The 57,671-nt window shown below is 72.7% G+C and carries 44 protein-coding genes and 3 pseudogenes; 18 read left to right on the top strand and 29 right to left on the bottom strand.

From position 1 onward, the window contains the following. The 15 genes from AC07DW_RS10625 to AC07DW_RS10695 form a co-directional block, all read right to left on the bottom strand. The coding region (locus tag AC07DW_RS10625) for a flavodoxin-dependent (E)-4-hydroxy-3-methylbut-2-enyl-diphosphate synthase (protein WP_478857479.1) at window positions 1-170 on the bottom strand (170 nt) is incomplete at its 3' end. A 4-nt stretch (window positions 171-174) separates the two neighbouring features. Next, entirely contained in the window at window positions 175-1,197 is a 1,023-nt protein-coding gene (hpnH, locus tag AC07DW_RS10630; protein WP_478857270.1) for an adenosyl-hopene transferase HpnH, read from the bottom strand. Window positions 1,198-1,202: 5 nt separating this feature from the next. Further along, window positions 1,203-1,832: a phosphorylase family protein gene (locus AC07DW_RS10635; RefSeq protein WP_478857480.1), complete on the bottom strand. Its 630-nt coding sequence runs from the start codon at window positions 1,830-1,832 to the stop codon at window positions 1,203-1,205. An 89-nt stretch (window positions 1,833-1,921) separates the two neighbouring features. After that, window positions 1,922-3,964: a squalene--hopene cyclase gene (shc, locus tag AC07DW_RS10640; RefSeq protein ID WP_478857271.1), complete on the bottom strand. Its 2,043-nt coding sequence runs from the start codon at window positions 3,962-3,964 to the stop codon at window positions 1,922-1,924. A 113-nt stretch (window positions 3,965-4,077) separates the two neighbouring features. Continuing rightward, window positions 4,078-5,178, bottom strand: a complete 1,101-nt coding sequence (locus AC07DW_RS10645) for a polyprenyl synthetase family protein (RefSeq protein ID WP_478857272.1) — start codon at window positions 5,176-5,178, stop codon at window positions 4,078-4,080. Next, window positions 5,175-6,572, bottom strand: a complete 1,398-nt coding sequence (gene hpnE / locus AC07DW_RS10650; protein ID WP_478857273.1) for a hydroxysqualene dehydroxylase HpnE — start codon at window positions 6,570-6,572, stop codon at window positions 5,175-5,177. Before hpnE ends, AC07DW_RS10645 begins: the two co-directional genes overlap by 4 nt. A 104-nt stretch (window positions 6,573-6,676) precedes the next feature. After that, a complete protein-coding gene (gene hpnD, locus AC07DW_RS10655; protein ID WP_478857481.1) occupies window positions 6,677-7,615 on the bottom strand; it encodes a presqualene diphosphate synthase HpnD in 939 nt (312 codons plus the stop codon). A gap of 8 nt (window positions 7,616-7,623) precedes the next feature. Next, on the bottom strand, window positions 7,624-8,529 hold the full coding sequence (gene hpnC, locus AC07DW_RS10660) for a squalene synthase HpnC (RefSeq protein ID WP_478857274.1): 906 nt from the start codon (window positions 8,527-8,529) through the stop codon (window positions 7,624-7,626). A gap of 490 nt (window positions 8,530-9,019) precedes the next feature. Then, window positions 9,020-9,832 (bottom strand): ABC transporter ATP-binding protein, encoded by an 813-nt coding sequence (locus AC07DW_RS10665; protein WP_478857275.1) that lies wholly within the window; start codon window positions 9,830-9,832, stop codon window positions 9,020-9,022. Then, window positions 9,825-10,754, bottom strand: a complete 930-nt coding sequence (locus AC07DW_RS10670; RefSeq protein ID WP_478857276.1) for an ABC transporter permease — start codon at window positions 10,752-10,754, stop codon at window positions 9,825-9,827. Before AC07DW_RS10670 ends, AC07DW_RS10665 begins: the two co-directional genes overlap by 8 nt. Before the next feature lie 144 nt (window positions 10,755-10,898). After that, a complete protein-coding gene (locus tag AC07DW_RS10675; RefSeq protein WP_478857277.1) occupies window positions 10,899-11,771 on the bottom strand; it encodes a glycosyltransferase family 2 protein in 873 nt (290 codons plus the stop codon). A gap of 5 nt (window positions 11,772-11,776) precedes the next feature. Continuing rightward, complete coding sequence (locus tag AC07DW_RS10680; protein ID WP_433111944.1) at window positions 11,777-12,556, bottom strand: CDP-alcohol phosphatidyltransferase family protein; 780 nt, start codon at window positions 12,554-12,556, stop codon at window positions 11,777-11,779. Continuing rightward, the gene (locus AC07DW_RS10685; protein ID WP_478857278.1) at window positions 12,534-13,595 is read right to left on the bottom strand and encodes an iron-containing alcohol dehydrogenase family protein; all 1,062 of its coding nucleotides are present in this window, start codon (window positions 13,593-13,595) and stop codon (window positions 12,534-12,536) included. The genes AC07DW_RS10680 and AC07DW_RS10685 overlap by 23 nt, the downstream gene beginning before the upstream one ends. Then, window positions 13,583-14,320: a phosphocholine cytidylyltransferase family protein gene (locus AC07DW_RS10690; RefSeq protein WP_478857279.1), complete on the bottom strand. Its 738-nt coding sequence runs from the start codon at window positions 14,318-14,320 to the stop codon at window positions 13,583-13,585. The genes AC07DW_RS10685 and AC07DW_RS10690 overlap by 13 nt, the downstream gene beginning before the upstream one ends. Beyond that, window positions 14,317-16,212: a DUF5941 domain-containing protein gene (locus tag AC07DW_RS10695; RefSeq protein WP_478857482.1), complete on the bottom strand. Its 1,896-nt coding sequence runs from the start codon at window positions 16,210-16,212 to the stop codon at window positions 14,317-14,319. Before AC07DW_RS10695 ends, AC07DW_RS10690 begins: the two co-directional genes overlap by 4 nt. Window positions 16,213-16,426: 214 nt before the next feature. On the opposite strand from AC07DW_RS10695, the gene galE reads away from it, so the two are divergent. From galE to idi, 4 genes are all read left to right on the top strand, one after another. After that, window positions 16,427-17,416 (top strand): UDP-glucose 4-epimerase GalE, encoded by a 990-nt coding sequence (galE, locus tag AC07DW_RS10700; RefSeq protein WP_478857280.1) that lies wholly within the window; start codon window positions 16,427-16,429, stop codon window positions 17,414-17,416. 148 nt (window positions 17,417-17,564) lie between these two features. Beyond that, window positions 17,565-18,503, top strand: coding sequence for a cation diffusion facilitator family transporter (locus tag AC07DW_RS10705; RefSeq protein WP_478857281.1), 939 nt, complete (start codon window positions 17,565-17,567; stop codon window positions 18,501-18,503). Between the two features lie 190 nt (window positions 18,504-18,693). Beyond that, on the top strand, window positions 18,694-19,980 hold the full coding sequence (locus tag AC07DW_RS10710; RefSeq protein WP_478857282.1) for a GNAT family N-acetyltransferase: 1,287 nt from the start codon (window positions 18,694-18,696) through the stop codon (window positions 19,978-19,980). Between the two features lie 100 nt (window positions 19,981-20,080). Further along, complete coding sequence (gene idi / locus AC07DW_RS10715) at window positions 20,081-20,674, top strand: isopentenyl-diphosphate Delta-isomerase (protein ID WP_478857283.1); 594 nt, start codon at window positions 20,081-20,083, stop codon at window positions 20,672-20,674. A gap of 181 nt (window positions 20,675-20,855) precedes the next feature. Here idi and AC07DW_RS10720 read toward each other — a convergent pair. After that, window positions 20,856-21,341, bottom strand: a pseudogene (locus AC07DW_RS10720) (ATP-binding protein); the annotation flags it as partial. A gap of 162 nt (window positions 21,342-21,503) precedes the next feature. Here AC07DW_RS10720 and AC07DW_RS10725 point away from each other — a divergent pair. Next, window positions 21,504-22,250, top strand: a complete 747-nt coding sequence (locus AC07DW_RS10725) for an enoyl-CoA hydratase/isomerase family protein (protein WP_478857284.1) — start codon at window positions 21,504-21,506, stop codon at window positions 22,248-22,250. Between the two features lie 116 nt (window positions 22,251-22,366). Here the strand turns inward: AC07DW_RS10725 and AC07DW_RS10730 are convergent. Together AC07DW_RS10730 and AC07DW_RS10735 are read right to left on the bottom strand one after the other, a co-directional pair. Then, window positions 22,367-22,984: pseudogene (locus AC07DW_RS10730) on the bottom strand (DJ-1/PfpI family protein); the annotation flags it as partial. Between the two features lie 14 nt (window positions 22,985-22,998). Continuing rightward, window positions 22,999-23,970 (bottom strand): GlxA family transcriptional regulator, encoded by a 972-nt coding sequence (locus AC07DW_RS10735; RefSeq protein ID WP_478857285.1) that lies wholly within the window; start codon window positions 23,968-23,970, stop codon window positions 22,999-23,001. 118 nt (window positions 23,971-24,088) lie between these two features. Here AC07DW_RS10735 and AC07DW_RS10740 point away from each other — a divergent pair, with 118 nt between their 5' ends. From AC07DW_RS10740 to AC07DW_RS10755, 4 genes are all read left to right on the top strand, one after another. Continuing rightward, window positions 24,089-24,949 (top strand): SCO6745 family protein, encoded by an 861-nt coding sequence (locus AC07DW_RS10740; RefSeq protein ID WP_478857286.1) that lies wholly within the window; start codon window positions 24,089-24,091, stop codon window positions 24,947-24,949. A 181-nt stretch (window positions 24,950-25,130) separates the two neighbouring features. Then, the gene (locus tag AC07DW_RS10745) at window positions 25,131-25,262 is read left to right on the top strand and encodes an LPFR motif small protein (RefSeq protein WP_468329836.1); all 132 of its coding nucleotides are present in this window, start codon (window positions 25,131-25,133) and stop codon (window positions 25,260-25,262) included. An 85-nt stretch (window positions 25,263-25,347) separates the two neighbouring features. Continuing rightward, entirely contained in the window at window positions 25,348-27,795 is a 2,448-nt protein-coding gene (locus AC07DW_RS10750; protein ID WP_478857287.1) for a Tex family protein, read from the top strand. Window positions 27,796-28,088: 293 nt separating this feature from the next. Next, window positions 28,089-28,922, top strand: coding sequence for a pectate lyase (locus AC07DW_RS10755; RefSeq protein WP_478857288.1), 834 nt, complete (start codon window positions 28,089-28,091; stop codon window positions 28,920-28,922). Window positions 28,923-28,992: 70 nt separating this feature from the next. Here the strand turns inward: AC07DW_RS10755 and AC07DW_RS10760 are convergent, their stop codons facing one another. The 5 genes from AC07DW_RS10760 to AC07DW_RS10780 all read right to left on the bottom strand — a co-directional run bounded on the left by AC07DW_RS10760 (window position 28,993) and on the right by AC07DW_RS10780 (window position 36,731). Continuing rightward, window positions 28,993-30,636 (bottom strand): ABC-F family ATP-binding cassette domain-containing protein, encoded by a 1,644-nt coding sequence (locus tag AC07DW_RS10760; protein ID WP_478857289.1) that lies wholly within the window; start codon window positions 30,634-30,636, stop codon window positions 28,993-28,995. A gap of 201 nt (window positions 30,637-30,837) precedes the next feature. Then, window positions 30,838-31,371 (bottom strand): GNAT family N-acetyltransferase, encoded by a 534-nt coding sequence (locus tag AC07DW_RS10765; RefSeq protein WP_478857290.1) that lies wholly within the window; start codon window positions 31,369-31,371, stop codon window positions 30,838-30,840. 152 nt (window positions 31,372-31,523) lie between these two features. Then, complete coding sequence (locus AC07DW_RS10770; protein WP_478857483.1) at window positions 31,524-33,272, bottom strand: BCCT family transporter; 1,749 nt, start codon at window positions 33,270-33,272, stop codon at window positions 31,524-31,526. Window positions 33,273-33,381: 109 nt separating this feature from the next. After that, the gene (locus AC07DW_RS10775) at window positions 33,382-34,674 is read right to left on the bottom strand and encodes a M14 family metallopeptidase (protein ID WP_478857291.1); all 1,293 of its coding nucleotides are present in this window, start codon (window positions 34,672-34,674) and stop codon (window positions 33,382-33,384) included. Then, window positions 34,671-36,731 (bottom strand): Xaa-Pro dipeptidyl-peptidase, encoded by a 2,061-nt coding sequence (locus AC07DW_RS10780; RefSeq protein WP_478857292.1) that lies wholly within the window; start codon window positions 36,729-36,731, stop codon window positions 34,671-34,673. The genes AC07DW_RS10775 and AC07DW_RS10780 overlap by 4 nt, the downstream gene beginning before the upstream one ends. 202 nt (window positions 36,732-36,933) lie before the next feature. On the opposite strand from AC07DW_RS10780, the gene AC07DW_RS10785 reads away from it, so the two are divergent. Together AC07DW_RS10785 and AC07DW_RS10790 are read left to right on the top strand one after the other, a co-directional pair. After that, window positions 36,934-38,472 (top strand): M1 family metallopeptidase, encoded by a 1,539-nt coding sequence (locus AC07DW_RS10785; RefSeq protein ID WP_478857293.1) that lies wholly within the window; start codon window positions 36,934-36,936, stop codon window positions 38,470-38,472. A 146-nt stretch (window positions 38,473-38,618) separates the two neighbouring features. Beyond that, window positions 38,619-39,668 carry a LacI family DNA-binding transcriptional regulator gene (locus AC07DW_RS10790; protein ID WP_478857484.1) on the top strand — a complete coding sequence of 350 codons (1,050 nt, stop codon included), beginning with the start codon at window positions 38,619-38,621 and terminating at the stop codon, window positions 39,666-39,668. A gap of 131 nt (window positions 39,669-39,799) precedes the next feature. Here AC07DW_RS10790 and AC07DW_RS10795 read toward each other — a convergent pair whose 3' ends face one another. Next, window positions 39,800-42,598: a glycosyl hydrolase gene (locus tag AC07DW_RS10795; RefSeq protein ID WP_478857294.1), complete on the bottom strand. Its 2,799-nt coding sequence runs from the start codon at window positions 42,596-42,598 to the stop codon at window positions 39,800-39,802. 354 nt (window positions 42,599-42,952) lie between these two features. Between AC07DW_RS10795 and AC07DW_RS10800 the strand changes: the two are divergent. The 4 genes and pseudogenes from AC07DW_RS10800 (at window position 42,953) to AC07DW_RS10815 (ending at window position 47,746) form a co-directional block, all read left to right on the top strand. After that, window positions 42,953-44,285 (top strand): annotated as a pseudogene (locus tag AC07DW_RS10800) (ABC transporter substrate-binding protein). A gap of 167 nt (window positions 44,286-44,452) precedes the next feature. Next, window positions 44,453-45,418 (top strand): carbohydrate ABC transporter permease, encoded by a 966-nt coding sequence (locus tag AC07DW_RS10805; protein ID WP_478857295.1) that lies wholly within the window; start codon window positions 44,453-44,455, stop codon window positions 45,416-45,418. Beyond that, window positions 45,415-46,254, top strand: coding sequence for a carbohydrate ABC transporter permease (locus AC07DW_RS10810; RefSeq protein WP_478857296.1), 840 nt, complete (start codon window positions 45,415-45,417; stop codon window positions 46,252-46,254). Before AC07DW_RS10805 ends, AC07DW_RS10810 begins: the two co-directional genes overlap by 4 nt. A gap of 112 nt (window positions 46,255-46,366) precedes the next feature. Continuing rightward, entirely contained in the window at window positions 46,367-47,746 is a 1,380-nt protein-coding gene (locus AC07DW_RS10815; RefSeq protein ID WP_478857297.1) for a GH1 family beta-glucosidase, read from the top strand. Here AC07DW_RS10815 and AC07DW_RS10820 read toward each other — a convergent pair. Beyond that, entirely contained in the window at window positions 47,709-48,599 is an 891-nt protein-coding gene (locus tag AC07DW_RS10820) for an oxygenase MpaB family protein (RefSeq protein ID WP_478857298.1), read from the bottom strand. The two genes, AC07DW_RS10815 and AC07DW_RS10820, sit on opposite strands and share 38 nt — an antisense overlap. Before the next feature lie 141 nt (window positions 48,600-48,740). Between AC07DW_RS10820 and sph the strand changes: the two genes are divergently transcribed. The 3 genes from sph (at window position 48,741) to AC07DW_RS10835 (ending at window position 51,722) form a co-directional block, all read left to right on the top strand. Next, the gene (gene sph / locus AC07DW_RS10825; protein WP_478857299.1) at window positions 48,741-49,784 is read left to right on the top strand and encodes a sphingomyelin phosphodiesterase; all 1,044 of its coding nucleotides are present in this window, start codon (window positions 48,741-48,743) and stop codon (window positions 49,782-49,784) included. A gap of 78 nt (window positions 49,785-49,862) precedes the next feature. After that, window positions 49,863-50,843 (top strand): cation diffusion facilitator family transporter, encoded by a 981-nt coding sequence (locus AC07DW_RS10830; protein WP_478857300.1) that lies wholly within the window; start codon window positions 49,863-49,865, stop codon window positions 50,841-50,843. A gap of 129 nt (window positions 50,844-50,972) precedes the next feature. Then, complete coding sequence (locus AC07DW_RS10835) at window positions 50,973-51,722, top strand: MerR family transcriptional regulator (RefSeq protein WP_478857301.1); 750 nt, start codon at window positions 50,973-50,975, stop codon at window positions 51,720-51,722. Between the two features lie 102 nt (window positions 51,723-51,824). Here AC07DW_RS10835 and AC07DW_RS10840 read toward each other — a convergent pair whose 3' ends face one another. From AC07DW_RS10840 to AC07DW_RS10855, 4 genes are read right to left on the bottom strand one after another with little or no spacing between them, the layout of a single operon-like run. Continuing rightward, complete coding sequence (locus AC07DW_RS10840) at window positions 51,825-53,999, bottom strand: 3-hydroxyacyl-CoA dehydrogenase NAD-binding domain-containing protein (protein WP_478857302.1); 2,175 nt, start codon at window positions 53,997-53,999, stop codon at window positions 51,825-51,827. 45 nt (window positions 54,000-54,044) lie between these two features. After that, entirely contained in the window at window positions 54,045-55,259 is a 1,215-nt protein-coding gene (locus AC07DW_RS10845) for an acetyl-CoA C-acetyltransferase (RefSeq protein WP_478857303.1), read from the bottom strand. 23 nt (window positions 55,260-55,282) lie between these two features. Beyond that, window positions 55,283-56,425: an acyl-CoA dehydrogenase family protein gene (locus AC07DW_RS10850; protein WP_478857304.1), complete on the bottom strand. Its 1,143-nt coding sequence runs from the start codon at window positions 56,423-56,425 to the stop codon at window positions 55,283-55,285. Then, on the bottom strand, window positions 56,422-57,609 hold the full coding sequence (locus tag AC07DW_RS10855; protein ID WP_478857305.1) for a CaiB/BaiF CoA transferase family protein: 1,188 nt from the start codon (window positions 57,607-57,609) through the stop codon (window positions 56,422-56,424). Before AC07DW_RS10855 ends, AC07DW_RS10850 begins: the two co-directional genes overlap by 4 nt. Window positions 57,610-57,671: the final 62 nt, after the last annotated feature.

A 57,671-nucleotide genomic window follows, 5' to 3' on the forward strand; every position in this document is an offset into this window, starting at 1 on the left:
TGAAGCGTGGCACCGATGTCCGACGTCCGCGTCGTGGTCATCGACTGCACCGACACGGGCGCGTCCCCGCCCACGGCCACCGAGCCGACCTGGATGCACCGGGAGGCGCGGCGTACGGCGATCGGCCGGGGCGGCAGCGCCGGCAGCCCGAGGCCCACGGGTTCCGGCATCACCTCATCCCCCGCTTCCGGAGACCGTCTCGCGGAGGGCGCGCAGGGACTCCTTCAGCGAACCCATGGTGGCGAGGACGGCGGTCGGCTCGTAGCCGCAGTGCGCCATGCAGTTGGCGCAGCGCGGGTCCTTGCCCCGGCCGTACTTGTCCCAGTCGGTCTCCTCGATCAGCTGCTTGTACGTCGGGACGTAGCCGTCGGCCATCAGGTAGCAGGGGCGCTGCCAGCCGAAGAGCGAGTAGTTGGGGATCGCCCACGCGGTGCAGGCGAAGTCCGCCCTGCCCTCCAGGAAGTCCAGGAAGAGCGGGGAGTGGTTCAGCCGCCAGCGCCGCCGGTTACCCCCGGCGAAGGCCTTCCTGAACAGCTCGCGGGTCTGCTCGACGCCCAGGAAGTGCTCCTGGTCGGGCGCCTTCTCGTAGGCGTACGCGGGCGAGATCATCATCTCGTCGACCTTCAGGTCGTCGTTGAGGAAGTTGAGCACCTCGATGACGGTCTGCGGGGTGTCGGTATTGAAGAAGGTGGAGTTGGTGGTGACCCGGAAGCCGCGCCGCTGGGCATCCTTGATGGCCGCCACCGCCTCGTCGAACACGCCTTCCTTGGCGACCGACTCGTCGTGCCGTTCGCGCAGGCCGTCGATGTGCACGGCGAAGGCGAAGTACGGCGAGGGCGTGAACTTCTCGATCTTCTTGCGCAGCAGCAGGGCGTTGGTGCAGAGGAAGACGTACTTCCTCTTGGCCACCAGCTGCCGGACGATCTCGTCGATCTGCGGGTGCATCAGCGGCTCGCCACCCGCGATGGACACCATCGGCGCACCGGATTCCAGCACCGCTCCGACCGCCTGGGCGACCGGCATGCGCTGCTTGAGCACCCCCGCCGGGTGCTGGATCTTCCCGCAGCCCTCGCAGGCGAGGTTGCAGGCGTAGAGCGGCTCCAGTTCGACGATGAGCGGGAACTTCTTCCGCTTGCGCATCTTCTGTTCGAAGAGATACGTCCCGACCCGGATGGTTTGGCGAAGCGGCATGGCCATCTGGCTCACCTCCTGGGGAGCAGCAAAGAACGGTGCCAGTCAAAGAAGGCTGGCAATACCGAACGAAGAATGCGAAAGGCCGATATTCCCCCGCGTACCGTGCCAATGCGGACGAGCTCGTGCTCGGGAGCGTCCACGACCACCCGTACGGCCGCAACGGGCCGGGACCGGACGCCCGTGCTCAGCGCGCTGCGCAGGGTGGCGGCGGACTCCATGTCGACCGCGATCGCCCCGGTGCCGCGAAGCTGGGCCCGCTCCCGGCCGCGGACGACGTGGTCGGAGCCGCTCAGCGGACCGGTGTGGACCGTACGCCCGGGCACGGCCCGCGCCAGCGCCTCGACCAGCAGCTCGGTGCCCGTGCAGAGGGTGGACCCGCCGGGGCCCCGGGTCTCGTCGGCGACGACCAGGTCACCGGGGTGCATGCCCGGCTCCAGCCCGGCGCAGAAGCCGGACGCGACGACCGCGGCGCCGCGCAGCCCGGCGCCCTCGAGGGCGCGGGTCACCGCCCGCTGGGCGTTCGCCGGCCCCATGCCCGTACGGATCACCGTCACCGGACCGGGCGACGCGCCGCCGTGGCGGCGCCGGCCGCTGCGCAGCGCGAGCTGCTCGATGCCGAGCGCGCAGGCGATCAGCATCGGCGCGGCAGGTGCGGAACCGGCGGGACCGGCGGGACCGGCGGGACCGGCGGCGTGCGGAGAACCGGAGGGCTCCGGTCCGGCCGCCATCAGGCCCCCTTGCCGAGCCGGCCGACCACCGGTTCGCCGTGCAGGTACCGGCCGAGCGCGGTGAGCGGGAAGACCTGCCGGTACAGGTGGTAGTTGATGGAGAAGTCCCAGGGAAAGCCGGTGCCGGTGAAGAACGGTTCGTCCCAGGAGCCGTCCTCCCGCTGCGTCTCGGCGAGCCAGCGGACACCCCGCTCCACGGCCGTGGACTCCCGCTCGCCGCCCGCCAGCAGGGCCAGCAGCGCCCACGCGGTCTGCGAGGCGGTGGAGGCGCCCTGGCCGATCCACTCCCGCTCCCGGTAGGAGCGCAGGTCCTCGCCCCATCCGCCGTCGGCGTTCTGGACGGACACCAGCCAGGCGACGGCCCGCCGGACGGCGGGGTGCGAGGTGGGCAACCCGGCGGCGGTCAGCGCGGGCACCACGGAGCCGGTGCCGTAGACGTAGTTGACGCCCCAGCGCCCGAACCAGGCGCCGCATGGCTCCTGTTCGGCCAGCAGCCAGGCGACGCCCCGGCGGGTGCGGGGGTGGTGGGCCTTGCCCTCGTGGGCCAGCATCTCCACCACATGGGCGGTGACGTCGGCGGACGGCGGGTCGATGACCTCGCCGAAGTCGCAGAACGGCAGCCGGTTGGGGAAGGGACTGGTGTTGTCGGCATCGAAGGCGCCCCAGGCCCCGTCGCGCGACTGCATTCCGGCGGTCCAGTTCGCGCCGCGCCGTACCGCCGCCTCGACCTGCTCCGGGTGCGGGTGCCTGACCCGGCGCAGGGCCAGGATGACCTCGGCGGTGTCGTCGATGTCCGGGTAGTTGTCGTTGTGGAACTCGAACGCCCAGCCGCCGGGGGCGAGTCCGGGCCGGCGGACGGCCCAGTCGCCCGGGCGGACGATCTCCTCGCCGAGCATCCAGTCGGCGGCCTTGACCAGCGCCGGGTGGTCGGGGCGCACCCCGGCGTCGGCCAGCGCGATGACGGCCAAGCAGGTGTCCCAGACGGGCGACTGGCAGGCCTCGATCATGCGGGCGCCGCCCTCGCGCCGTACGGCGAACCGGTCGAGCGACTCCAGCCCGGCGCGCATCACCGGGTGTTCCAGGTCGTAGCCCAGCAGGTGGAGGGCGATGAGCGAGTACACGGCGGGCGGCTGGATGCCGCCCCAGCAGCCGTCGTTCTCCTGCCGCTCGATGATCCAGCGGGCCGCGCTGTTCATCGCGGCCCCGCGCAGCCGGCGCGGGGCGACCCGGTGGTACGCGTGCAGCACCTTGTCGAGCCGCTGGAAGGCGCCCTCCCAGGTGTTCGCCGGAGCGAGTGACCTGGGCGGGTTGGGGACCCGGGGGTCGGTGTGCAGCTCGTCGAGCCGGAACGGCGCCGGGCGGACGGGCCGCTTGGCGGAGACGACGGTGAGGGGCACGATCGTCTGGCGGGCCCAGCAGCCGAAGGCGTAGATGTTCAGCGGGAACCACTTCGGCAGGAAGACCAGCTCGGGCGGTACCACGGGCAGGTCGTCCCACTTCCACCAGCCGAACAGGGCCAGCCAGATGCGGGTGAAGACGCGGGCGGCGGCGATGCCGCCCCGTTCCCTGATCCAGGCGGCGGCGCGGGCCATGTGCGGCTCGTCGGGCCCGTCGCCGGCCAGGCGGAGCGCGACGTACGCCTCGATGGTGGCGGACAGCTCGCCGGGCCCGCCGTAGAAGGTGGCCCAGGTGCCGTCGTCGCGCTGCTGCCCGCGGATGTGCAGGGCGGCGGCGCGGGTGGTCTCCTCGTCCCGTACGTCGAGGAACTGCCGCAGCAGGAGGTCCTCGGCGTCCATGGTCACGTTGGTCTCGAGGTCGCCCTTCCACCAGCCCTCGTCGTCCTGCCGGGCGAGGAGGTGCTCGATGGAGCGCTGGGCGGCCCGCGCGGCGAGGTCCGCCGTGCCGCTGGCGGCGGTGGCCGGAGCAGTGGTGATCGTTGTGGTGCCGGTGGTCGTGGTGGTGGTCGTTCCGGTGGTGGTCCCGGTGGCCGAGGGCGCACGGGGCTCCAGGGCCCCGGTGCTTCCGCCGGTCGTCGCTGTCATGGCTTCCCCTTCGTGCAGTTGGCTTCCTGCGGTGCGGGTGGGCCGTCGGCCGGTGCGGGGCACCGGCCGGCGACTAGCGATTCATATGGTGCGGGTGCGGGTCCGGATGGCGCTCATCGCTTCCGTACGACGACGAAGTCCGCGAGTGCGGTGAGCTGGGCGCGGACCCGTTCGGGCATGTCGACGCGGTGCAGTGCCTCGATCGCGACGGCGTGCTGCCGGCGGGCCTCCTCGGAGGTCCACTCCCGGCCGCCCGCCTCCTCGATGAGGGCGGCGCGCATGGCGAACTCCTCCTCGGAGAAGCTGTCCAGGTCCGGGTTCTTGGCGTCGGCCGTGAGCAGTTCGCCGAGGCGCTCGGAGGCCGGCCCGCCGGCGGCGAGGGCCGCGACGACGGGCAGGGACTTCTTGCGCTGGCGCAGGTCGCTCCAGGTCTGCTTGCCGGTGGCGTCCGGGTCGCCCCAGATGCCGAGCAGGTCGTCGACGGCCTGGAAGGCGAGGCCCAGGTGGTGGCCGTACGCCTCCAGGGTGTCGGCGACGCGGTCGTCGGCGCCGCCGAGGACGGCGCCGATGGAGCAGGCGCAGGCCAGCAGGGCGCCGGTCTTGTTGCCCTCCATCTCCAGGCACTCCTCGACGGTGACCCGCTCGCGGTGCTCGTAGGAGATGTCCTGGGCCTGGCCGTCGATCAGCCTGCGGCTGGCCGTGGTCAGCCGGCGGGTGGCACGGCCGGCGTCCACGGTGCCGAGCTCCAGCAGCAGCTCGTTGGCGAGCGCGAACAGCGCGTCGCCGACGAGGATGGCCTGGGCGGGGCCGTGGACCTTCCACACGGTGTCGCGGTGGCGGCGCTGCTCGTCGCCGTCCATGAGGTCGTCGTGCAGCAGGGAGAAGTTGTGCACGAGCTCCACGGCGACCGCGCCGGGGATGCCGACCTCCGGCGCCGCGCCCGCCGCCTCGGCGGACAGCAGGGCGAGGGCCGGGCGTACCGCCTTGCCGCTGTCGCCGTCGGCGGGCCGGCCGTTGGCGTCGATCCAGCCGAAGTGGTAGGCGGCGACGGTGTCCATGGGCGGCGCGAGCCGCTGCACGGCCGTGCGCAGGACCGGGGTGGACATGGTCCGGCCACGCTCCAGCAGTGCGGTGACGTCCGCGGTGTCGACGACCGGGTTCACCGGGGGCACAGTCGGCACGGTCTCTCCTCTGGTTCCAGTACTCAGGCTCATGCCGCCTCCTCGAGCGGATGTACATGGGGGCGGCCGAGGGCCGAGAGGGCCGCGCCCGCGGCGGTGAAGCCGCTGCGGACCGCGCCCTCCATGGTCGCGGGCCAGCCGGTGGCGGTCCACGCGCCGGCCAGGTGGAGGCCCGGGGCGTGGGTGCGGGCGCCGGGCCTCAGCCGGCCGACGCCGGGGGTGGGGGCGAACGTCGCCGTCCGCTCCCGGGTGACGAAGAAGTCCCGGACCTTCGCGCCGCGTGCCGCGGGCAGCAGCCGTTCCAGTTCGGGCAGGTAGCGGTCGCGGAGTACGGGGACCGGCTCGTCGATCTCGTCCCAAGCGGCCGACTGGGACAGCGCCAGGTACTGGCCGTCGGTGTATCCGGAGGCGTCGGTGCGGTCGAAGACCCATTGGACCGGGGAGCCGAGCGCGGCGAAGAACGGCCGGCGCAGCACCCTGCGGTCGTACAGGACGTGGACGTTGAGGATGGGGGCGGTGCCGATGTCGAGGAGCCTGCCGGGGTCGTCCAGCGCACCGTGCGGCAGCAGGTCGTGGGCCTCGCGCTGCGGTACGGCGAGGACGACGGTGTCGGCCTCCAGCCGCTCGCCGGGCACGTCCACGATCCAGCGGCCGTGGGCTCCGGGCAGCACGGCCGTGACCTTGGCCCGCAGTTCGGTGCGTACGCCGGCGGCGTCCAGCGCCTTGCGGGCGCGGGTGTCGTGCAGCTCGCCGAGCGGGACGTGGGCCCAGCCGATGTCGGCCGCGCCGGGGTCGGTGAGGAGGGCGGTCTTGAAGACCATGGCGGCCAGGCCCATGGAGGAGTGCGGGGCGGTGGCGTTGAGGGTGGCGACGCCGATGAGGTCCCACAGGGCTTCGACGGCGCGGGGCGACTGGCCGTGGCGGGCGAGCCAGGTGGCGAAGTCGACGCCGTCTAGGGCGGGGTCGGCCGGGTCGAGCTTCGCCAGGGCGAGGGCGGCGCGGCCGACGCTCGCGCGTTCGGCGAGCGAGAGGTGCGGGTAGCCGGCGAGGCTCGCGGCGAGGTGGAGCGGCACGGGCAGCGCGGTGCGGCGCAGCCGGCCGAGGCGGGGGCCGCGCGGGTGGGCGACGTCGAGGACCGGGACGTCGAGGCGGTCCTGGAGGGGGGCGAGGTGGGCGCCCCCGACCCGGTCGAGGAACCAGCGGTAGGCGGTGCAGCAGCGGAGGTACACGTGCTGGCCGTTGTCGACGGTGAGGTCGCCGCGCTTGAAGGAGAAGGCGAGGCCGCCGAGGCGGGGCCGGCCTTCGAGGAGTGTGACGCGCAGGCCGGAGTCGGCCAGGCGCAGGGCGGCGGTGACGCCGGCGAGCCCGCCGCCGACGACCACGGCGTGGCGCGGTGCGGTGCGGACCGGTGTCGGCTCGTCGCTCATGCGGTCTCCCGTCGGGTGGTCACGGTCAGGGACGCGGGGTGGGGACGGAGGGTTGCGCGCCGATTGTGCCGGTTCGCGGGGCGGGTCGCGGGCATGGTGGTCATCTAGGCGCGCCTCCCGACCCGCTGCCGGGAGACGGTACGGGCGTCGAGGCCGGACAGGCCGCGTACGGCGACGTACGCCTTCTCGTGGCCGGGGAGGGACACACGGCCGCGCAGGACGGCCTCGGGGTCGCGTTCGATGCGGTCGAGGAGGCGGCGGTAGATGCCGGCCATGGCGGCGACGCAGGCGCCGCTGCGCCGGTCGAGCAGGGGCAGCAGCCGGTAGCCCTCGGCGAACAGGGCGCGGGCGCGCCGCACTTCGTAGTGGACGAGCCCGGCGAAGTCGGCGCCCGGGGGTGGGGTGGCGGTGCGGAACCCGTCGGAGCAGCCGAACTTGGCGAGGTCGTCGGCCGGCAGGTAGGTGCGTCCGGTGCCGGCGTCCTCGCGGACGTCGCGGAGGATGTTGGTGAGCTGGAGGGCGAGGCCGAGCGTGTCGGCGTACTCGGGGGCGCGGTCCGCGCCGGGTGCGCCGGGTGTCGTGCCGAAGATGGCGAGGGAGAGCCGGCCGATGGCGCCGGCGACGCACCGGCAGTACACCTTGAGGTCGTCCCACGTCTCGTACGTCTCGCCGCGCACGTCCATCAGGACGCCGTCGATGAGTTCGTCGAGGCCGCCGAGGGGCAGCGGGAAGCGGCGCGCGGTGTCGGCGAGGGCGACGGCCACCGGGTCGGTGTCGTCCTCGTCGACCGCGCCCTTGCGGATCCGTTCGAGCAGCTCGCGGGTGGTTTCGAGCCGGTCGGCCTTGGCCTCGGGGGCCAGTGTTCCGTCGCCGATGTCGTCGACCCGCCGGGAGAACGCGTACAGCGCCGACATCGCCTGCCGCTTCTCGGCCGGCAGCAGCCGGATGCCGTAGGCGAAGTTGCGGGCCTGCTGTCCGGTGACGGTCTCGCAGTAGCCGTAGGCGGCCGCCACCGGCGCGGACGTCTCCGTCTGTCCTTCCACTGTGCCGCTCACCCCTCTCCACGCGCTCTGCGCAGCACGGTTCCCACCGCGCGCATCAGGTTCGGCCGGGTGGCCCTGGGCGGTCCGGGGAGTACGTCGTGTCCGGCGGCCGTGATCGCGTCGAGGGCGGCGTGGCCGCCGCCGACGAAGCCGGCGAGGAGCAGCCGGAGCCGGCCGCGGACGCTGCCCACGAGGGGGGTCCCGTCGTCGAGGAGCCGGCGGGCGCGGTCGGCCTCGTAGGCGATGAGGGCACGCACCGAGGCGCCGCCGGCGGGCCGGGCCAGGTCGGCCTCGGTGACGTGGAACCGTCTCATGTCCTCGGCCGGGAGGTAGATCCGGTCGTGGGCGAGGTCCTCGGCGACGTCCTGGAGGTGCTCGACGATCTGGAGCGCGGTGCAGACCGCGTCGGAGAGGCGGAGGCGCTCGGGGCTGGTGGTGCCGGTGATGTCCAGCACGAGGCGGCCGACGGGGTTGGCGGAGAGCTCGCAGTAGGCGACGAGGTCGTCGTACGTCTCGTAGCGTCGCACCAACTGGTCCTGGCGGTTGGCCTCGATCAGGCCGAGGAACGGCTCGGGGGTGAGCGCGTGGCGCCGCACGGTGGGCCGCAGGGCGCGCAGCAGCGGGTGGTTGGGGGTGCCGTGGAAGACGCGCCGCAGGTCCACCTCGAAGGCGTCGAGGAGGGCGAGCCGGTCCGTCTCGCCGTCGGCGCCCAGCAGGCGGGCGTCGGCGCCGCCCGGGGCGAGGTCGCCGTCGCCGATGTCGTCGACGAGCCGGGCGTAGCCGTAGACGGCCATCAGGTCGTCGCGCCAGGCGCGGGGCAGGAAGAAGGGGGCCACGGGGAAGTTCTCGTGGGCGGCCTTGCCGAGCGTGGTGCGCGAGGAGGCGTCGGGGCGCACCTGCCGGGTGTCTGTCACCGGGGACTGCCCGGCACGGGGACGGCGGGACCCTTGCGGAGGCGGGGCTGGGGATTCACCGTCATTGCCGTCACGTCTCCCGTTCTACACTGCCGACCCAATACATCCCATTTCGGACACGCCGCCGGTCTGGTCGGCGAGGTACCGCTCCGGCCCGGCGGGGGCCCGGACAATATCGCCCCACATGCCGCGAATCAGGACCGGTACAGCTTACGTTGTACAACGTCCGGGACCGTGCCGGGGTGTCCCACGCACGGGAACAGTCACGCACTTGGCCTCAACAGGCCCATTCGGTACGGCACTTGACCGAAACATGGCATCCGGTGGCAGGGGGCCACCCGCGCGTGCCCGCCGCCGGGCAGCGCCGCCGCCAGGGGGTGTCCTGTCGATCGGGCCGGATCGTCGAGAGGCCGGCATGATCGGCGAGACATCCCCCAGGGCCCCCGCCACACGCCTCGGCAGGGGCCCTGGGCGACCGCGCGCGGCCGGACTACCTGCCGGTCTCCTTCTCGTACGCCCGCAGGACCTCGTCCGTGGGGCCGTCCATCAGCAGCTCGCCCTTCTCCAGCCACAGCACACGGTCGCAGGTGTCCCTGATCGACTTGTTGCTGTGGCTGACCAGGAAGACCGTGCCGGCCTCCTTGCGCAGCTCGCGGATGCGCTGCTCGGAACGGATCTGGAACTTGCGGTCGCCGGTGGCGAGCGCCTCGTCGATCATCAGGACGTCGTGGTTCTTCGCGGCGGCGATGGCGAACCGGAGGCGGGCGCCCATGCCGGAGGAGTACGTCCGCATGGGAAGGGTGATGAAGTCGCCCTTCTCGTTGATGCCGGAGAAGTCGACGATGTCCTGGTAGCGCTCGCGGACCTCCTCGCGCGACATGCCCATGGCCAGTCCGCCGAGGATCACGTTGCGCTCACCGGTCAGGTCGCCCATCAGGGCCGCGTTGACGCCCAGCAGCGAGGGCTGGCCGTCGGTGTAGACCTTGCCCTTCTCGGTGGGCAGCAGGCCGGCGATGGCACGCAGCAGGGTCGACTTGCCGGAGCCGTTGGTGCCGATCAGGCCGATGGCCTCGCCCCGGTACGCGGTGAAGGACACCCCGCGCACCGCGTGGACCTTGCGTACGCCGCGGGACTCGGCCTTGTCGCGGCGGAGTATCCGGCTGAGCGCGGCGGTGGCGCTGCCCTTGCCGCCCCCGCCGCCGTTGACCCGGTACACGATGTGCACGTCGTCGGCGATGACGGTGGGGATCCGCGCGCCGTCGGCCGCGGCGGTCGCGGTCACGTCCTCGGTGTGCTCAGCCACGGCCGTACCGCTCCTCTGCCTTCCAGAAGTACACGAAGCCGGCGGCACCGACCAGGACGGCCCACAGCAGGGCGGCCACCCAGACGTGGGAGGGCAGGTTCTCCGTGCCGTACCCGTCGATCAGCGCGAACCGGATGAGGTCCATGTAGATGGCCGCCGGGTTGTACATCAGTACGTCGGCGATCCAGGCCGGCTTGTCCTTGAGCATGATCGGGATCGAGAACATGACGCCCGAGCCGTACATCCAGGTGCGCATGACGAACGGCATCAGCTGCGCGAGGTCGGGGGTCTTGCTGCCGAGCCTGGCCATGATCAGCGACAGGCCCACGTTGAAGAGGAACTGCAGCGCCAGCGCCGGGACGATCAGCAGCCAGGCGAGCGAGGGGTAGCTGCCGAACGCCGCCGCGATGACGAACAGCACGATCATCGAGAACAGCAACTGCTGGAGCTGCTGCAAGGCGAAGGAGATGGGCAGGGAGGCGCGCGGGAAGTGCAGCGCCCGGACCAGGCCGAGGTTGCCGGAGATCGCCCGCACGCCGGACATGACGGACGTCTGCGTGAACATGAACACGAAGACACCCGTCACCAGGAACGGGATGTAGACCTCCTTCTCCATGCCCCGGCCGGCGTTCAGGATCAGGCCGAAGATGAGGAAGTAGACCGCGGCGTTGAGCAGCGGCGTCGCCACCTGCCAGAGCTGGCCGAGCTTGGCCTGGCTGTACTGGGCCGTGAGCTTCGCCTGGGAGAAGGCCAGGATGAAGTGACGGCGCCCCCACAGCTGCCGGACGTACTCGGCCAGACCGGGCCGGGCACCGCTGACCGACAGGCCGTACTTGGCGGCCAGTTCCGCCGGGGACAGGCCCGCGTCCGCGGATGGCGGGGCGGTCACGGCGATCGCTCCGTCATGGGTTGTCTCACTCACAGGTTGAAACTTTCGTGTCCGAGATGCGCGGCAGATGGGGCGGGCGGGTCAGGTGGCGGCCGGGCCCCGGTTGCCCCGTGCTGGTCGGTGACGAGCCCGTCGGCGACGTGCTGTCGGTGACGAGCTTGTCAGATTCCGAGCTTGTCAGATGACGGGTGGGCGGCCCAGTCTCGTCAGGCGCCACACCGTACGCCACCTCATGGGCCGGCGCGGCCCGCACGGGGACGCCCAGCCCTCCTTGAACCCGCCGAACCAGGCCCTGAGCGCCGGCACCGACGGGCGCCGCGCCAGCGTGAGCAGCAGCCAGACGCCGAGATACACCGGCACCAGGGGCGCGGGCAGGTTCCGGCGGGCCAGCCAGACCCGGTTGCGGGCGATCATGCGGTGGTAGACGGCGTGCCGGGAGGGGGCGGTCGTCGGGTGGAAGAGCACCATGTCCGCGCGGTAGTCGATCATCCAGCCGGCGTCGAGCGCCCGCCAGGCCAGATCGGTCTCCTCGTGCGCGTAGAAGAACTCGTCCGGCAGCCCGCCGACCTCGGCGAACACCTTCGTGCGGACGGCGTTGGCACCACCGAGGAAGGTCGTCACCCGCGACGAGCGCATCGGGTCGGAGGCACGCAGTCGCGGCACGTGCCGGCGCTGGGTGACGCCGGTGTCCGGGTCGGCGATCCGGAAGCTGATGATGCCCAGCTCGGGGTCGGCCGTGAACGCCTGGCGGACCAGCTCGGCGGTGTCGGTGTCGGGCAGCAGACCGTCGTCGTCGAGGAACAGCAGGGCGTCCACGTCGGTGCCGCCGGGACCGAAAGCCTCGATGCCGACGTTACGGCCGCCGGGGATGCCCAGGTTCTCCGGGAGGTCGATGGTGCGCACGCCGTCGGGGACGCCCGTGACCGGGGCGCCGTTGCCGACGACGACGACCTCGACCGGGTCGCCGTCCTGCTTGCGGACCGACTCGATGAGCGCCCGGAGGTCGTCCGGGCGGTTGCCCATGGTGATGATGACGGCGCCGAGTCTCATGCCGCTCACCTCAGCCTGCTGGAGACGAGGATCGACACCAGGTGCAGCACCGTCTGGAGCAGCGCGATGCCGGCCAGCACGGCGACGCCCAGGCGGGAGAAGAACAGGTCGTCGCGGACCGTGTCCAGGACCGCCAGGACGACGATGAGCAGCGAGGCCTCGATGCCGAGGACGAGCCGGTGGAACTTCAGCGCCGCGGCGGCCCTGCGCGCCAGCGCCATGCCGGACGAGCGCGGCTCGGCGGCCGATTCCTTGACCGGCGGCAGGCCGCCCTGGTGGCGGGCGACGCCGACCAGGTCGGTCTCGGCCTTGATCAGGATGGCGCCCAGCGCGGCGAGGGTGCCGAGGAAGGCCCACAGCCAGTCGATCCGGCCGCCGCCCCACAGGTCGGCGGCGCGCAGGCCGAAACCGACGAGCACGGCCGCGTCGCACAGGTAGGCGCCCACCCGGTCCAGGTAGACCCCGCCGAGCGAGAACTGCTTCTTCCAGCGGGCGACCTCGCCGTCGACGCAGTCGAGCAGCAGGTACAGCTGGACCATGAGCGCGCCGAGCAGCGCGCCGGGGATGCCCGGGATCAGCAGGGCCGGGGCGGCGAGGACGCCCGCGACGGTCATCACGTACGTGAGCTGGTTGGGGGTGACCCGCGTGGTGACCAGGAGACGGGTGATGCGCAGCGAGATCTCGCGCATGTAGAGGCGGCCGCCCCAGTGTTCGCCGCTGCGACGGTCCTTCACTCCCGCCGGATGGACGACCGGGCGGAGTTCAGCTACGGATGGTCTTGGCATAGTCGGCGTACGCGTCCCTGATCTGGTCGGTGGACAGGTCGAGGTGCTCGAGGATGGTGAAGCGCCCGGGGCGGGTCTGCGGTGCGTACTCCACGGCTCCGACGAACTCCTCCGGGGAGAACCCGATCTCCTCGGGCAGCACCGGCAGGTCGTGCCTGCGCAGGGTTTCGGCGAAGAGCCCCGACTCCTCGCGGGCGCCGCGCAGGTGCATCGCGAAGGCGGCACCGAGACCGACCTGCTCGCCGTGGAGCGCGGAGCGCGCCGGGTGGAGCAGGTCGAAGGCGTGGGAGATCTCGTGGCAGGCACCCGACGCGGGCCGGGTGTCACCGCTGATCGACATGGCGATGCCGGTCAGGACGAGGGCCTCGGCCAGCACGATGAGGAACTCGTCGTCCGCGACGGTTCCGGGATGGCGCAGCACCGCCTCGCCCGCGGTGCGGGCCATGGCGGCGGCCAGGCCGTCGACCTGCTCGCCGGTGTGCCGGTGGGAGAGCTCCCAGTCGGCGATGGCCGAGATGTTGGAGATCGCGTCGCCGATGCCGGAGCGGACGAACCGCGCCGGGGCCTCCCGGATCACATCGAGGTCGATGACCATGGCGATCGGCGAGGGGACGCCGTAGGAGCCGCGGCCGTTGTCGTTGTCGAGGGTGGAGACCGGTGAGCAGATACCGTCGTGCGACAGGTTGGTCGCGACCGAGACCATGGGCACGCCGACCCGCGCCGCGGCGTACTTCGCCACGTCGATGATCTTGCCGCCGCCGAGGCCGACCACGGCGTCGTACCGCTTGCCCTTGATGGCGTCGGCGAGGCGCACGGCGGAGTCGATGCTGCCGTCCTCGACCGCGTACCAGTCGGCGTCGGGCAGCAGCGGCGCGAGCTTCTCGCGCAGCGCTCGGCCCGAGCCGTTGCTGATCGCCACGGCGAGCTTGCCGGAGGCGGAGATCCGCTGGTCGGCGAGGAGACCGGCCAGGTCGTCCATCGCCCCGCAGCTGATGTCGACGACGACCGGCGAGGGGATGAGCCGGGTCAGTACAGGCACGCGATCTCACGGCCCTTCGCGAGGTCGTCGTGGTTGTCGATCTCGACCCACTTGACGTCGCCGATGGGCGCCACGTCGATCTGGAAGCCGCGGTTCACGAGCTCCTGGTAGCCGTCCTCGTAGTACAGGTCCGGGTCGCGCTCGAAGGTGGCCTTCAGCGCGTCCGCGAGGGCCTCGGCGGCCTCGGGCTCGATGAGGGTGACGCCGATGTACTCGCCGGTGGCGCCGGCGGGGTCCATCAGCTTGGTGATCCGGCGCACGCCCTGGCCGTCGGCGGTGATGACCTTCATCTCCTCGTCGGCGAGGCTCTTGACCGTGTCGAGGGCGAGGACGATCCGCCTGCCCTCGCCCCGGGCGGCGAGCAGGGTCTCCTCGACGGACACCGGGTGCACGGTGTCGCCGTTGGCGAGGATGACGCCCTGCTTCAGGACCTCACGGGCGCACCACAGGGAGTAGGCGTTGTTCCACTCCTCGGCCTTGTCGTTGTCGATCAGGGTGAGCTTCAGGCCGTAGCGGGCCTCCAGCTCGTCCTTGCGGGCGTACACCGCTTCCTTGCGGTAGCCGACGACGACGGCGGCCTCGGTGAGTCCGACGGCGGCGAAGTTGGCGAGGGTCAGGTCGAGGACCGTCTTCTCGCCGTCGACCGGCACGAGGGCCTTCGGGAGCGTGTCGGTGTAGGGGCGCAGACGCCGTCCGGCACCGGCTGCGAGTACGAGGCCGATCATGCGGGTTCTCCTTCGTCATGTACTGCGGGTGCTCCGGAGGACACCCAGAAGCGGATGGACTCCACGAGCACGACCAGCGCGACGGCCACCGCGAGGGCGGTGAGCGCGACGGTGAAGTGGCTCCCGGTCGCCAGGACCGCGGCGAGGGCCGCCACCACCAGCGTGCGGCCCTCGTGGCCGCCGATCGTCCGCACCAGCCACGCGGGCGGCGCGCCGGTGCCGCCGCGGATGCGGTAGACCGTGTCGTAGTGATGGTAGGCGACGGCCGCTACCAGGCCGAATGCGGCGGGCAGCGCCTGGGGGGCGTCCGAGCGGGCGGCCAGGACCAGGATCGTGAGGTACTCGGCGGCCCGGAGGACGGGCGGGACCAGCCAGTCGAGGGAGCCCTTGAGCGGGCGGGCGACGGCGATGCCGGACGTCAGCGCGTAGCCGAGGGCGGCGAGCGCCGGCCACGGGCCGTCGAGCGGGGCGAGGGCGGCGGTGGCGACGACGGCGGCGGCGCCGAGCAGCGCGGTGGGGGCCGGGAACGTGCGGGGCGCCTTCCGGAACAGCGCGGCGGCGGCCCGGGCGAGCGGGCCGGAGTCGGCGAGGTCGGCCAGGGCGCCGGCGGCCCGGTCGGTGCGGCGGGCCTTGCGGGTCAGCGACCGCAGGAGGCGGCCGGCGGTGGTGTAGCAGGCGGCGAAGGCGCAGCCGATCAGCAGGGCCCAGAAGACGACGCGAGGGGTGGTGACCGCCGTCAGGACGGCGATCATGGCCCAGCGTTCGCCGATGGGCAGGACTATCATCCGGCGCACCCAGACCGTCCAGCCCCGGGCGTCGAGTTTGTCGGAGAGGGCCGCGGTGGGGCTGGTGTTCGCGGTGGCGTCGTGGTTGGCCTCGTTGAAGGAGAAGTCCACGACGTGGCGGCAGGTCTGCAGGACCATCGCGCCGAGGGCGAGGGCCCATACGTCGTCCCCGCCGCGAGCGGCGCCGAGGGCGAGGCCCGCGTAGTAGGCGTACTCCTTGGCCCGGTCGAACGTCGCGTCCAGCCAGGCGCCCATCGTCGAGTACTGCAGCGAGTAGCGGGCGAGCTGCCCGTCGGTGCAGTCCAGGACGAAGGAGAGGAGGAGCAGCAGCCCGGCAGCGACGTACCCGCCGCGGGTGCCGGTCGCCGCGCACCCGGCCGCGACGAGCGCGGTGAGCAGGGAGGCGGTGGTGACCTGGTTCGGGGTGAGGCCCCGGCGGGCGCACCAGCGGGCGATGTAGCGCGAGTACGGGCTGATGAAGAAGGTGGTGAAGAAGCCGTCGCGCGCCTTCACGGCGGAGCGGAGGCGCACGGCCTCGTCGTCGACGGCCTCGACGGCGTCCCGTGTCTCCTTGCGGCTCTGCGGGTCGGCGGGTACGGCGGCGACCAGGGATCCGAGGTCGGGCCGGTGCACCTGGACCCCGCCGGCCGCCAGCGCGTCGGCGAGGCGGTCGGGCAGGGTGCGGGGCCGTCCGGCGCCCGGGTGGGCGGGCGCCGTCGTGGGGGTGGCCGCGCCGTCGTCCGGGGCGGCGTCCGCGGGGGCAGGTGTGCCTGCGGTGGCCGGGGCGGCGTGCGGGGCCGGGGTGGCGGGCGTCGCGGAGGCCAGCGCGCGGGCCAGCGCGGGGCGGGCCTCCGGCTGGGCCGTGAGGGCGCCGGGGGCCGCGGCGGCCGGGAAGCGGGGGTCCGTCAGGGCCAGGCGCAGCGCGTGGACGTGCCCCATGAAGCGCGGGTCGACGACCGCGACGCGCTCCGCGGCCGGGACGGCGGCGAGCAACGCGGCGGTCTCCCGCTCGTCGGCGGCGGTCCGGACGTCGAAGCCCAGCGACCGCAGATCGCCCTCGAGCGGCGATCCGGGTACCGGAGGACCGGTGAGGATGGCGGTCGACAGACGAACTCACTCCTTGGAGCTGATCAGGGCTGGTGCACGGCGGCTCGGCCCGTCGCGGGCGGCGGCACGTCGGCAGAGGCTATCGGATGAACGGAGGAGCGAGTTCATCGAGGTTTACCGGCACCCGGCGGCCGTCCGCCGGGACGCGATCATCATGGTCGATGGGCCCCTCGCCCCACAAACCACGGGCGGGCGACCGCTTAGGCTGGCCGTCATGACGTGGATGATCACAGGCGGTACGGGATATATCGGCGCTCATGTGGCCCGGGCGATGACCGAGGCGGGCGAGCGGGTCGTCGTCCTCGACGACGTCTCGTCGGGCGTCCCGGAGCGGCTGCCGGACGGCGTTCCCCTGGTCCGCGGTTCGCTGGCCGACCGGGAGCTGGTGGACCGGACCCTGGCCGGTCACGGGGTGACCGGTGTGGTGCACCTCGCGGCGAAGAAGCAGGTCGGGGAGTCGGTCGAGCAGCCGCTGCGCTACTACCGGGAGAACGTCCACGGGCTGACCGTGCTGCTGGAGGCCGTGGTGGCCGCCGGTGTCGAGCGGTTCCTCTTCTCGTCCTCGGCCGCCGTCTACGGCGTACCGGACGTGGAGCTGATCGACGAGGACACCCCGGCGGTGCCGATCAATCCGTACGGCGAGACCAAGCTCGCCGGTGAGTGGCTGGTCCGGGCGACCGGCCGGGCGCACGGCATGGCGACCGCGTGCCTGCGCTACTTCAACGTGGCCGGGGCCGTACGGCCGGAGCTGGCGGACACGGGCGTGTTCAACATCGTTCCGATGTTCTTCGACCGGATCACCCGGGGCGAGGCTCCCCGGATCTTCGGGGACGACTACCCGACACCGGACGGCACCTGCGTCCGCGACTACATCCATGTCGCCGACGTCGCCGACGCCCACCTCGCCGTGGCGCGGCACCTGGACGGGCGGAAGGGCGACCTGACCCTGAACGTCGGCCGGGGGGAGGGCGTGTCCGTGCGGCAGCTGGCCGATCTCGTGGCGGAGGTCACCGGCCACGGTCTGGAGCCGGTGGTGGAGGCGCGGCGGCCGGGCGACGCGGCGAAGGCGGTCGCGTCGGTGGACCGGATCGCCGAGGAGCTCGGCTGGAGCGCCTCCCTCGGGGTGCGCGAGATGGTCGAGTCGGCGTGGGAGGGCTGGTGCCTGCGCCACCCCGGGGCGCGAGCGGCTGTCCCGTCGCGCTGACCGCCGCCTCGCACTGATCGCCGCACCGCCTGACCAGGGGACATAACCGCAGGTCAAGGCATATGACAACGGTGTTCAGTACCGGCTTGCGGATACCCCCCACCCGTAGTTCACTGGCCGTTGTCGTCGATCAGTGGGAGGCGTGGCGATGGGGGCAGGGCACGATCACGGGCACGGGCATGGCGGTCCGCCGCCGACGGGGACCGCGGCCGCCGCGTACCGGGGGCGGCTGCGGATCGCGCTCACGATCACCCTCGCGGTCATGGTGGCCGAGATCGTCGGCGGTGTCGTCGCCGACTCGCTGGCGCTGATCGCCGACGCCGCGCACATGGCGACCGACGCCGTCGGGCTCGCCATGGCGCTGCTGGCCATCCACTTCGCGGGCCGCCCGGCCGATCAGCGGCGTACGTTCGGCTTCGCGCGGGCCGAGATCCTGGCCGCGCTCGCCAACTGCCTGCTGCTGCTCGGCGTGGGCGGCTACCTGCTGTTCGAGGCGGTGCAGCGCTTCATCACGCCGGCCGAGACCAAGGGCGGCGTGGCGATCGCCTTCGCGCTGTTCGGCCTGGTCGCCAACATGGTCTCGCTCTCCCTGCTCGTGCGGGGACAGCGGGAGAGCCTCAACGTGCGCGGCGCGTACCTGGAGGTACTGGCGGACGCCCTCGGCTCGGTGACGGTGCTGATCGCGGCCGGGATCATCGTGGCCACCGGCTGGCAGGCGGCCGACCCGATCGCGTCCCTGGTGATCGGCCTGATGATCGTCCCGCGCACGCTGAAGCTGCTGCGGGAGACGCTCGACGTGCTGCTGGAGGCGGCCCCCAAGGGCGTGGACATGACGGAGGTACGGGCCCACATACTCGCCCTGCCGGGCGTGCAGGACGTGCACGACCTCCACGCGTGGACCATCACGTCCGGGATGCCGGTGCTGTCGGCGCACGTGGTGGTGCACCAGGAGGCGCTCGACTCGGTGGGGCACGAGAAGCTGCTGCACGAGCTCCAGGGCTGCCTGGGCGACCACTTCGACGTCGAGCACTGCACGTTCCAGCTGGAGCCGAGCGGGCATGCCGCGCACGAGCGGCTCTGTCACTGACCGCTGCTAGGGTTGCCCCGCAACGTCGTTCGACGTGTGCCGTGCCTGTGAGAGGAGCTGAGGTCGATGACCGTCGCGGTGACGGCTGCCCCGTGCAGCACCCGGTCCAGCATCGACTTCGCCTTCCGGGTTCTCGGCTGACCCGATTCACCGTCGGCCGGGACCCGCTCACACCAAAGGGTCACCCACGTTGTCCGACAACGCTCTGTACGACGCCTTCTTCGCCCTGCACCACGGTCTGCCGCGGCAGGGCCCCGGTTCCGACGACACCACCCGCCGGCTGCTGTCGCTCGCGACCCTCGCGGGTCCGCTGCCCGGGCGGCCGCGCGTGCTCGACCTGGGCTGCGGCCCCGGCCGGTCCGCGCTGCTGCTCGCCGCGGAGGCCGGCGCGGACGTGACGGCCGTCGACCTGCACGAGCCGTTCCTGGCCGAGCTGCGGCAGGCCGCCGGCGCCCGCGGGCTCGGTGACGCCGTCACCACCGTGCGGGCCGACATGGGCCGGCCACCCCACCCCGACGGCTCGTTCGACCTGGTGTGGGCCGAGAGCTCGGCGTACTCGATCGGCTTCGACCGGGCGCTGCGCTCCTGGCGCCGACTCCTCTCCCCCTCCGCCTCGCGGCATGGGGGGACCCCCACCGGCGGGACGCTGGTGGTCACCGAGTGCGAGTGGACGACCGCCGACCCGAGCCCGGCGGCACGGGCCTTCTGGGACCGGCACTACGCGCTGCGCACCACCGCGGAGAACGTGGCGGCGGCGGTCGGCGCCGGCTATCACGTGGTCGGCACCTACCGGCAGCCCGAGAGCGACTGGGACGAGTACTACGGGCCGCTCGGCGAGCGGGCCGACGCCGCCGACCCGGCCGTGCCCGGCATGGCCGAGGCGCTCGCCGCGACCCGCGAGGAGATCGCGATGCGCCGCGAGCACGGCGCGGAGTACGGCTACACCGGTTACGTCCTGCGGCCCACCGACCCCCGGTGGCGTACGCGGCCCGAGACGGTCGCGGACCTCGCCGCCGTACGGGCCGTCAACGCCTCCGCGTTCGCCGGGGAGGCGGAGGCGGAGCTGGTGGACCGGCTGCGCGAGGACCCCTCCGCCTGGCTGCCGGACCTGTCGTACGTGGCCGAGGCGCCGGGCGGCTCGGTCGCCGCGTACGCGCTGATCACCCGGTGCCGGGTGGGGGACGTACCGGCCGCGGCCCTGGCGCCGGTCGCGGTGGCGCCGGCGTACCAGCGGCAGGGTGCCGGGCAGGCGGTGGTACGCGCGGTCCTGGACGCGGCCCGGCTGGCCGGCGAGCGGCTGGTGCTGGTACTCGGTCATCCGGAGTACTACCCGAGGTTCGGTTTCACGCCGGCCTCGCGGTACGGGATCCGGCCGTCCTTCGACGTGCCGGACGACGCCATGATGGCGCTCGACCTGGACGGTTCCCGAAAGGTGGCGCCGGGCACGATCCACTATCCGCGCGCGTTCGGCGTCTGATCCGACATTACGGGCGCGCGTCGTCGTGTACCGACAAGCGGCTTTTGTACGGCAGACTGGGCCGTGCCCACAGGGCCGAGAACCGAAGCGAAGGATGGTTATGCCGACCACACCAGCCACCGCGGCGAACAGCTCGTCGAACGGGACCGCGCCGTCGATCATGCTCGAACTGGTCGACGAGAACGGCACCACCATCGGCACCGCGGAGAAGCTGGCCGCCCACCAGGCACCCGGGCAGCTGCACCGGGCGTTCTCGGTGTTCCTCTTCGACGAGGAGGGGCGGCTGCTGATCCAGCGCCGGGCGCTGGGGAAGTACCACTCCCCCGGCGTCTGGTCGAACACCTGTTGCGGGCACCCGTACCCGGGTGAGGCGCCGTTCGCGGCGGCCGCCCGGCGCGTCCACGAGGAGCTCGGGGTGTCGCCGTCGCTGCTCGCCGAGGCGGGCACGGTCCGCTACAACCACCCGGACCCCGAGTCGGGGCTGGTCGAGCAGGAGTACAACCATCTCTTCGTCGGGATGGTGCAGGCTCCGCTGCGGCCGGATCCGGCGGAGGTGGAGGAGACGGCGTACGTGACGGCGCGTGAGCTGAGCGAGCGCCACGCGGCGGGGTCGTTCTCCGCCTGGTTCATGACGGTGCTGGACGCGGCGCGCCCTGCGGTCAAGGAGCTGACAGGGGAGACCGGGGGCTGGTGACGGTCGGTCCGTCCGGTCCGGCCGGTCCCTCGGCTCCCGGGGGTCCGGCCGGTACCGGCCGCTCGGTCCGCACGACGGGCGGGAGCGCCACCACCGGTGGGAGCGGTGCGCCGGGCGGGAGAGGTGCGGGCGGTGGGAGCGGTACGGCGGGTGGCGGTGGTGCGGGCGGTCTCGCGGGTGCCGCGGGTCTCAGCGGCAGCGCGGCCCAGATGATCTTTCCGCCGCTCGCGGTGTGCTCCACGTCGCACTCCCCGCCCGCCTCCCGCGTGACCTCCCGCACCAGCAGCAGCCCGCGCCCGCCCGTCCGGCCGTGGTCGGCCTCCAGCGCCTTGGGCCGGTACGGGTGCGCGTCCTCGACCGACACCCGGACCCACTCCGCCCCGAGCGCGACCTCCACCGCGAGTTCGGGTGACAGCAGGGCCGCGTGCCGTACGGCGTTGGTCACCAGTTCCGAGACGATCAGCAGCAGCGCGTGGGCGACATCGTCGTCCACGGGCACGCCTTGACGTTTCAGCAGATCCCGTACCGCACGCCTGGCCTGCGGTACGGAGACATCGACGGCGGGAGCGGTGAACCGCCAGACCCCTTCGTGCGAGGGGGGCCGGGGCGGGACGCCCGCGCGGCTCTCCGTCGTCCGGTTTCCACCCTCGTGCTCGATTGTCGCCACGTTGTCGAGTGTTGGGATTGCGCGCCACCCCTCAGGACCACTGACCAGAAGTCGGCGGCTTTTCGACGGGTCATGACCGTGCGTGCAGAACGGCATCACGGCTTCGACCGTTCCTGCCCCTTCCTGACAGAACGCCCGGCCCGGGCGGATAGCATCCGGCGCATGGAGCAGCCGCAGCTGGAGCAGTCCGTCGCGGACGGTGTCGCCACCGTCGTCATCAGCAACCCCGCCAAGCGCAACGCGATGACGGCCGGGATGTGGCGCGCACTGCCCGGACTGCTCGACACCCTGGCCGCCGACCCCGGCGTGCGGGCCCTGGTGCTGACCGGCGCGGGGACCACCTTCTGTGCCGGGGCCGACATCGCGTCGCTGCGCGAACCGGGTGACGAGCAGCAGGCCCTCGCCGTGCGCGCCGAGGATGCGCTGGCGGCCTTCCCCAAACCGACGCTCGCCGCCGTGCGGGGCTACTGCGTCGGCGGCGGCAGCCAGCTCGCGGCCGCCTGCGACCTGCGGTTCGCCGAGGAGGGGGCGCTCTTCGGCATCACGCCGGCGAAGCTCGGCATCGTCTACCCGTCGTCCTCCACCCGGCGGCTGGTGTCGCTGGTGGGGCCGTCGGCCGCGAAGTACCTGCTGTTCTCGGGCGAGCTCGTCGACACCGGACGCGCGCTGCGCACCGGTCTGGTGGACGAGGTGCTGCCGGCCGGGGAACTCGGCAAGCGGGTCGCGGAGTTCACCCGAATCCTCGCCTCCCGCTCGCGGCTCACCCAGGCGGCCGCGAAGGAGTTCGCGGCGGGCCGCACCGACCGGGACGCGTACTGGGCGGAGCAGGCGCGCGGCAGCGGCGACACCGCCGAGGGCATCGCCGCCTTCCTGGAGCGACGGGCGCCGCGCTTCACCTACGGGGTGTGACCGCCCGCTCGGGCCCCCGCCCCGGCGGGTCCCTGTCCCCTCGGGTCCCCGGCCCCGGCTGCTCCCCTGCTCCGGCGGGTCCCCGGTCCGCGCTGGTCGGCGCCGTGCGTCCGGCCCGCCTCGGCGCGCCAGAAGGCGACCACCTCGGCCGGGGCCTTGTCCGGGGAGCCCGCGTCGTACGGGGGCTGGGGGTCGTACTCGGTCAGGAGCTGGACGATCCGGGCGTGCCGGTCGCCCGCGATCCGGCCGACCAGGTGCAGGCCCATGTCGATGCCGGACGAGACGCCGGCGGCCGTGACGTACTTGCCGTCGAAGACGACCCGCTCCCCCGTCGGGTCGGCTCCGTACTCCCTCAGCACGTCGAGCGCGAGCCAGTGGCTCGTGGCGCGGCGGCCCTCCAGCAGTCCGGCGGCGGCCAGGATGAGCGAGCCGGTGCACACGGAGGTCGTCCAGGTACTGGTGGCGTCGGCCGCGCGCAGCCAGTCGAGGGTCTCCTCGTCGCGCATCACCGGGGCCCAGTCGCCCGTTCCCGGGACGAGGACGATGTCGGGACGCGGGACCTCGGCGAGGGCGCGGTCGGCGACGAGGGCGAGGTTGCCCTGGTCGTTGCGGACGGGACCGGTCTCCTTGGCGACGAACACCGTCTCGGCGCCGGGCAGGCGGCTGATGATCTCGAACGGGCCGACGGCGTCGAGGGCGGTGAAACCGGGGTAGAGGAGGATGGCGATCCGCATGGGCCGGTGTCCTTTCAGTGGGCGGGTAAGGGCGGGGCGTGGAAACGGCGCCGGTATTCGGCGGGCGGGGTGCCGAGAGCCTTGACGAAGGCGCGGCGCATCGCCTCGGGCGTGCCGTAGCCGGCGGCGCCGGCGACCTCGTGGACGCCGCTGCCGGTGTCCTCCAGGAGGCGGCGGGCGTGTTCGAGGCGGACGCGCTCGACGTACCGGCCGGGTGTGGTGCCGGTCTCCGCCCGGAACGCGCGGGCGAAGTGGCGCGGTGAGAGGCTCGCGCGGGCGGCCAGGGCGTCGACGGACAGGTCGGCGGACGGGTACTCGGTGATGAACCGCTGGACCTCGCGCAGCGGTTCCCGGCGGGCGGTCTGGGCGGCGAGCTGGGCGCTGAACTGCGCCTGGTTGCCGGGCCGCCGGAGGAAGACCACGAGGTGGCGCGCGATGGTGAGCGCCACGTCGCGGCCGAGGTCCTCCTCGACCAGGGCGAGGGCGAGGTCGATGCCCGCGGTGACCCCCGCCGAGGTGGCGAGCGTCCCGTCCCGTACGAAGATCGGGTCCGGGTCGACCTCCACCTCCGGGTGGTGGCGGGCGAGGTGGTCGCAGAACGCCCAGTGCGTGGTGACGCGGCGGCCGTCCAGCAGTCCGGCCCGGGCGAGCAGGACGGCGCCGGTGCAGACCGATACCAGGCGCTCGGCGCGCGGGGCGTGGACGCGCAGCCAGTCGACCAGGCGCGGGTCCGGGTCGCGGGTGCCCCCGCCGCCGGGGACCAGCAGGGTGTGCGGCCGGGCGGCGTCGGCCAGCGAGCCGTCGGCGGCCAGCCGCAGACCGCTCCGGGTACGGACGGGCGCCCCGTCGAGCGAGGCGGTGCGGATCGGGTACGGGGCGGGGGCGCCGCCGTCCCGGTGGGCGCCCGCGAACACCTCCACCGGTCCGGTGACGTCCAGGCTCTGCACGCCGTCGAAGAGGACGACGAGTACGGGTCGCTGCGTCATGTCCTTCATCCTTGGGGGCGTGGCGGGATGGCCGCAATGACGAAGAACCCGCCTTTCCTGCCATGGGGCCCGTACCCCGCGCCCACCTGACGTACCAACCAGTCGGTAACCTGCTGGTATGACGACTCTGCCGCCGCGCGCCGGACGCCGCTGCCACAACGCCCTGAACCCGCTCCACTCGACGGTCTACTTCTCGCCGGACTTCACCGCGGAGCTGGCGGCCCTCGGGGTGACGGACCCCGGCGCCGCCTACTTCGCCGGCCGCGCCGCCGCCATGGGCGCGGTCGGACCGGGGGTCGTCACGGCGTCCTTCTACAACTTCAACCACGAGCTGGTCGCCCGCCACCTGCCGGCCGTCTGGGACACCGCCTCCCCGGAGGCCGTGTTCGCCGCCCGGCTGCGGGCGGCCGACACCACCCTGCGGCGGCTGCTCGGCGACGCCGTCGCGTCGGACGGGATGGCGGAGGCCGCCCGGCTCGCCCTGCGGGCCACCGAGGCGTGCACCCGGCACGCCAGGCCGCTGTACGCCGCCCACGCCGACCTCCCGGTGCCCGAGGAGCCGCACCTGGCGTACTGGCACGCCGCGACGCTGCTGCGCGAACACCGCGGCGACGCCCACCTGGTCGCGCTGCTGTCCGCCGGGCTCGACCCGCTGGAGGCCCTCGTCAGCCACACCGCGACCGGCAAGGGCATGGCGCCCCGCTGGATCCTCGCCACCCGCGGCTGGCGGCGCGCCGACTGGGACGCGGCGGCCGAGCGGCTGCGCGGCCGGGGCCTGCTGGACGAGCGGGGTGAGCTGACGAGCGCGGGCTCCGCCCTGCGCGCCGAGCTGGAGGACCACACGGACCGCCTGGACGCCGCTCCGTACGAGCACCTCGGCGCGGCGGACGTCGAACGTCTCACCGAGCTGGGCCGGGGCTTCCTCGGCGCGGCCGTGGCGGCGGGGGCGTTCCCGCAGGACCTGGCCGGCAAGGGCTGACGCCCCGGGCTCCGGACGCCACCGGCACGGCGGCCGGCCAGGTCCCGCCCCGCCCCCCGTCCGCAGCCGTCCCGTGCGGGCCGCGCCCGGGGCTTCCCGGGGGCTTCCGCAGGGGCGGCGACGTTTCGGCGGAGGGGCGGCGGCAACGCACAGGGCAACCGAGAGCACATGGAGGTGCCCCTTGCGTACCATCGCCGACTTCTTCCGCATGATCGGCTCGGCCGTCGCCACCGTCGTCACGCTGCCGTTCCGGCTGCTGGCGCGGCTCTTCGGCGGGGCCTCGCGGGGCGCGGGGCGGGCGCGCCGCGCCTGACGACGGGGCAGACGGACACGCCGCACGGTGACCCGGCAGAATGCAACCTCAAGCTGGCAGGCACGAGAAGGCGAGTCGGGACACCGTGACGACGTCCATCGAAGGCAGGATCGCCGAGGAGCTCGGCGTACGTGAGCGGCAGGTGAAGGCGGCCGTCGAGCTGCTCGACGGCGGGTCGACCGTGCCGTTCATCGCGCGCTACCGCAAGGAAGCGACCGAGATGCTCGACGACGCGCAGCTGCGCACGCTCGAGGAGCGCCTGCGGTACCTGCGGGAGCTGGAGGACCGGCGGACCGCCATCCTCGACTCCGTGAGCGAACAGGGCAAGCTCACCGAGGAGCTGCGGGCGCGGATCCTCGCCGCCGACACCAAGGCGCGGCTTGAGGACATCTACCTGCCGTTCAAGCCCAAGCGGCGCACCAAGGCGCAGATCGCCCGGGAGGCCGGGCTGGAGCCGCTGGCCGACGGGCTGCTCACCGACCCGTCGGTGGAGCCGCTCGCCGCGGCCGCCGCGTTCGTCGACGCGGACAAGGGCGTCGCGGACCCGGCCGCCGCGCTGGACGGCGCCCGCGCCATCCTGACCGAACGGTTCGCGGAGGACGCCGACCTGATCGGCGAGCTGCGCGAGCGGATGTGGACCCGCGGGCGGCTCGTCTCGAAGGTGCGGGAGGGCAAGGGCGACGCCAAGGAGGGGCCGGGCGCGAAGTTCGCCGACTACTTCGACTTCGCCGAACCCTTCACCGACCTGCCCTCGCACCGCGTGCTGGCGATGCTGCGCGGGGAGAAGGAGGAGGTGCTCGACCTGGTCCTGGAGCCGGAGGAGCCGGTCGAGGGCCCTTCGTCGTACGAGGGGATCATCGCCTCCCGGTTCGGTGTCTCCCAGCAGGGCCGGCCCGGCGACAAGTGGCTGGGCGACACCGTCCGCTGGGCGTGGCGCACCCGGATCCTCGTCCACCTCGGCCTCGACCTGCGGCTGCGGCTGCGGACGGCGGCGGAGGACGAGGCGGTACGGGTCTTCGCCGCGAACCTGCGCGACCTGCTGCTCGCGGCGCCCGCCGGGACGCGCGCGACGCTCGGGCTCGACCCCGGCTTCCGTACCGGGGTGAAGGTCGCCGTCGTCGACGCCACCGGCAAGGTCGTCGCCACCGACACCATCTACCCGCACGTACCGGCCAACAAGTGGGACCAGTCGCTGGCGACCCTGGCGCGGCTCGCCAAGGAGCACGCGGTCGAGCTGGTCGCCATCGGCAACGGCACGGCGTCGCGCGAGACCGACAAGCTGGCGGGCGAGCTGATCGCCGGGCACCCGGAGCTCAACCTCACCAAGGTGATGGTGTCGGAGGCGGGCGCGTCGGTGTACTCGGCGTCCGCGTTCGCCTCCCAGGAACTGCCGGACCTCGACGTGTCGCTGCGCGGCGCCGTCTCGATCGCGCGCCGCCTCCAGGACCCGCTCGCGGAGCTGGTGAAGATCGACCCGAAGTCGATCGGCGTGGGGCAGTACCAGCACGACCTGTCCGAGGTGAAGCTGTCCCGGTCGCTGGACGCGGTGGTCGAGGACTGTGTGAACGGCGTCGGCGTCGACGTCAACACCGCCTCGGCGCCGCTGCTTTCGCGGGTGTCCGGGATCGGGGCGGGCCTCGCCGAGAACATCGTGGCGCACCGGGACGCCAACGGTCCGTTCCGGTCGCGCAGGGCGCTCAAGGACGTGCCGCGGCTGGGCCCGAAGGCGTACGAGCAGTGCGCCGGCTTCCTGCGGATCCGGGGCGGGGACGACCCGCTGGACGCCTCCAGCGTGCACCCCGAGGCGTACCCGGTGGTGCGGCGGATGGTGAAGACGACAGGCGGCGAGGTGGCGTCGCTGATCGGCAACTCCCCGGTGCTGCGGTCGTTGCGGGCGGACGACTTCGTGGACGAGAAGTTCGGTCTGCCGACGGTCACCGACATCCTGCGCGAGCTGGAGAAGCCGGGGCGCGACCCGCGGCCGGCCTTCAAGACCGCCACCTTCAAGGAGGGCGTCGAGAAGATCGGCGACCTGGAGGCCGGGATGGTGCTGGAGGGCGTGGTGACCAACGTGGCCGCGTTCGGTGCCTTCGTCGACGTGGGTGTCCACCAGGACGGGCTCGTCCACGTGTCGGCCATGTCCCGGAACTTCGTCAAGGACCCGCGCGAAGTGGTGAAGCCGGGCGATGTGGTGCGGGTCAAGGTGCTGGACATCGACATCCCGCGCAAACGCATCTCGCTGACGCTGCGGCTGGACGACGCCGCGGACTCCGGTTCCGCTTCCGGTTCCGACTCGGGCGCGCCGAAGCGTGAGCGGGGCGGGCGGCCGCCCCAGCAGCGGCAGGGCAGCGGTGGCGCCGGCGGCCGGGGCGAGCGGCGCGGAGGGAGTTCCGGCAGCGGTTCCGGTGGCGGTGCGAGGGGCGCGGGGCGTCCCTCCCAGGCGCCCGCGCCCGCCAACAGCGCCATGGCGGACGCCCTGCGCAAGGCGGGCCTGCTGGGCGGCGGCGACGGGAAGCCCCGCCGCGGCCGCTGACGGCGCGACGACCGCGCGGTGACGTGACCCGGCGCGACGGACCGGCCCCCGGCTTCCCGGGGGCCGGTTGCGCGTCGGGGACGGGCGAGCGCACGGGGAACGGGCCCGGACGGAGAGGAACGGCGCCGTAGAGGAAGGGCGCGAGGGGCAGCGGCGCGTGCCCCGGGCCGGCGCGGCCGGCAGGAGGGGCGCCGAGCTGAAGAGGTCCGGAAAAATCGCGTGGGGCGGCAACCTTCGCCGGTCGGGCGGCGACCGGAGGGTGCAAGACATCCCCCTGAGAAGGAACAACCCACGTGAGTACCCCCACACAACGGCCGGCCCGGCACCGCCGCAAGGTCACCACGAAGCGGGCCGTCATCGGCTCGGCCGCCGCCCTGGCCCTGACCGGCGGCGCGCTTCTCGGCAGCGGCCTGCTCGCCCCGGCCGGCGCCGCCGCCGCCTGGCCCTCCGCCCAGGGCAAGCCGGTGCCGGTCCCCCGGACCATCGAGGTCTCGGGCGTCCACGACGGCAAGATGCAGCGATACGTCGGCAGCGGCAAGCTGGGCGGCGACGGTCAGGACGAGAGCCAGGACCCGCTGTTCAAGCTGAAGGACGGCGCCGTCCTGAAGAACGTCATTCTCGGCTCCCCGGCCGCCGACGGGGTGCACTGCGCGGGCACCTGCACCCTGGAGAACGTGTGGTGGGAGGACGTCGGCGAGGACGCCGCGACCTTCAAGGGAACGTCGCCGTCGGCCACCTACACCGTCAAGGGCGGCGGCGCGCGGAAGGCGTCCGACAAGGTGCTGCAGTTCAACGGCGCCGGCACGCTGACCGTCACCGGCTTCCAGGTCTCGGACTTCGGCAAGCTCGTCCGCACCTGCGGCAACTGCGGCAAGCAGTACAAGCGCACCGTCGTCATCAGCGACGTGGACATCACCGCGCCCGGCAAGTCCATCGTCGGCATCAACGCGAACTACGGCGACACCGCGACCCTGAGCAAGGTGCGCATCACCGGCGACACCAAGAAGAAGCTGAAGGTGTGCACCCGGTTCCAGGGCAACAACACCGGTAAGGAGCCCAAGGAGCTGGGCAGCGGCCCCGACGGCACGCACTGCCTCTACAGGACGTCCGACATCACCTACAAGTGACGACGCCCCCAGCGCCTCGCTGATCCGTGAGGTGGGCCCCGCGAAGACTCCTCGCGGGGCCCACCCGCGTCTAGGCCGTCTCGGTGATCCTGCCGTCGGCGACCTCGACGCGGCGGGTGGTGCGGACCGCGTCGAGCATGCGCCGGTCGTGGGTGACCAGGAGCAGGGTGCCGGTGTACGTGTCGAGGGCCGACTCGAGCTGCTCGATGGCCGGCAGGTCCAGGTGGTTGGTCGGCTCGTCCAGGACCAGGAGGTTCACGCCCCGGCCCTGGAGCAGGGCGAGGGCGGCACGGGTGCGCTCGCCCGGTGAGAGGGAGGTCGCCGGGCGCGTCACGTGGTGGGCCTTGAGGCCGAACTTGGCGAGCAGGGTGCGGACGTCGGCCGGCTCGGTGTCGGGGACCGCGGCGCAGAAGGCGTCCAGCAGGGACTCCTGGCCGTGGAACAGCTGGCGGGCCTGGTCCACCTCCCCGACGACCACGCCCGAGCCGAGGGCGGCGTGGCCCGCGTCCAGCGGGATGCGGCCGAGAAGGGCGGCCAGCAGGGTCGACTTGCCCGCGCCGTTGGCGCCGGTGATGGCGACCCGGTCGGCCCAGTCGATCTGGAGCGAGACGGGGCCGAAGCGGAAGTCGCCACGGGCGGCCTCGGCGTCGCGCAGGGTCGCCACGACCGCGCCGGAGCGGGGGGCGGCGGCGATCTCCATCCGCAGCTCCCACTCCTTGCGCGGTTCGTCGACGACGTCGAGCCGCTCGATCATGCGCTGCGTCTGGCGGGCCTTGGCCGCCTGCTTCTCGCTCGCCTCGCTGCGGAACTTGCGGCCGAGCTTGTCGTTGTCGTTGCCGGCCTTACGGCGGGCGTTCTTGACGCCCTTGTCCATCCACGAGCGCTGCATCTGGGCGCGCCCCTCGAGGGCGGCCCTCTTGTCGGCGTACTCGTCGAACTCCTCGCGGGCGTGCCGGCGGGCGGTGTCCCGCTCCTCCAGGTACGCCTCGTAGCCGCCTCCGTAGAGCCTGATCTCCTGCTGCGCCAGGTCCAGTTCGAGGACCTTGGTGACGGTGCGGGCGAGGAACTCGCGGTCGTGGCTGATGACGACCGTCCCGGCGCGCAGCCCCTGGACGAAGCGTTCCAGACGCTCCAGGCCGTCCAGGTCGAGGTCGTTGGTCGGCTCGTCGAGCAGGAACACGTCGTAACGGGAGAGGAGCAGCGAGGCCAGGCCCGCGCGGGCGGCCTGGCCGCCGGACAGGGACGTCATGGGCCGGTCGAGCCCGACGGTCAGGCCGAGGGAGCCGGCGACCTCCTCGGCGCGCTCGTCGAGGTCGGCACCGCCGAGGTTCAGCCAGCGCTCCAGGGCGGTGGCGTACGCGTCGTCGGCGCCGGGCGTGCCGTCGACCAGGCCCTGGGTGGCGGCGTCCATGGCGGCCTGGGCGGCGGCGACGCCGGTGCGGCGGGCGAGGAAGCCGCGCACGGTCTCCCCCTCGCGGCGGTCCGGCTCCTGCGGGAGGTGGCCGACGGTGGCGGTGGGCGGCGACAGGCGCAGCCCGCCGTGCTCGGGGGTGTCGAGCCCGGCGAGGAGCCGCAGCAGGGTCGACTTGCCGGCACCGTTGACGCCGACGAGGCCGATCACGTCACCGGGCGCGACGACGAGGTCGAGGCCGGAGAAGAGGGAGCGTTCGCCGTGGCCGGCGGCGAGGTCCTTGGCGACGAGGGTTGCAGTCATCAGATGGTCGATCCTAGGCCAGCGGGGCGGGTGCGCCGCGAGCGGGCGAGGGGCCCGGCCGGGGGCGCCGGTCGGCCCGTGGCCGGTGCGGCCGGCGGCCCGCCCCGTGGTGCGGGCCGCGAAGGCAGGACCGCCCGCCGGCCGCGCGGGGTGCGGCGGAGGGCGGTGGGAGGCGGCGCGACCGTGCCTCCGGCGGCGGGTTCAGCCCTGGTACTCGGTGAGGTCGATGGCGTGGATGTGCAGGGGAACGCCGTGCACCGGGTGCCTCGTCTCGCGCTCCGCCACCATGCCGAGCTTGCGCAGGACGTTCTCGGCGGCGTCGTTCCCGAGCCGGGCGATGCCCACGACCCGGTCCAGGCCGCGGTCCTGGAGCGCGAACTCCAGCACGGCGTGGGCGGCCTCGGAGGCGTACCCCTGGCCGTGGAACGAACGGCCGAGGCGGAAGACGATCTCGACGGCCGGCAGCACCTCGGGCAGGTACTCGGGGACGGACAGGCCGGCGCAGCCGATCAGCTCGCCCGAGCCGAGGAGCTCGACGGCGAAGAGCCCGAAGCCCTCCTCGTCCCACTCCTCCTCCCAGCGTTCGATGTCCTCGGCCGTCCCCTCCAGGTCGCGGACCGACCCGTCGCCGATCCAGCGCATGACCTCCGGGTCGGCGTCGATGTCGGCCATGGGGACGAGGTCGTCGTCGTCCCAGCGGCGCAGGAGGAGGCGGGGGGTGCGGATCTCGGTCATGACGCCATCCTCGCCGATGGAGCGCCCACAGCGTGAATCGGCCACATCGTCGCCTCCGGCCCCGGCCCCGTGCGCGCCGCGCGGACGGGGACGGCCGGAGCCCGGTGCGACCCGGGAAGGGCCCGCCGGGTGGGCGGGCCGCGGCGAGGGGCCTACTCCCGGCCGGGTCCGGGGCCCGTCCCCGGGTTCCGGCGCTCTTCCGGTCCGGTGCCAGTGCCCGGCTCACGGCCGGGGGCCTCGTCGCGGCTGGGGCCGATGCGGATCTCGAAGTCGCCCGCGTACTTCTCGTGACCGGCGATGACGGCCTCCTCCACGGCCTCCTCGGCGAGTTCTCCGCGAACGATCAGCGGGTCCCGGCGCAGGTCCCGCATGAGGGACCAGCACATGCCGATCATCACCAGCACGAACGGCGCGGCGACCAGGATCGTGAGGTGCTGCAGGCCCGCGAGCGCGTCGCCCTTGCCCTCGCCGACGAGCAGCATCACGGCCGCCACGCCGCCGGTCACCACGCCCCAGAAGACCACGACCAACCGGGCGGGTTCGAAGGTGCCCTTCTGGGAGAGGGTGCCCATCACGATCGAGGCGGCGTCCGCGCCCGAGACGAAGAAGATGCCGACCAGGACCATCACCAGCAGGCTCATCACCCCGGCGATCGGGAACTCCTGGAGGACCCCGAAGAGCTGGGCCTCGGGCGTGGTCGCTGCCCCGAGGTCACCGCGCTCCTTGAGGTGCATGGCCGTACCGCCGAAGACGGCGAACCAGACGAGGCTCACGGTGCTGGGGACCAGGATGACGCCGCCGATGAACTGCCGGATCGTCCGCCCCCGGCTGATGCGGGCGATGAACATGCCGACGAACGGCGTCCAGGAGATCCACCAGGCCCAGTAGAAGACCGTCCAGCTGCTCAGCCAGTCGGCGACGTCACCGCCGCCGGTGGCCGCCTCGGTGCGGCCGGCCAGCTGCGGCAGCTCGTCGAAGTACGCGGCGAGGGAGGTGGGGATGAGGTCGAGGACCAGGATGGTGGGGCCGACGACGAAGACGAAGACCGCGAGGACGACGGCCAGCACCATGTTGGTGTTGGAGAGCCACTGGATGCCCTTCTCCACCCCCGACACGGCGGAGAAGATGAAGCAGACGGTCAGCACGCCGATGATCGTGACCAGCAGTCCGGTTCCGGCCTTGTCCAGCCACCCCACCTCGCGCATGCCGCTGCCGATCTGCAGCGCGCCCAGTCCGAGGGAGGTGGCCGAACCGAAGAGCGTGGCGAAGATCGCCAGGATGTCGATGACGCGGCCGGGTGCGCCCTCCGCGCGCTTCCTGCCGATGAGCGGGACGAAGACGGCGCTGATCGTCTGCCGCCTGCGGCGCCGGAAGGTGCTGTACGCGATGGCCAGGCCGACCACGGCGTAGATGGCCCAGGGGTGCAGGGTCCAGTGGAAGAGGGTGGTGGCGAGCGCCGTCTGCATGGCGTCCGCCGAGTCGGCGGGGTCGGTGCCGGGGGGCGGGGTGGTGTAGTGGGCGAGGGGTTCGCTGACGCCGTAGAACATCAGGCCGATGCCCATGCCGGCGCTGAACATCATGGCGACCCAGGAGACCGTGCTGAACTCGGGCTCCTCGTGCTCCTGGCCCAGCTCGATCCGGCCGTACCGGCTGACGGCGAGCCAGAGCGCGAACACGACGAAGCCCGAGGCGGCCAGGACGAACGCCCAGCCGCCGTTGTGCATCAGGCCGTTCAGGAGGGAGTCGGAGACGCTCTCCAGCGACTTCGTCGCGGTGGCGCCCCAGACCACGAAGGCCAGGGTGAGCACGGCCGTCACCCCGAAGACCACCCGGTCGGTGACGGGTGCCTTGTCCTCGTGCGGGTGACGGCCGGGCAGGGCGGCCTTGACCGGCAGCCGCATCCGTTGCCCCGGTTTACGTTGCTCCTGAGACACAGGCGGCACCTTTCGCGATCATGGCCAGATTTGGCTCTTGATACCCCCTACCACGTCGCGCACACCTGTCCCGGCATCAACAGGCGTCGACCGGCCGTCCTTCCGCGAGGTGATACGCCGCGCGGGTGTCGAGGAGGAGCGGCACGAGGGCCCGCCGCGACTGGCGCAGCGGTACGAAGGCGCCGTCGCCGCCGGCCCGGACGGCCACCCCGTGCAGCGCCAGCTCGTCCTTGACACCGGCGTACTGGGCCGGGTCGAGGCGATAGCCGCAAGGCGGGTCCTGGAGCGTCTCGCCGGGCTCCGGCGGATCGTTGTCGGCGCCGCCCAGGTGGACCGGCCCCCGGTCGCGCAGGCCGGCCAGCCGGGCCGTGGTGGTGGCCGCCTCGATGGCGCCGCGGTGGTCGCCGACGTACCCGAAGAGGCCGTCCAGGGCGGCGAGCTGGCTGTTCACACGGCGCCGGTTGTTGAGGGCCGGGTCCTTCTTCTCCTCCTCGGTGAGGGGGTCGATACGGGTTTCGACGAGCAGGCCGACGGCGTGTTTGACGCCCGCCGTGTTGCGCAGGATGCGTTCCTGGCCGTCGCCCGCGACCTGCTTGACGGGCTCTCCGGTAACGGGGTCGGTCCAGATGCCGTAGACGCCGCTGTCGAACCCGGCTCGTTCGGCCGAGGGGCGCACGTACAACTCGGAGAGGGTGTGCGCCTGGTCGTGGACGCGCGCGTCGGTGTTGGGGTTGCGGGGCCAGAGCGCGAGCAGGTCCTTGTCGTAGTAGGGCGGGGTGGCGCCGTACTCGTGCAGGTCGTACACGACGTCGGGCCGGTGGTCGCGGATGACGGCGGCCAGGGCGCGGGCCTCGCCGGTCGTCAGGGCGAGGTGGTCGCGGTTGACGTCGACGCCGTCGGCGTTGCCCCGGGTGTCCGCCGCGCGACCGTCGGGGTTGGCGGTCGGCACGACAAGGACGGTCGTGCGGGCCAGGAAGCGGAGGGTCGCGCGGTCCTCGGTGTACGCCAGGTCGCGGACGGTGGTCAGGCAGGCCTCCCGGCCGGACGGTTCGTCACCGTGCTGGCTGCAGATGAGCAGCACGGTGTTGGGGCTGGGGGCGGTGGATACGCGGACGAGCCGGAGGGGGCGGCCCTGGCGGGTGGTGCCGATCCGGCTCATGGACACCCGGTCGCTCGCCCGGTCGACGGCGGTGAGGAAGCGCTGTTCCTCGTCCTGGCCGGTCCAGCGCGCCCCGGCACTGCTCTCGAAGCCGGTGCGGGGCGGTGACGCGGGTGACGCCTGGGCGGAGGCGTTGATCAGCGGCAGGGCGAGCGCGGTGGCGGTCACGGTCACGGCCAGGGCGCGGGCACGTCGGGCGCGTGGCGTCATCGGGTGCTGCCTCCGGGGATCGGCGGGACCGGGCGTGGGGTGGTGACTCCGGCCGGCGGGGCGGTGCGCGGGGCGGCGGGGTGCGCCGGGCCGGACGTGGCACGGAGGAAGGCGGGGGCGCCGCCGACGAGTGGCAGCCGGGCGGAGGTGCGGGTCAGGTCGAGGATGAGCGTGGGCCTCGTCGACGGGGGGTCGATCAGGTCCCGGTCGGTGCCGCCGACGACGAGGGCGAGCCGGTGGCCGGCCGGGACGACGTGGTCGGTGGCGGCCAGGTCGAGGGTGATGGTGTGGGCCTTGCCGGGGGTGAGGGGACGGCCGCGGTCCTCGTCGGCCCAGTTGCCGAGGTCGGCCCAGCCCCTGCTGACGACGGTGAAGCCGACGTCCGTGGTCTTCGCCCTCGTCTCCTTGAAGCAGGCGCTGTCACCGGCGGTGCTCGCGCCCCAGCAGGTGCGTTCGGCGAGAGTGGTGATCCCTTCGCCGGCCGCCCCGTAGTCCCGGATGGTGTCGGGTCCCAGGTCGACCAGTACGGCGGAGAGGTGGGCGCTGGTGGTGTCCGGGGTGGCGGTGACGGTGACCGTGGAGGAGCCCGAGAGCCGCAGGTCGCGGGTGAGCGGGCGGGTGAGGAAGCTCGCCTTGGCGGGGGTGGGGGCGTCGGCCCGCGCCGCCCAGTCGAGCTCGCCGAGGGCCGGGTCGTCCGTGAACGCCTCGGTCGTGCCGGGCCGGGCCCGGATGACGCCGAGGGTGCCGACGCCGGGCGCCGTTCCCGGGCCGGGGCGGAGCGTGGTGCCGGCGGTGGTGCGCGGCGGCCAGACGCGGTCGGTGGACCACTGGTCGGGGGCGCGCTCGATGTCGGCCATCGGCTCGCGGTCGATGCCGTTGTCGTAGCCGAGCAGGTGGTGGTCGAACCAGCGGTGCAGGGTGCGGACCCAGTCGGCCCGGCGGAAGTCGAAGGGGTCGACGTGGCCGGTCTGCGAGAGCCAGATCTTGCGTTCGACGCCGTGCTCGGCGAGCGCGTCCCACCACTGGCCGAAGTGCTTGGCGCGGACGTTGAGGTCCTGCTGCCCGTGCACGACGAACACGCTGGCCTTCACCTTGTGCGCGTCCTCGACGTAGTCGCGCGCGTCCCACAGCGGGGTCCGGTCGCCGGTGCGCGGGGCGCCGTCGACCAGGCGCTGCTGGACGTGCGCGCAGCGGGCGCGGGCGTCGGGGCTGTTGACGTACTGGGAGAGCCAGTCGGGGCCGGAATCGTACAGGGGGGCGCCCTTGGCGAAGTAGTAGTCGTACCAGGAGGAGATGGCGCCGATCGGGACGATGGTCCTCAGCCCCTCGACGCCGGTCGCGGCGACGCCGTTGGCGATGGTGCCGTCCCAGCTCTTGCCGATCATGCCGGTGTCGCCGGTGGACCAGCCGGTCGCGTGGGCGCGCCGGGCGCCGGTGCGGGTGGTGTAGCCCCGGCCGCGGCCGTTGAGCCAGTCGACGACGGCCTTGGCGGACTGGATGTCGGAACGGCCGCCGACGTCGTCGCAGCCGTCCGAACGGTTGGTTCCGGCCAGATCGACGGCGGCGAAGGCGTAGCCGCGCGGGACGAAGTAGTTGTCGTAGTAGAGGGGGAACTGCACCGGGGCGCCGGCCGCGTCGTACGTCTTCTTCTGGCTCTCGTTGCCGCGTCCGCAGCAGGCGTAGTAGGGGCTGGCATCCATGATCACGGGGACCTTGTGGCCGCGCCGGGCGGCCTCGCGGGGCCGGACGATGTCGACGGCGACCCGGTCGGTCCTGCCGTCGCGGTCGCCGTCGAGGCCGGTGTCTACCCAGACGGACTCACGGACCGCGTCGGCGTACGAGTGGACGGGCCGCGACTCCCGGACGGACCCGCCGCGGCGCCCCCCGGACGCGTCCCCGGCGCCCGGGGCGGGCTCGGCGCTCGCGGGGCGGGCCCGGGCGCTCGTGGGGGCGGGCTGGGCGCTCACGGGGGGTGCCGCCCCGGCCATCAGGGCGGCTGTGGCCGCCATCGCCAGGACTCCGCTCGTCAAGGAAGTTCTCCGCGCACGTATCGGCATGGGCGGAAGGTACACGGGCCAACTGCCGCAGGACAGGGGGCGCCACCGGGAGGAACGGGGGCACAGGGGACGGTGCGGGTGAGGGGGTTCATGTCGGCCACATGGCGAACGCGTGACGGATGGGGCCATGGACATGACTGAGCCGTGAGCGGCTGAATACCCTTCAGAAGATCTTCCGTCCACACGACTTGGAGAGCTTGACGTGCACCGCAGACTGATCGTCCCGAGCGCACTCGCGGCCTCGCTGCTGCTGGCGATCCCGGCATCGGCGGCCGACTACAGCCCGGGCGCGCCGGGTATCGGCGACCCCTACTACCCGGCCAGCGGCAACGGCGGCTACGACGTGTCGCACTACGACCTGCGCCTGACGTACCAGCCCCGGACGGACCTGCTGGAGGGCACGGCGACCATCATCGCCACCACCACCCAGGACCTGTCCCGCTTCAACCTCGACCTCGGCCTCACGGCGAGCGAGGTGCGGGTCAACGGCAAGAAGGCGCGCTTCAAGGCCACCGGCGACCACGAGCTGGAGATCACCCCGGCCGCGCCACTGGCGAAGAACCGCGCGATATCGGTGGTCGTCCGGTACGCGGGCAAGCCGTCCGAGCTGAAGATCGGCGGCTGGACCGCCTGGCACCGCACCCGCGACGGCGGCGTGGCGGCGCAGGAGCCGGACTCGGCGGTCTGGTGGTTCCCGTCGAACGACCACCCGCTGGACAAGGCGACCTACGACGTCTCGGTATCCGTGCCGGACGGGACGCAGGCCATCAGCAACGGCGTGCTCCAGTCGCAGTCCTCACGGCTGGGCTGGACGCGGTACAACTGGCGCTCCAACAAGCCCCAGGCGAGCTACCTCGCCACGCTGGCGGTCGGCAAGTTCGACATCACCACGGACAAGACCGACAAGGGCCTGCCCGTCCTGAACGCCTACAGCAAGGATCTCGGCGACAACGCGGGCGCGGCGCGGGCCAGCATCGAGCGCACGGCCGAGGTCGCGGAGTGGCTGGAGGAGGTCTTCGGACCGTACCCGTTCAACGCTCTCGGCGGTTACGTGCCCAACGTGACCAGCGGGTACGCACTGGAGACGCAGACGCGGCCGTTCTACAGCCCCCGCCAGTTCGCCAACGGGGCGAACGTGTCGGTGGTGGTGCACGAGCTGGCGCACCAGTGGTACGGCGACAGCGTGTCCGTCGACGGGTGGAAGGACATCTGGGTCAACGAGGGCTTCGCCCGCTACAGCCAGTGGCTGTGGTCGGAGAAGGAGGGCGAGGGCACGGCGCAGGAGCTGGCGGACTACGTGTACGCGCAGCACCCGGCCGACGACCCGTTCTGGACGGTCAAGCCGGGCGACCCGGGCCCCGACAACCAGTTCGACCTCGCCGTGTACGACCGGGGCGCCCTGGCCCTCCAGGCGCTGCGGAACGAGATCGGGGACGAGGACTTCTTCGCCATCCTGAAGGGCTGGCCGACCGAGCACGCGTACGGCAACGCCAAGGTGGGCGACTTCGTGACGTACGCGGAGCGCGTCTCGGGCAAGCCGCTCGCCGGGCTGTTCGACACCTGGCTGTACCAGCCGACCCGGCCGGCGGCGCCCGCCGCCGGGTCGCGCGTCGCGCGCTCCGCCACGGCCGGGGCGGCGGCGAAGCCGGCCCAGCCGAAGTCCTGGAAGAAGATCGCCGCGACCAACACGATCCACGACCACGGTCACGACGACGACCGCGGTCACGGTCACGGTCACTGACCGGCGCGTGCGGTGCCGCCGTCCCCGGGACCCGGGGCGGCGGCGCCCCCGCAGACCGTAGAGAGCGCTCTCAAGAGCTCGGCCGACCGGCTACCCTGCTGCGTAGACAGCATTCGCCGCGCCGCCGAGGAGCACCCGTGTCCAGCATGCCCGAACCGGCCCCCGGCTCGCGCCCCACCCTGGAAGCCGTCGCGGCCCGGGCGGGCGTCTCCCGGGCGACGGTCTCCCGTGTCGTGAACGGCGGCGCGGGCGTCCGGCAGCCCCTGGCGGACAAGGTGCGGCAGGCGGTCGAGGAGCTCGGGTACGTCCCCAACCACGCGGCCCGCACCCTGGTGACCCGGCGCAACGGCGCGGTGGCGGTGATCATCGCCGAGCCGGAGTTCCGGGTGTTCTCCGACCCCTTCTTCGAGCAGCAGGTGCGGGGCATCAGCCGCGAGCTGACGGCGCACGACTCGCAGCTGGTGCTGCTGTGGGTGGAGGGGCCGGGCGACTACGAGCGGATCGGCCGGTACCTGGGCGGGGGCCACGTCGACGGCGCGCTCGCCTTCTCGGTGCACAACGACGACGAACTGCCCTCCATCATCCGGCGGACACAGGTCCCGGCGGTGTTCGGGGGGCGGCCCGGCTGGCCGGGCGCGAAGGCCGGGCTCGCCGTGCCGTACGTGGACTGCGACAACCGGGGCGGCGCCCGGGAGGCCGTACGGCACCTGCTGTCGCTGGGCCGCGAGCGCGTCGCGCACATCGCCGGCCCGCACGACCAGACCTCGGCGATGGACCGGCTCGACGGTTACCGGGACGTCCTGCTGGACTCCGGCCCCGGGCTGATCGCGCGGGGCGACTTCACCGAGGAGAGCGGGGCGCGCGCGATGGCGGAGCTGCTGGACCAGCGGCCGGACCTGGACGCGGTGTTCACCGCCAACGACCTGATGGCCTCCGGGGCCCTGCGGGTGCTGCGGGAGCGCGGGCTGCGCGTGCCCGAGGACGTGGCGCTGGTCGGCTTCGACGACATGACGACCATCGCGGAGGCCACCGACCCGCCGCTGACCACGGTCCGCCAGGACATCGAGGGCATGGGCCGCCTGATGGTGCGGCTGCTGATGCGCGTGCTGAACGCGGACGAGGCCGAGCCCGGGGCGGGCAGCACCCCGGGCTCGGTGATCACTCCGACGGAACTGGTGCGGCGGGCGTCGGCCTAGCCGGTGGCCCGCCGGCCGGGCCGTTGGGCCGGGGCCGGCGGGCCGTTGGGCCGGGGCCGGCGGGCCGTTGGGCCGGGCCGGCATGCCCGCCCGTGGCGGTCCGGTCTCAGCCGTACCGGTCAACGGCGCCGTCAGCCGAACGGGATGACCAGGACGGACCGGTCGGTGCCGGTCTGGAGCCTGGCCGTGCCGTTGCCGATGGCGTGCCACACCTCCAGGCGCACGGTGCCGCCCTTGAGGTCGCCCAGCGTGCCGGTCGCCGACTTCAGCCCGCGCGTCTGGGCGTACTCCTCCCAGCCGGCCACCGGGTCGGTCGCGAAGTACTGGTACGTCTCCGTCCGCTCGAAGGTGCCGTCGCCGGTCAGGTCGTAGCTGACCCGGGCCTGCTGGCCGAGCCCCACCGCGGTGCCCGCGTCGACCTGGAGCCGGAAGGCGGTGGCGGCGCCCGCCTTCAGCGTGCCGTTGACGCCCCTCGCCTCGTACACCAGCGGCTGGTACGGGGTGCCGTCGTGGTTGGTCCCGCCGGCCGACGCGATGGTGTCCGCGCCCGCCGCCGCGCCGGTCGCCGTGGTGAGCGTCCCGCCGGTGCGCAGCTGGAACGTGTCGCCGGTGGACGGTCCCGGGTCGCCGGGGTTCCCCGGGTCGCCGCCGGTGCCCGTCCCGGTGGCCGTGGAGCGGGCCGGGACGGTGAGCTTGGCGCCGTCGGAGAAGGTCACGGTACGGGCGGTGGGTCCGTGGTTGTGGGCCGCGTAGGTCCGTACCGTGCCCTTGGTGAAGACGGCCGAGGCGGGAAGGTCACCGGTGACGGTCGCGTCCGGGGCGCCGAGCGCGTCCAGGGTGCCGATCCAGTGGTAGGTGTGCGCCTTGGACTCCCCCGCCTCCGGGGTGTACGCGGCGTGGCCCGCGTCCCACTTGGCCTTGGCGGCTGCGGGGTCGGCCAGGGACTGGAACTCCCAGAGGATGTCGCGCCATTCGACGGCCGGGCCGCCGTTCTCGCGCTCCATCTCGGCGATGTTGCGGCGGACGGCCGCCTTCTCGCCGCCCAGGTGCAGCGACCCGCCGGTCACCGGCAGGACGTTGATGCCGTGGATCTCCTCGGGGTTGGCGGTCCACCAGGTGGAGTAGGCGGCCCCGCTGCCCCACACCATGCCGGCCGTGTCGTGCCCGAAGGAGGACGGGAAGACCTGCTGGTCCGCGTCGAACCAGTACTGGGCCACGGCCTCGGCCTCGGTGGTCAGCAGGTACACGCCGAGGTCGCGCAGCGCGGTGTCACCGGTGGCCGAGCCCCACAGGACCAGGCCGGCGCTCAGGTTGGTGGACTCCGACGACGACTCCTGGTTGTTGCCGGCGGCGAAGCCCTGGTGGCCGGAGGCCCAGCTGTGACCGGCGTACACGTCGAAGCCCCGCAGGAAGGGGAAGGAGGTGTCGGTGCGGCTGGGGTTGGCGGCGTCGCGCACCAGCGTCTTGACCATGCCGCCCCACGCGGAGTCGGCGGCCCAGGCGGGGTCGTACTGGGCGACGATCGCCGCCGCGTAGACGTAGTACGAGTAGTGGAAGTGGTGGTCGTTGAGCTCGGTGTCGCTGCCGTACGAGGCGGGGTAGCCGGTGAGGGTCTTCCAGCTCCGGTCGTACGAGAACTCGTTCGCTCCGCCGGCCGTGAACCAGTCCTGGAGCCGGCCCTTGAGCAGGCCGATGAGCCGGTCCCGGGTCGCGGTCTCGCCGATCTGCTCGGCCACGGGCACCAGTTGGGCGAGGCGGCCGAGCGCCTTGCCGGTCCAGTAGGTGTCGGTGGCGCCGGAGAACGGGTCGGCGGCGTTCACGACCTCGGCCAGGTAGCCGCGCAGGCGGGCGGTGTCGACGCCCGGTGACTTCGGCAGCCCGGGCAGCACGGCGGCGGCCTTCTGGCTCGTGGTGAAGGTGGTGGAGGCGCGGACCTTCATGGTGCCGCGCGGGGAGACGTAGGTGTAGGGGGTCAGCGCGTCGGTGGTGTGGAGCCACTGGTGCCGGTACAGGGCCTGGAGGGTGCCGGTCTGGGTGCCCTCCTGGGGCTGGGTGGTGAGGGTGTAGGTGGCCCTGACCGTCCCTCCGGAGTAGCTCCAGTCGGCCTTGGAGCCGGTGACGAAGCTGTAGGCGTACGTACGGTAGGTGGCCAGCGCGTCCGGCGAGGGCAGGACGGCCACCGAGAAGTAGTCCTTGCCGCCGAGTCCCGCCGTCACGGTGGAGCCGGAGACCGTCCAGTCGGTGCCGGTGGGCGCGAACAGCGCGTAGTGGTGGCCGGCGACCGTGATGCCGAGGACGTTGCCCTGGTCGGCGAAGACGGCCGGGGCGGTGGCGGTGGTGATCCGCGCGTCGCCGCCGGCGCCCTTGGCGTACACGAACGGCGAGCCGTGGCCGATGGTCGTGCGCAGCGTGCGGGCGCCGTCCGACCAGTAGGGGGTGACGGTCCAGTCGGACCAGGCGTCGGCCTTGGTGTCGGGCGAGTTCAGGCCGGTGAGCCCGAGGGTGAGGTCACGCTTGTGGGCGTACTCGTACTGCCTGCCGTCACCGACGATCGCGGGGGTCGTCGGATAGCCGATGTCGAGGCCGGCGGCGGTCGCCTGGTAGGTGAGCGGGTGGCCGTACATGGGGGTGGACCAGGGGTTGTCGCCGTAGCGCTGGAAGGCGAGCGAGGACCACCAGTCGTTGGTGGGTACCGGCTTGCCCTGGGCGGCGGGGGTGAGCTTGGGGGTGACGGGGGCGCCGGTGTTGGTGGTGGGTCCGGAGGTTCCGGGCGGGCGGGTGTCGGAGTAGCTGCCGGCTCCGACCGGGACGGTGGCGGCCGCCGCGGGGGCGGCGGTGGTCGCGGTGAGTCCGAGGGCGGCCATGGTGGTGGCGAGGAGCAGTGCGGCCGGTCTGGTACGGGGGGATGGCCGGGTGCGGGGGGATGGCATGTCGGCACCTCGAGGTGATGGCGGGAGAGCGTTTCGAGAGCGCTCTCAGGTGCCCAGGAACGTAAAACTCCTGAAACAGCACTGTCAATACAGGTGACGTCCAAGGAAGTTGGCGGCGCTCGCAGCCGTTATGCGTTCGAGTCTTGACGGGGAAGGGGTGCTCGGGGCACGCTCCAGTGCGTCTTCTTGAGAGCGCTCTCAGCAACTTCTCGCCCGTCCTCCCCTCCGCACCATGTCCCCGCGCCTCTCGCAGGACCTCCCGCACCACCTCTTACCGCACGTCACACACCGCGTTTCGCACGCTCTTCCCCGCACCTCGCTCCCGCACCCCGCCGAAGCCAAGGGAGGCTTCCCATGACCATCGCCCGAGCCGCCACCGTCCGCAGAACCACGGGCAGGGGGGCCACGGTCAGGAGGGCCGCCGTCCGGCTCGGCGCCGTCGCGCTCACCGGGGCGCTGCTGGCCGCCTGCGGATCCGGCGCCTCCGACGAGGCGTCCGACGGCACGGTGACCCTCACCGTGGACCTCTTCGGCTCCTTCGGTTACAAGGAGGCGGGCCTCTACGCCGAGTACGAGAAGCTGCACCCCGGCGTCAAGATCAAGCAGACGGACACGGAGGACGAGCAGGACTACTGGAAGTCCCTCCAGACCCGGCTCGCCGGCGGTGGCGGACTCGCGGACGTCCAGGCGATCGAGGTCGGCCGCGTCGCCTCGGTGACGCAGCAGCAGGCGGACCGGTTCGAGGACCTGACGAAGTACGGTCGCGGACAAGCTGAAGGGCGAGTTCGCCGAGGCCAAGTGGTCGGCGGCCACGACGAAGGACGGCCGGGTCCTGGGGCTGGGCACGGACGTCGGGCCGGAGGCGATGTGCTACCGGACGGACCTGTTCAAGAAGGCCGGCCTGCCCACCGACCGTGCCGTACTGGCGCAGAAGTGGGCCACCTGGGACGGCTACCTGGAGCTGGGCAAGCAGTACAAGGCGAAGGCCCCGGCCAAGAGCGCCTGGCTGGACAGTGTGGGCAGCCTGTACACGATCATGATCGGCCAGGAGGAGGAGCGGTACTACGACGCCTCCGGCAAGCTGATCTACGACTCGAACCCGGCCGTCAGGACCGCCTGGAACACCGCCACCGAGGCCGCCGCCGCGGGGCTGAGCGCCAAGCTCGACCAGTGGTCGCCGCAGTGGAACCAGGCGTTCGCCGCCGGTTCGTTCGCGACCATCCCCTGCCCCGCCTGGATGCTCGGCTACATCAAGGGCCAGGCCGGTGAGACCGGCAAGGGCAAGTGGGACATCGCCAAGCTGCCCGGCGGCGCGGGCAACTGGGGCGGCTCGTACCTGAGCGTCCCGAGGGCGGCCAAGCACAAGAAGGAGGCGTACGAGCTGATCCAGTGGCTCACGGCCCCGGAGCAGCAGGCCAGGCTCTTCGAGAAGCAGGGCAACTTCCCCTCCTCCACGGGTGCCATCGCCAAGGTCGCAGGCGCCACCGACCCGTACTTCTCCGGCGCCCCGATCGGCAAGATCTTCGGTGACGCCGCCAAGGCCGCCCCGGTGCAGGTGCTCGGCGTCCACGACAAGAACGTCGCCGACCAGATCACCAACGCGCTGAGCGAGGTCGAACGCAAGGGGACCTCTCCGGACAAGGCGTGGTCGAACGCCAAGAAGGGCGTCGACAACATCACGGGCTGACGGGCCGGCGGGCCGGCGGCCGACCGGCTCGCTGCCTCCCCGCACCGCCCGCGCCGGCACCGTCCGCGCCCGCCCGTGCCCGCCCGTGCCCCTTGGGCCGTCCGCGCCATTTGACGCCCCTCCCGGCTCCTTGACGCCCCTCCCCCGCTCGCCTCCCGTACACCACCATGAAGGGCCGCACAGTGACCCTCACCGCCCCGGCAGGACCGGCAGCCACACGGCGGCGCCCGTCCGCGGCGCGCCGCGCGTGGCGGACCGTCTCGCCGTACGCGTACCTCGCCCCGTTCTTCACGCTCTTCGCCGCCTTCGGCCTGTTCCCCCTGCTCTACACCGCGTTCGTCTCCCTCTACCGTGTCGAGCTCCAGACGCCCGGTGACATGGAGTGGCGCGGCTTCGGCAACTACGCGGCCCTCTTCACCGACGAGTTCTTCTGGATCTCGCTGCGCAACACCTTCACCATCGGTGTGCTCTCCACCGTCCCGCAGCTGGTGATGGCCCTGGGCCTGGCGCACCTGCTCAACTACAAGCTGCGCGGACGGACGTTCTTCCGCACCGCGATGCTGCTCCCCTACGCCACGTCCGTGGCCGCCGCGACGCTCGTCTTCGCGCAGCTCTTCGGCCGTGACTTCGGGCTCGTCAACTACGCGCTGGGGCTGGTCGGCGTGGACCCGGTCGACTGGCAGACGAACACGGTCGCCTCCCAGATCGCCGTGTCGACGATCGTCATCTGGCGCTGGACCGGCTACAACGCGCTGATCTACCTCGCGGGCATGCAGTCCATCCCGAGCGAGCTGTACGAGGCGGCGGAGGTGGACGGGGCGTCGCGGTGGCGGCAGTTCTTCCACGTCACGCTGCCCGGTCTGCGTCCGACGATCGTCTTCACCGCGGTCGTGTCCACGATCGGCGCCACCCAGCTCTTCGGTGAACCGCTGCTGTTCGAGGGGTCGGTCTCCGGTGGCATCTCGCACCAGTACCAGACGCTCGGGCTCTACATGTACGAGCAGGGCTGGGGCTTCTTCCACCTCGGCCGCGCCGCCGCCATCGCCTGGGTGATGTTCCTGCTGATCCTGGTGCTGGTCGGGGTCAACGCCCTGATCGTGCGCCGCCGTTCCCGCAAGGAGGCCGGCCGATGACCGTGCGCCGCGCCGGGCGCACCCTGCACGGCGGCAAGGTCGCGTACGCGATCCTCGTCCTCGCCGTCCTGGTGTCCGCCTTCCCGTTCTACTGGACCATCGTCGCCGCCAGCCGTTCCAACGCCGACCTGGCGAAGGTCCCGCCGTCCCTCCTCCCCGGCCCCAACCTGATGCGGAACTTCGAGGCGGTGATGGAGGAGGCGGACATCGGCAAGGCCCTCGTCAACTCGCTGATCGTCTCGGGTTCCATCACCGTCGGTACGGTGCTGTGCTGCACCCTCGCCGGGTTCGCCTTCGCCAAGCTGCGCTTCCGCGGCCGGGGCGCGCTGCTCGCGGTCACCGTCGGCACCATGATGATCCCGCCGCAGCTGGGCGTGATCCCGCTGTTCATGCTGATCGCGGAGCTGGAGTGGGTGAACCAGCTCCAGTCGGTGATCCTGCCCGGCCTGGTGTCGGCCTTCGGCGTGTTCTTCATGCGGCAATTCCTGGTGCAGGCGCTGCCCGACGAGCTGATCGAGGCGGCGCGGGTGGACGGTGCCTCCTCCGCGAGGATCTTCTGGTCGATCGTGGTGCCGATCGCCCGGCCGGGTATGGCCGTGCTGGGTCTGCTGACGTTCATGGCCGCCTGGAACGACTTCTTCTGGCCGATCGTCGCGCTGTCGTCGCAGAACCCGACCGTGCAGGTCGCCCTGCGCCAGCTGGGCGGCGGTTACGTCAACGACCAGTCCGTGATCATGGCGGGCACGCTGCTGGGCACCCTCCCCGTGCTGCTGGTGTTCGGCCTGCTGGGCCGGCAGATCGTGGGCGGCATCATGCAGGGCGCGGTGAAGGGCTGACGGCCCTGCCTTCCCTCCGGCGGGGCTCGCCTCCCCGATCCCTCGCACGTGTTCGTCCGTTCCCCCTCTCCGTTCCGTGGCTTGTCCACTTCGTGTTGGGAGTCTCCCGCCCATGACCGAGCTCACCTTCCCCGCCGGCTTCCGCTGGGGTACGGCCACGGCCGCTTACCAGATCGAGGGCGCCGCCGACGAGGACGGCCGAACGCCGTCCATCTGGGACACCTTCAGCCGTACGCCGGGCAAGGTCCGCAACGGCGACACCGGTGACATCGCCGCCGACCACTATCACCGGATGGCCGAGGACGTCGCCCTGATGAAGGACCTGGGCGTGACCGACTACCGCTTCTCGGTCGCCTGGCCCCGCGTGCAGCCGACCGGGCGGGGCCCGGCCGTGCGGAAGGGCCTCGACTTCTACCGGCGGCTCACCGACGAGCTGCTGAGCGCGGACATCCGGCCGGTCGTCACCCTCTACCACTGGGACCTGCCCCAGGAACTGGAGGACGCGGGCGGCTGGCCGCACCGGGAGACGGCCGAGCGGTTCGCCGAGTACGCCGGGCTCGTGGCGGACGCCCTGGGCGATCGGGTCAGGACCTGGACGACGCTCAACGAGCCGTGGTGCGCGGCGTTCCTGGGGTACGCCTCGGGGGTGCACGCCCCGGGGCGTACCGACGCCGCCGCGTCTTTGCGCGCCGCGCACCACCTGAACCTGGCGCACGGACGCGCCGTCCAGGTGCTGCGCGCCGCCCTGCCGCCGTCGGCGGAGGTCTCGCTGACGCTGAACCTGCACGCGGTGCGGCCCCTCACGGACTCCGCCGAGGACCGGGAGGCCGCCCGGCGGGTCGACGCGCTGGGCAACCGGATCTTCCTGGACCCGGTGTTCCACGGGCTCCTCCCGGCCGACCTGGTGGAGGACACGGCCGCGCTGACGGACTGGTCCTTCGTCCGCGACGGGGATCTGGAAGTCGTCTCCGCCCCGGTCGACTCGCTGGGCATCAACTACTACTCGCCCACGGTCGTCGCGGCGGGCTCCACGCCGGGCCCGTCCCCCTGGCCGGGCGCCGAGCCGCACGTCCGCTTCGTACCGGCGCCGGGGCCGCGCACCGCGATGGACTGGCCGGTGGACGCGGAGGGCCTGTACGAGCTGCTGACCCGGCTGCGCGACGAGCTGCCCGAGGTCCCGCTGATGGTGACGGAGAACGGCGCGGCGTACGACGACTACGCCGACCCCTCGGGCGAGGTGCACGACCCGGAGCGGGTCGCCTACCTGGACGGGCACCTCACGGCGGTGCACCGGGCGCTCGCGGACGGGGTGGACGTACGGGGCTACTTCCTGTGGTCGCTGCTGGACAACTTCGAGTGGGCGTACGGCTACGGCAAGCGGTTCGGCATCGTGCACGTGGACTTCGCGTCGCAGCGCCGTACGCCCAAGGACAGCGCGCGCTGGTACGCGGACGTCATCGCTCGGGGCGGGTTGCGCCCGCCGCACGGCTGAGCCGGTGGCGCCGGCGCGCCTCCCGCGCGAGCGGGAGGTAGCGCAGCCGCTCGGGGAGTACCGGGACCACGGCCCGGACGACCCGGCCGAAGCGGCGCAGCGTCCGCTCCTGCCGGTCCGTCCACTCAAGGCCGAGGACCTCCCGTGCGTCCGGCGGCATCAGCCCGATGGTGACGAACCGGCGGAAGCGGGCGAAGGGCGGCAGCAGCACCGGCCACAGGGCCTTGAGGAGGAGCCGCAGCGGCAGCGGCCCGCGGTCCGGCGGTGGCACCGGGGTGCCGGTGGCGACGAGTTCACGGACGACGGTGGTGGCCTCGATCTCGTCGGCGAGGACCTTGCGGTAGTAGGGCCAGAACTCCTCGACGGTCTGCGGCATGTCGCGGTCGTGGATGCCGAGGACGCGGCCGACCCGCAGCCACTCGGCGTACAACTGGCGTTCCTGTGCCGCGCTCATGGGGCGGACGAGGTAGCGGTAGGCGTGGTGGAAGACGGGGAAGCCGGTGGCGTGCACCCAGGCGTAGTTGGCCGGGGTGAGGGCGTGGTAGCGGCGGCCCCGGGTGTCGGTGCCCCGGATGGCCGCGTGGAGCCTGCGCAGCCGGCGCCCTTCCTCGGCTGCGGCGTCGCCCCCGTACACCCACAGCTGGAGCGAGCGCAGGGAGCGTTCGCCGCGGCCCCACGGGTCGGTGCGGAAGACGGAGTGCTCGTCGACGCCGGCACCGACGGCGGGGTGGGCGACCTGGAGGGTGAGGGCGGCGGGCAGCATGAGCAGGCCCCGGATGTCGCCCGCGAGGGTCCAGAGCACTCCTCCGGGTGGGGGCGGTGCGGGGTCGTGCGCGGCGGGGGACGTGCTCATGGTCCCAGTATCCGCCGCGGATGTTCAGGTGATGGTCGGGGGTCCGCAAGGTTCCCCGCACGCGATGGCTACCCGAAAGTAACCGGGGCTGATTTGATGTGCCGCGCCAAGGTCCGACCCCCCGCCGTTTCTGGAGTCCCCGTGCCGCGATCCGCACTGCGATCCGTGAAGAGCACCGCCCTCTCCGCCGCCCTGTCGACCGTGCTGGCGACCGCCGCGGTGGCCGCGACCGGCCCGTCCGCCGCCGCCGCGTCCGCCGTCTCCGCCGCTGCCGGCGCTGCCGGCGCGTCGGCGGTGGAGGGCAGTACGCCGGCGCTGAAGGTGCTCTCGTACAACACGTTCCTGTTCAACCGGACGCTCTACCCGAACTGGGGGCAGGACCGCCGGGCGAAGGAGATACCGGCGGCGCCGTTCTTCCGCGGCCAGGACGTGGTGGTGCTCCAGGAGGCGTTCGACAACTCCTTCTCCGACACTCTGCTGCGGGACGCCGCCGCCCAGTACCCCTACCAGACGCCGGTGATGGGCCGCGGGAAGACCGGATGGGACGCCACGGGCGGCGCCTATTCGGCGACCACCCCGGAGGACGGCGGTGTGACGGTGCTGAGCAAGTGGCCGATCATCCGCAAGGAGCAGTACGTCTACAAGGACGCGTGCGGCGCGGACTGGTACTCCAACAAGGGATTCGTCTACGCGGTGCTGAACGTGAACGGCACCCGCGTGCACGTGGTGGGCACACACGCCCAGTCGACCGATCCCGGGTGCGGCAGCGGCGAGGCGGCCCGGGCGCGGAGCCGCCAGTTCACGGCGATGGACGCCTTCCTGGACGCCAAGAACATCCCGGCGTCCGAGCAGGTGCTGGTGGCGGGCGACCTGAACGTGGACTCGCACAGCGGCGAGTACGCCACGATGCTGGCCGACGCGGGCCTGGCCGCGGCGGACGCGCGCACGGGCCACCCGTACTCCTTCGACACCGACGCCAACTCGATCGCTTCCGAGCGCTACCCCGACGACCCGCGTGAGGACCTCGACCACGTCCTGCACCGCGCCGGGCACGCGAGGCCGGCCGGCTGGACCAACGAGGTGATCAAGGAGCAGAGCGCTCCCTGGACGGTGACGAGCTGGGGCAGGCAGTACACGTACACGAATCTGTCGGATCATTACCCGGTGGTCGCGTACGTCAGGTAGTCGCAACGGCTTCGCAGCTGGTCAGCGGCCGCTCTTCGACAGTGGCCGCAGCCCGGTCCGGCTGCCATGGTGGTGTCCATGACGGGTCATGGACACCACCGTCACCATCATCACGGTGAGCGGGTCGACACCGCTCTGGAGGGGTCGGCGGCAGGGCTGCGCACCTTGTGGTTCTCCTTCGCGGTGCTCGCCGCGACGACCGTCGTGCAGGCGGTCGTCGCCGCGCTGTCGGGTTCGGTGGCCCTGCTCGGCGACACGGTGCACAACGCCACGGACGCCCTGACGGCGCTCCCGCTGGCGCTCGCCTTCCTCCTGGGGCGGCGCGCCGCGACCCGCCGCTACACCTACGGGTTCGGCCGGGCCGAGGACCTGGCGGGGGTCTTCGTGGTGCTGGTGATCGCCGCGTCGGCCGCCTTCGCGGGGTACGAGGCGGTCCGGCGGCTGCTGGAGCCGCAGCAGGTGGGCCACCTGCCGGCCGTCGCGGCGGCGGGCCTGGTGGGGTTCGCCGGCAACGAGTGGGTGGCCAGGGCCCGGATCCGCACCGGCCGGGCGATCGGCTCCGCCGCGCTGGTCGCCGACGGGCTGCACGCCCGCACCGACGGGTTCACCTCGCTGGCCGTGCTGGTGGGCGCGGGGGGCGCGGCGCTGGGGTGGCGAAGGGCCGACCCGCTGGTCGGGCTGGTCATCACGGGCGCCATCCTGCTGGTGCTGCGGGGCGCCGCGCGTGAGGTGTGGCACCGGCTGATGGACGCCGTCGACCCCGGGCTGGTGGACCGGGCGGAGCACGTCCTCGGGCATGTCGACGGCGTGCGCGCGGTGGGCGCCGTGCGGATGCGGTGGCTGGGTCATGCGCTGCGGGCGGAGACGTCCGTCGTGGTGGACCCGTCGCTGACGGTCGTCCAGGCACACGCGGTGGCGGTGGCGGCGGAACACGCGCTGCTCCACGCGGTGCCCCGGCTGGCCGGCGTCACCGTCCACGTCGACCACGCCCACGCGGCGGACGGGGACCCGCACGCGGCCCTGGCCCACCACTTCCCGGCGGCGGCTCAGGACTCGTAGAGGTACCCCGCGACGGCAACCGCCGCGCCGTCAGCGGCTCCGCCCGGGACCGCCCACGACTTTCACAGCGCTGGTGAGACAGCAATACTGTTGTACAGAACCAGCGCACCCGTCGGAAGTGAGGCCCGCATGGCGACCGAGGCGACCGAGACCGAGGAGCGGGAGCCGCGGCCGACGCTGACCGTCGACGAGCTGGCCGCCCGGGCGGGCGTCACCGTGCGCACGATCCGGTTCTACGGCACCCGCGGCCTCCTGCCGCCGCCGGTGATCGGGCCGCGCCGGGTCGGGCACTACGGGCCGGAGCACCTCTCCCGGCTCGCGCTCATCGAGGAGCTCCAGCACCAGGGCATGACGCTCGCCGCGATCGAACGGTACCTGGAGCAGCTCCCTCCCGACCTGAGCGCCCACGATCTGGCCATCCACCGGGCGCTGGTGGCGACCTGGGCGCCGGACGCGCCGGAGGAGATGGCCCGGGCCGAGCTGGAGCGGCGGGCCGACCGGGCGCTGGACGACGAGGACCTCGACCGGCTCGCAGCGATGGACGTGCTGGTCCGCACGGACGCGGACGACACCTTCCGGGTGGACCCCGGGCTGCTGCGGCTGGGGGTCCGGCTGCTGGACGTGCCCATCCCGCACGAGACCATCCTGGCGTCCCGCACGGTCCTGGTGGAGCACACCCGGTCGGCCGCCCAGGAGCTCACCCGGCTGTTCCGGGACGAGGTGTGGGGGCCGTACCGGGAACGCGAGTCGGACCCGGAGCACGTCGCGGCGATGAAGTCGCTGTCCGCGCACATGCAGCCGCTGGTGGTCCAGGCGCTGGTCACGGCGTTCCAGCGGTCGCTGAAGGAGGAGCTGGGCGCCGCGTTCCGCACGGAGTGAGCCGGCCGCCGGGCGTGCGGGACCACGCCGGCCCCGCGCTGGGCCGCCACCGGGACGACCGCCGTGTCGGTGACGGTCCTCCCGGTGACGCGCCCGGCGGTGTCAGTCGCTGAACCTCTCGCCCCGCCCGGCCTTCTCCACCAGCAGCGCCGGGGGCACGAACCGCTCCCCGTACCGCTCGGCGAGCTCACGCGCGCGTGCCACGAAACCGGGGAGCCCGCCCTCGTAGCCGTTGATGTACTGGAGCACTCCGCCGGTCCACGCGGGGAAGCCGATACCCATGATGGAGCCGATGTTGGCGTCGGCGACGGATGTGAGCACGCCCTCCTCCAGGCAGCGGACGGTGTCCAGCGCCTCCGAGAAGAGCATCCGCTCCTTCATGTCGTCGAAGGGGACGGCCGCCGCGCCGACGGTGCCGAAGTGCTCGCGCAGGCCGGGCCACAGGCCCTGCCGCTTGCCGTCCTCGTCGTAGTCGTAGAAGCCCGCGCCGCCGCTGCGGCCGGGGCGGCCGAATTGGTCGACCATCCGGTCGATCACCGTGTCGGCCGGGTGCTCCCGCCAGATGCCGCCGGCCTCCTCGACGGCGCGGCGCGTCTCGTTGCGGATCTTGCGCGGGAGGGTGAGGGTCAGCTCGTCCATCAGGGACAGCACCTTCGCCGGGTAGCCGGCCTGTGCCGCCGCCTGCTCGACGGACGCGGGCTCCACGCCCTCGCCGACCATGGCGACGCCCTCGTTGATGAACTGGCCGATGACGCGCGAGGTGAAGAAACCGCGTGAGTCGTTGACGACGATCGGCGTCTTGTTGATCTGCCGGACGAGGTCGAAGGCGCGTGCGAGTGCCTCGTCGCCGGTCCGCTCGCCCTTGATGATCTCGACGAGCGGCATCTTGTCGACCGGTGAGAAGAAGTGCAGGCCGACGAAGTCGGCCGGGCGCTCGACGCCCTCGGCGAGGAGCGTGATCGGCAGCGTCGAGGTGTTGGAGCACAGCAGCGCGCCGGGCTCGACGATCTCCTGGATCTCCTGGAACACCTTGTGCTTGAGCGCCGTGTCCTCGAAGACCGCTTCGATGACGGCGTCGCAGCCCGCCAGGTCGGCGGGGTCGGCGGTCGGGGTGATGCGCGCCAGCAGTTCGTCGCGCTTGGCCTCGGTCGTCCGGCCCCGCGTCAGCGCCTTGTCGAGGAGCTTGGCGGAGTACGCCTTGCCCTTCTCCGCCGCCTCGGCCGACACGTCCTTGAGGACCACGTCGATGCCCGCCCTGGCGCAGGAGTACGCGATGCCGGCGCCCATCATCCCGGCGCCGAGGACCGCCACCTTGCGCACGGTGCGCGGTTCGACGCCCCGGGGGCGGCTGGCGCCGGAGTTGACCGCCTGGAGGTCGAAGAAGAACGCCTGGATCATGTTCTTGGCGGTCTGCCCGGTGACCAGCTCGGTGAAGTACCGGGACTCGATGGTCAGCGCGGTCTCGAAGTCGACCTGGGAGCCCTCGACGGCGGCCGCGAGGATGTTGCGGGGCGCGGGGTAGGGCGCGCCGTTGATCTGCTTCTTCAGGTTGGCCGGGAAGGCGGGCAGGTTGGCGGCGAACTTGGGGTGCGCCGGGGTGCCGCCGGGGATCTTGTAACCGGGGGTGTCCCAGGGCTGCCCGGACTCCGGGTGGGCGTCGATGAACGCCCGTGCCCTGGCGAGCATCTCGTCCGGGGAGGCGGCCACTTCGTGGACCAGGCCGTTCTCCAGGGCCCGCCGCGGCGAGTACTGGGTGCCCTGGAGGAGCACCTTGAGCAGGGCGTCGGCGATGCCCATGAGGCGTACGGCGCGGGTGACGCCGCCACCTCCGGGCAGGAGGCCGAGGGTGACCTCGGGCAGGCCGATCCTGGAGCCGGGCGCGTCGAGGGCGATCCGGTGGTGGGAGGCGAGGGCGATCTCGTAACCGCCGCCCAGGGCGGCGCCGTTGATGGCGGCGACGACGGGCTTGCCGAGCGTCTCGATGCGGCGCAGGGCGCGCTTCATCTCCATGCCGGCGTCGAAGATCCGCTGGGCGTCGGCGGGCCCGGCCTTCATCATGTCCTTGAGGTCGCCACCCGCGAAGAAGGTCTTCTTGGCGGAGGTGTAGATGAAGCCGCGGATGGAGTCCTTCTCGGCCTCGGCACGGTCGGCGACCGCCGCGATCGAGGTCCGGAACGCCTGGTTCATGGTGTTGGCGGACTGGTCGGGGTCGTCGAGGACGAGCGTGACGACGCCGGTCTCGTCCTGTTCCCAGCGGATGGTGGTGGACTGGCTCATGGTGGTGGCTGCTCCGTAAGGCCGTACGGGAGGGAAAGGACGGGGTCAGACGCGTTCGACGACGGTGGCGATGCCCATGCCTCCGCCGACGCAGAGCGTGGCGAGGCCGTAGCGCTTGTCCTGGCGCTCCAGTTCGTCGATGAGGGTGCCGAGGATCATGGCGCCGGTCGCGCCGAGGGGGTGGCCCATGGCGATGGCGCCACCGTTGACGTTGACCTTGTCCAGGGACAGGCCCATGTCCTTGACGAACCGCAGCACGACCGCGGCGAACGCCTCGTTGATCTCGACCAGGTCGATGTCGTCGATGGTGAGCCCCGCCTTGGCGAGGGCCTTCTTGGAGGCGGGGGCGGGGCCGGTGAGCATGATGGTCGGCTCGGAGCCGGAGACGGCGACGGAGACGATCCGGGCGCGGGGCGTCAGTCCGTACCGCTCGCCGACTTCCTTGTTGCCGATCGCGACGAGCGCGGCGCCGTCGACGATGCCGGAGGAGTTGCCGGCGTGGTGGACGTGGTCGATCCGCTCGACCCAGTGGTACTTCTGCAGGGCCACTGCGTCGAAGCCGCCCATCTCGCCGATGGCCGCGAACGAGGGCTTGAGGGAGGCGAGCGAGTCGGCGGTGGTGCCGGGCCGCATGTGCTCGTCGTGGTCGAGGACGGTGAGTCCGGCGCGGCCCTTGACGGGGACGACGGAGCGGTCGAAGCGGCCGTCCTTCCAGGCGGTGGCCGCCCGCTCCTGGGAGAGCGCCGCGTACTCGTCGACGTCGCGCCGGGTGTAGCCCTCGATGGTGGCGATCAGGTCGGCGCCGATGCCCTGTGGGACGAAGTTGGTGTCCCAGTTGGTCATCGGGTCGGCGAACCACGCCCCGCCGTCGGAGGCCATCGGCACGCGGGACATCGACTCGACACCGCCGGCGAGGACCAGGTCCTCCCAGCCGGAGCGGACCTTCATGGCCGCCATGTTGACGGCTTCCAGACCTGAGGCACAGAAGCGGTTCTCCTGCACGCCGGCGACGGTGTCGGGCAGTCCGGCGGCGATGGCGGCGATCCTGGCGATGTCGGATCCCTGGTCGCCGACGGGGCCGACGACGCCGAGGACGATGTCGTCGATGGCGGCCGGGTCGAGGCCCGGGAAACGGCCGCGCAGTTCGTGGATGAGGCCGACCACCAGGTCGATCGGCTTGGTGCCGTGCAGGGCGCCACTGGCCTTTCCGCGCCCGCGCGGGGTGCGGATCGCGTCGTACACATACGCTTCGGTGCTCACTGGTCAAGCCTTTCGGGGAGGGGTCAGCCGAGCAGGGAACGGCCGATGATTTCCTTCATGATTTCGGTCGTACCGCCGTAAATAGTTTGGATCCGGCCATCCGTGAAGGCCTTGGCGACCGGGTATTCGGCCATGTAGCCGTAGCCGCCGTGGAGCTGCAGGCAGCGGTCGGCGACCCGTTTCTGCAGTTCGGTGGCCCACCACTTGGCCATGGAGGCGTGCACGGCGTCCAGCTCCCCCTGGGAGTGGTCGACGATGCAGCGGTCCAGGAACTCGCGCGTGACGGCGCACTCCGTGGCCATCTCGGCGATCTCGAAGCGGATGTGCTGGAGCCGGGCGAGCGGTCGTCCGAACGCCTCGCGCTCCTTGACGTACGCCGTGGTGATCTCCAGCAGGTGTTCGGCGGCGGCGATGCCGGCGACCGCGATGTTCAGCCGCTCCTGGGCGAGGTTCGTCATCAGGTGGAGGAACGCGCCGTCGAGCGTGCCGAGCAGGTTCTCCTTGGGGACGCGAACGTCGTGGAAGAACAGTTCGGCGGTGTCCTGGGCCTTCTGGCCGATCTTGTCGAGGTTGCGGCCCCGTTCGAAGCCCTCCGCGCCGCGCTCGACGACCAGGAGGGACAGGCCGCGCGCGCCGCCCTCGGGGGTCGTCTTCGCGACGACGACCACCAGGTCGGCGAGGATGCCGTTGGAGATGAAGGTCTTGGAGCCGTTGAGCAGCCAGTGGTCGCCCTGGTCCTCGGCGGTGGTGCGGATGCCCTGGAGGTCGGATCCGGCGCCGGGCTCGGTCATGGCGATGGCGGTGATGATCTCGCCGGTGCAGAAGCCGGGGAGCCAGCGCCGCTTCTGTTCATCGGTTCCGAGCGAGGTGAGGTAGGGGCCGATGATGTCGTTGTGCAGGCCGATCGCGAGTCCGGGGGCGCCGGCGCGGGTGAACTCCTCGGCGAGGACGGCGCTGTAGCGGAAGTCGGTGTTGCCGCCGCCTCCGTACTCCTCGGGGACGGCGATGCCGAGCAGGCCCTGGCGGCCGGCCGCGAGCCAGGCCTCGCGCGGGACGATGCCGTCCTTCTCCCAGCGCTCGTAGTGCGGGACGACCTCCTTGGCGAGGAAGGTGCGGACGGTCTCGCGGAAGGCGTCGTGTTCGGCGTCGAAGATCCGGCGCTTCACCTGGTACCCCTGTCGTCGTCGGTACGGCGGTCATCGGTACGCGGGTCGCCGGTACGGCGGCCGGCGTCACGGATGCTCGGTACGGCCCAGTCGTGGGCGACCTCGTCGGTGTCGGCGCCCGGGCGGGCCGGTGGGCGGGTCACGGCGCCGGGGGTCGCGGAGAAGCGGGGCGCGGGGGCGGGCTGGGTGATCCCGCCGTGGTCGGTGAAGGTGGCGCGGGCGGCGAGGTGCGGGTGGGCGGGCGCCTCACGCAGGGACAGGACCGGGGCGACGCAGGCGTCGGAGCCCTCGAACACGGCCGTCCACTCGGCGCGGGTCCGCTCCCTGAAGCGCGCGGCGACGAGGGCGCGCAGTTCGCCCCAGCGGTCGGGGTCGTCACGGGAGGGGGCCGGGTCCGGGAGGCCGAGCAGGGTGGTGAACTCGTCGTAGAAGCGCCGCTCCAGCGCGCCGACCGCCATGTGCCGGCCGTCGGCCGTCTCATAGGTGCCGTAGAAGGGGCAGCCGCCGTCCAGGAGGTTGACGCCCCTGCGGTCCTGCCAGGCGCCGGCGGCCATCATTCCGTGGATCATCGTGGTGAGGTGGGCGGCGCCGTCGGTGATCGCCGCGTCGACGACCTGGCCGCTGCCACCCTCCCCGCGCGCGTGGTGGAGCGCGGCGAGGACGCCGACGACCAGGTAGAGCGAGCCACCCGCGTAGTCGCCGACCAGGTTCGCGGGCACGGCCGGCGGCTCACCGGCCTTGCCGATCATGGAGAGCGTGCCGGTGACGGCGATGTATCCGATGTCGTGCCCGGCGCGCGGGGCGAGCGGCCCCTCCTGCCCCCAGCCGGTCATCCGCCCGTAGACCAGCCTGGGGTTGCGGGCGAGGCACGGCTCCGGTCCGATGCCGAGCCGCTCGGCGACTCCGGGGCGGTACCCCTCGAGGAGGACGTCCGCGCGCTCGACGAGGTCCAGGACGCGTGCGGGGCCGCCTTCCGCCTTGAGGTCGACGAGCACGGAGCGTTTGTTGCGGTTGGTGAGGTCGAACTCCGGATCGATGGCGAGCCCCGCGCCGCCGGGCCGGTCCACCCGGACGACGTCGGCGCCCAGGTCCCCCAGGAGCATGGCGGCGAACGGGCCCGGCCCGATGCCCGCCAGCTCGACCACGCGAACGCCGGTGAGCGGGCCGTTGCCTGTCGCTGCCATCTGACCCCCAGGACTGTGACACAACCGCTGTAACAGCAATGATGCTAAGAACGTGTTCCACT

The organism is Streptomyces sp. NPDC045701 (assembly GCF_056432045.1).

Coding starts and splice junctions, on each gene's coding strand:
- AC07DW_RS10765 (WP_478857290.1), bottom strand. CDS start 31,371: ATGACCGAGATCCGCACCCCCCGCCTCCTCCTGCGCCGCTGGGACGAC.
- AC07DW_RS10790 (WP_478857484.1), top strand. CDS start 38,619: ATGCCCGAACCGGCCCCCGGCTCGCGCCCCACCCTGGAAGCCGTCGCG.
- AC07DW_RS10635 (WP_478857480.1), bottom strand. CDS start 1,832: ATGCTGATCGCCTGCGCGCTCGGCATCGAGCAGCTCGCGCTGCGCAGC.
- AC07DW_RS10835 (WP_478857301.1), top strand. CDS start 50,973: ATGGCGACCGAGGCGACCGAGACCGAGGAGCGGGAGCCGCGGCCGACG.
- hpnH (WP_478857270.1), bottom strand. CDS start 1,197: ATGGCCATGCCGCTTCGCCAAACCATCCGGGTCGGGACGTATCTCTTC.
- AC07DW_RS10760 (WP_478857289.1), bottom strand. CDS start 30,636: ATGACTGCAACCCTCGTCGCCAAGGACCTCGCCGCCGGCCACGGCGAA.
- AC07DW_RS10820 (WP_478857298.1), bottom strand. CDS start 48,599: ATGAGCACGTCCCCCGCCGCGCACGACCCCGCACCGCCCCCACCCGGA.
- AC07DW_RS10735 (WP_478857285.1), bottom strand. CDS start 23,970: ATGACGCAGCGACCCGTACTCGTCGTCCTCTTCGACGGCGTGCAGAGC.
- AC07DW_RS10775 (WP_478857291.1), bottom strand. CDS start 34,674: ATGACGCCACGCGCCCGACGTGCCCGCGCCCTGGCCGTGACCGTGACC.
- AC07DW_RS10725 (WP_478857284.1), top strand. CDS start 21,504: ATGGAGCAGCCGCAGCTGGAGCAGTCCGTCGCGGACGGTGTCGCCACC.
- AC07DW_RS10830 (WP_478857300.1), top strand. CDS start 49,863: ATGACGGGTCATGGACACCACCGTCACCATCATCACGGTGAGCGGGTC.
- hpnE (WP_478857273.1), bottom strand. CDS start 6,572: ATGAGCGACGAGCCGACACCGGTCCGCACCGCACCGCGCCACGCCGTG.
- AC07DW_RS10795 (WP_478857294.1), bottom strand. CDS start 42,598: ATGCCATCCCCCCGCACCCGGCCATCCCCCCGTACCAGACCGGCCGCA.
- shc (WP_478857271.1), bottom strand. CDS start 3,964: ATGACAGCGACGACCGGCGGAAGCACCGGGGCCCTGGAGCCCCGTGCG.
- AC07DW_RS10815 (WP_478857297.1), top strand. CDS start 46,367: ATGACCGAGCTCACCTTCCCCGCCGGCTTCCGCTGGGGTACGGCCACG.
- AC07DW_RS10740 (WP_478857286.1), top strand. CDS start 24,089: ATGACGACTCTGCCGCCGCGCGCCGGACGCCGCTGCCACAACGCCCTG.
- AC07DW_RS10805 (WP_478857295.1), top strand. CDS start 44,453: ATGAAGGGCCGCACAGTGACCCTCACCGCCCCGGCAGGACCGGCAGCC.
- AC07DW_RS10705 (WP_478857281.1), top strand. CDS start 17,565: ATGGGGGCAGGGCACGATCACGGGCACGGGCATGGCGGTCCGCCGCCG.
- idi (WP_478857283.1), top strand. CDS start 20,081: ATGCCGACCACACCAGCCACCGCGGCGAACAGCTCGTCGAACGGGACC.
- AC07DW_RS10840 (WP_478857302.1), bottom strand. CDS start 53,999: ATGAGCCAGTCCACCACCATCCGCTGGGAACAGGACGAGACCGGCGTC.
- AC07DW_RS10780 (WP_478857292.1), bottom strand. CDS start 36,731: ATGCCGATACGTGCGCGGAGAACTTCCTTGACGAGCGGAGTCCTGGCG.
- galE (WP_478857280.1), top strand. CDS start 16,427: ATGACGTGGATGATCACAGGCGGTACGGGATATATCGGCGCTCATGTG.
- AC07DW_RS10770 (WP_478857483.1), bottom strand. CDS start 33,272: ATGCGGCTGCCGGTCAAGGCCGCCCTGCCCGGCCGTCACCCGCACGAG.
- AC07DW_RS10680 (WP_433111944.1), bottom strand. CDS start 12,556: ATGCCAAGACCATCCGTAGCTGAACTCCGCCCGGTCGTCCATCCGGCG.
- AC07DW_RS10645 (WP_478857272.1), bottom strand. CDS start 5,178: ATGAGCCTGAGTACTGGAACCAGAGGAGAGACCGTGCCGACTGTGCCC.
- AC07DW_RS10675 (WP_478857277.1), bottom strand. CDS start 11,771: ATGAGACTCGGCGCCGTCATCATCACCATGGGCAACCGCCCGGACGAC.
- AC07DW_RS10690 (WP_478857279.1), bottom strand. CDS start 14,320: ATGATCGGCCTCGTACTCGCAGCCGGTGCCGGACGGCGTCTGCGCCCC.
- AC07DW_RS10855 (WP_478857305.1), bottom strand. CDS start 57,609: ATGGCAGCGACAGGCAACGGCCCGCTCACCGGCGTTCGCGTGGTCGAG.
- AC07DW_RS10810 (WP_478857296.1), top strand. CDS start 45,415: ATGACCGTGCGCCGCGCCGGGCGCACCCTGCACGGCGGCAAGGTCGCG.